Origin of the sequence: Streptomyces hokutonensis (genome assembly GCF_000376565.1) — a bacterium.
GTDB lineage: Bacteria > Actinomycetota > Actinomycetes > Streptomycetales > Streptomycetaceae > Streptomyces > Streptomyces hokutonensis.
In genome coordinates this window covers 281030-337483 of record NZ_BARG01000033.1, presented here as the reverse complement: position 1 = coordinate 337483, position 56454 = coordinate 281030, and the positions used below count along the sequence as shown (strand labels likewise).

The window sequence follows — 56454 nt, the reverse complement described above, 5'->3', positions numbered from 1 at the left end:
GAGCGAGGCGAGCAGCCGGGCCAGCACCATGGCGGGGCTGCCGGGGAATGCGACGGCGGTGGCGGTCAGCACGATCGGATTGATCGCGGGCGCCGAGAGCAGGAACGCGAAGGCGGCGGCCGGGGTGACGCCCCGGCGGATCAGGCTGTTGGCGACCGGCACGGACGCGCATTCGCAGCCCGGCAGGACGGCTCCGGCAAGGCCCGCCACGGGGACGGCGAGCACGGCGCGCTTGGGCAGCACCTTGGTGAACAGGTCGGCCGGCACGAAGGCGTTGATCGCGCCGGACAGGGCGGTGCCCAGGAGGAGGAAGGGCAGCGCCTGCACGGTGATGGCCAGGCAGACGGTGCGCCAGGCGGCCACGGCGGGGCCGTTCAGCCACGGTGTGCCCGACAGCAGAAAGGCGGCGATCGCCAGGCCGAGGGCGGTGACGACCGCCGTCGTGGGCGGGGGTCTGCGCGCGAGGCGGCGGCGCCGTCGCTCGGGTGGGTGGACGGTGGCCGGGGCCACCGCCTCCGTCACATCAAGCAGCTCATCCGTTTTTGGCATATTTGCTCCGAATGTCTGATGTTGCGACAGAACATAGTACGGTTCTCCCGTGATCAGCCGACTGTCCGTCACGATCGTCCGCGCGTGTCTGCGCGAGGGCACCGGCGGAAGCCCCACCGCGGTGCTGAACGAGGTCCCGTTGAGCGACGACGAGCGGCGTCGGGTGCCGGTCCTCGCGGGGACCTCGCACGCCGTCTTCATCTCGGTGCGCGGGTCCGGGGTGTCGCTCCGCTTCTTCACCGCCGAGGGCGAACTGCCCGCGTGCGGCCACGGTACGGTCGCCGCCCTGGCGTACCTCGCGGCGCGCGCCCGGGGCGCGGGGTACCGGGGCACCCTGCATGCGGCGGGGCGTTCGTTCGCCGGCCGGGCGGTACGGGAGGGGACACGGTTCCGTGCCGTCTTCGAGCCGGGTCCCGTCGAGTTGCGCGATCCGACCCCGGACGAGTGCGCGCACGTCCTGCCCCCGTTGGGCATCACTCCGGACAGGCTCGTTCAAGGCGCCCGCGTGGCCTCGGTCGGGCGGGCGCGTCTGCTCGTCCCGGTCGCCTCGCGTGCCGAACTCGCCGCGCTGGCACCGGACTTCGAGGGGCTCCGCGCGGCCTGCGACCGGTTCGGGCTCCTCGGCTGCTACGTCTACTCGGTGCCGGAGCGCTCCGGTCGGATCGCGGCCCGCATGTTCGCGCCGTCGATCGGCGTCCCGGAGGACATCGCGAACGCCAACAGCACCGCGTGCCTCGCCGCCGACCTGGCCGAACGGGGTATCACCGAGATCGCCGTCGACATGGGCGACTCCCTGGGCAGCCCGGCCACGATCACCGCGAGCGCGCGACCCGTGCTGCGGCTGGGCGGCGTCGCGGAAGTCGGCGGTGTCGTGCGGGAGTTGAGCGTCTAGGCCGTGTCCGCGAAGTCCCGTCGTCCGCCCGGAGGGCGGGCACTGCGGCGTCCGGTGCGTGCTCTGGGGGTCCCCCCGGCCGGAGGCTGGGGGGGTCCGGGTGGAAGCCCTCGTACTGGTTGTACGTGGGCTTTCGCCCGGTGCGGCGAGTGGGGGCACCTCCCACGCCCTTAGGGCAGTGGGGGAGCGTGCCGGGCGTCGTAGGGCTGGGGGTACCCCCTCTGGGGGGAGGGACTTCGCGGACACGGCCTAGCGGGCCCGGACCCGCTCCAGTACGTCACGGATCAGGTCGGCGCTGATGGTGAAGTGGCCGCGGGCGATCTCCTCGGCGCGTTCGGGCTCGCCCGCCGCGATGGCCTCGTACAGGGCCTTGTGGTCCTCGCCGCCCTGGTGGAAGTGGGTCTCCTCGCCCTTGCCCCAGGGCTCGACCGGGAAGCCGAGGCTGATGCGGGCCAGCAGGTCCTGGCTGAGCATGACGATCTGGGGGTTGCCCGTGGCGGCGCGGACGGCCTGGTGGAAGGCGCTGTCCGCGGTGTGCGCGTCGCGCGGGGTGCTCGCGGAGAGGTAGGCGGACAGGGCGTCCTTCATGGGGTCGAGGTCCTTGGAGCCCCGGCGCCGGGCGGCCGTCGCGGCCACCATGCCCTCGACCAGGCCGCGCAGGTCGAAGAGTTGCTCGAACTCCTCCCAGCGGGGCAGCAGCGTGTGCCGGACGGCCGCGGCCGTCGACTCGGTCCAGCTGTCGCGGACGTAGGTCCCGCCGTTGCGGCCGCGGCGGATCTCGACGACGCCGACGGCCTGGAGGCGGGCGACCGCCTCGCGCACGGTGGGGCGGCTGACCCGGAGCAGCCCGGTGAGTTCGCGCTCGGCGGGCAGGCGTTCGCCCGGTAGGAAGTCGCCGACGGCGATCGCGGTGAGCAGCCGGTCGGAGACCTCGTCGACCGCCGAGGCGACCCGGACCGGGCCCAGTGCCGAGGACGGCGAGCCGCCGAGGAGGACACGGTCGAGGACACGTGAGAACTCGTCCCCGGCCTCGGATGCCTCAGGTACGGATGTCAGTTGTCCTCCCCCTTCAATGCCGCCGCTGTAAACGCGGGCGGGCCACGTGAACTCGCCGTTACGTCTTGCCCAGCCCCCGCTAAAAGGTCTTGTGCGCTGACCTTTTACCCAATCACTATCGCAGCCATCCGTCACATCCTTTTCGTTTCAGCCAGAGGCCAGGCCCGCAAAACGGCCTGGCGGACGGCCCTCCTGGGAGGCCCTCGCGTGGCGATTCCCGAACCGAATCACACCGGCACCGTCGACTTCAACGGCCATTCGACCTGGTACCGGATCACCGGCACGCCCGGCAGGACACCCCTGGTCGTCCTGCATGGCGGACCCGGCGCCGGTCACAACTACACCCTCAGCATCGCGGGCATCGCCGAGCAGGGACGCCAAGTGGTGCACTACGACCAGCTCGGCACCGGGCTGTCCACGCATCTGCCCGACGAGGGCGCCGACTTCTGGACCGTCCCGCTCTTCCTCGACGAACTCGACAATCTGCTCAAGGAGTTGGGCATCGCCGATGCCTATCACCTCCTCGGGCAGTCCTGGGGCGGCATGCTCGCCGCCGAGCACGCCGTGCGCCGGCCGGCCGGGCTGCGCGGGCTGGTCATCGCCAACTCCCCCGCATCCATGGAGCTGTGGCTCGCGGCGGCGGCCGAACTGCGCGGCCAGCTGCCGCCCGAGGTCCAGCGCACCCTGCTCGCCCACGAGGCCGCCGGGACCACCGACCACCCCGACTACCTCGCCGCCGAGCAGGTCTTCAACGAACGCCATGTGTGCCGCCTGACCCCCAACCCGCCCGAGGTGCAGGCCACTTGGGAGAACATCGCGGCCGACCCGACCGTGTACCACACGATGAACGGGCCCAACGAGTTCCATGTCGTCGGCACGCTCAAGGACTGGTCCGTGATCGACCGGCTGCACCTGGTCGAGGCACCGACCCTGCTGGTGTCCGGACGGTACGACGAGGCGACCCCCGAGACGCTGCGTCCTTTCGCCGACCACATCCCCGACGTGCGCTGGCACATGTTCGAGCACTCCAGCCACATGCCGCACGTCGAGGAGGAAGAGCTCTACCTCCGGGTCGTGGGCACGTTCCTCGACTCCACCGACTGACCCCCCGGCCCAGTCCACGGCCCACCCCCTGGCCGATCCAACAGCCCTTCCTCCGACGGGAGTTCCCTGGATGTCCCGCACCACGAGACGGAGCGCGTTCGCCGCCGCCACCGTCGCCCTCGCCCTGACCACCGCCGCCTGTTCGTCCTCCGACGGCAGCTCCTCCGCCGACGCGACCACGTCCTCGTCGGCGTCCGGCTCTTCCGCCTTCCTGCCGCAGCACAAGGGCGGCACGCTGAAACTGGTCGCCCACGCGGCCGCCGGCAGCATCGATCCGCAGGTCAACTACACGCTCCAGTACTGGCAGTTGTACCAGTCGATGTACGACGGGCTGCTGTCGTTCAAGAAGGTCGGCGGACAGGCCTCGTTCACGGTCGTCCCGGACCTGGCCGCGGCGATGCCCAAGGTCAGCAACGGCGGGAAGACGTACACCTTCACACTCCGCAAGGGCATCACCTTCTCCAACGGCAAGGCGCTGACCACCGACGACGTGGTGGCGTCCTTCCAGCGGATCTTCAAGGTCTCCAGCCCCACCGCGGGCACCTTCTACAACGGCATCGTCGGCGCCACCGCCTGTCTGAAGACACCCGCGTCCTGCACGCTCAAGGGCGGCGTGACCGGTGACGCGACGGCGAACACGGTCACGATCAACCTCACCGCGCCGGACTCGGAGTTCCCGTACAAGCTCGCCGTCCCGCACGCCAGCATCGTGCCGAAGGACTCGCCGACGAAGGACGCGGGCACGAAGCCGCTGCCGACGACCGGCCCGTACATGGCGGCCTCCTACGACCCGAACCGCGCGCTGAAGCTGGTGCGCAACCCGCACTTCAAGGAGTGGTCGCGGGAGGCCGAGCCGCAGGGGTACCCGGACGAGATCGACTACACCTTCGGGCAGACCGTCGAGTCCGAGGTGACCGCCGTCGAGAACGGCCAGGCGGACTGGATGTACGACCCGCCGCCCGCCGACCGCCTCAACGAGATCGGCACCAAGTACACCGCCCAGGCGCATGTGAACCCGCTGACCGCGTTCTGGTACGCGACGCTGAACGTCAACATGGCTCCGTTCAACAACAAGTTGGCGCGTCAGGCCATCAACTGGGCCGTGGACCGGTCCGCCGTGGTGCGGCTCTACGGCGGCACCAACCTCGCCTCCCCCGCATGCACGATCCTGCCGCCGGGCTTCCCCGGGCACGTCGACTCCTGCGACTACACCAAGGGCGGCGGCAAGACCTGGACGGCCGCGGACCTCGCCACGGCCAAGGCGCTGGTGAAGCAGTCCGGTACGGCCGGGCAGGAGGTCGGCATCGTCGTGCAGGACGACGACGTCAACAAGTCGATCGGACAGTACCTGCAGAGCCTGCTCACCCAGCTCGGCTACAAGGCGACGCTCAAGCCGCTGTCGGGGAACATCCAGTTCACCTACATCCAGAACACCAAGAACAAGGTCCAACTCGCCCTGACCTCTTGGTACCAGGACTATCCGGCGGCCTCGGACTTCCTCAACGTGCTGTTCTCCTGCGCCGCGTTCCACCCGGGAAGCGACTCCAGCATCAACATCTCGGGCTTCTGCGACAAGGGCGTCGACGCGAAGATGCAGAGCGCGCTGAAGACCGCGCAGACCGACCCGACGGCCGCCAACACGCAGTGGGGCGCGATCGACCAGGCGATCATGCGGCAGTCCCCGGTCGTCCCGCTGATCAACCCGAAGATCATCGACTTCACGTCGAAGCGGCTGGGCAACTACCAGTTCAGCAAGCAGTTCTACATGCTCGTCGGCCAGACATGGGTCAAGTGAGCACCGCCGCACCCGAGTTGGCCACCGTGGAGGCCCGGCGCTCGCCGGGCCCCTGGCGGACGGCCGGCGCCGACCTGCTGCACAACAGGTCGGCGCTCGCCGCGGCCGTCGTCCTCTTCCTCGTCGTCCTGGCGACCCTGTGCGCGCCGCTGTACGCGCACCACATCGCCCACACCGATCCCTTCCAGTCCCATGTCTCCGGCACCACGGTCGTCGACGGGAAGACCGTGCCGGTGCTCACCCCGAGCAGCACCGGCCTCGGCCTCGGCGTCACCCCGATCGGCCCGACCTGGGACCCCGCCCACTACTTCCTCGGCGCCGACAACCAGGGCCGTGACGTGATGGCCCGGCTGCTCTACGGCGGCCGGACGAGCCTGTTCATCGGGTTCACGGCGGCGCTGCTCACCTGCGCCCTCGGTACGGTCGTCGGGGTCGTCGCCGGGTACGCGGGCGGTGTCGTCGACGCCGTCATCTCCCGTGTCCTGGACGTCATTTGGGCGTTCCCGGTGTACCTGCTGGCGATCTGCCTCTCGGTCGTCCTGCTCACCGACGGGCTGCATCTGGGCCCGCTCACCGTCGAGGCGGGGAGTCTCTGGCTGCCCGTCGCGATCATCGCGGCGATCTATGTCCCGTACATCGCACGCCCGTTGCGCGGTCAGGTGCTGGTGCTGCGCAACAAGGAGTACATCCAGGCGGCCGTCGGCTCCGGGGCGCCGACCGTGCGCATCCTGCGCCGCGAGGTGCTGCCGAACGTGCTGCCCACGGCCATCGTGTTCGTGCCGCTGATGACCGCACTGGCCATGCTGACCGAGTCGGCGCTGTCCTTCCTGTCGGTCGGTGTCCAGCCGCCGGACGCCAGTTGGGGCACGATCATCGAGGACGGACTCGGGCTCCTCTACACCCGTCCCGCCGTGACGATCGCGCCCGGCCTGCTGATCGCGCTCACCACGGCGGCCCTCAACGTCCTCGGCGACGGCGTGCGCGACGCGCTCGACCCGGGCGCCCGGCTGCGCGGAGGGGTGTGAGAGCCATGCTCCAGTTCATCGTCAAACGCTTCGCGTCCGCCCTGCTGGTGATGTTCGCGATCAGTGTGCTGGTCTTCCTGATCTTCTTCGCCACACCGGGAGTCGACCCCGCCGCGCGCATCGCGGGCCGCAACGCCGACCCGGCCACGCTCGCCCAGGTGCGGCACTCGTTCGGCCTCGACCGTCCGATGCCCATCCGCTATCTGCTGATGATGCGGCACCTGTTGATCGACCGCGACCTGGAGTCGTTCGTCAACCGCGGCTCCCGCGTGATCCCGCAGATCGTGCAGGCCACCCCGGTGACCCTCTCCCTCGTCATCGGCGCCGCGTTGATCTGGATGACGGCCGGCATCATCATGGGCACGGCAGCGGCAGCCCTGCGCGGCAGGGCGGCCGACCCGCTGATCATGCTCGTCGGCGTGGTCGGGGTCTCGCTGCCGGCCTACTGGCTCGGCGAGGTCGTCAACCTCATCACCCAGAAGCAGCTGCACAGTTCGGTGTTCTCCTGGGTGCCGCCGCCGGGTTACGTCGGCCTCGACCACCCCGGCCAGTGGGCCCTGCACCTCCTGTTCCCCTGGCTGACGCTCGCGCTGCTGTACGCCGGGATCTACGCCCGGCTGCTGCGCGGCGAGGTCGTCGGCGCGCTGAACGAGGACTACGTCCGCACCGCGCGTGCCAAGGGCCTCTCCGAGCGGCGCATCCTGATCCGGCACGCCCTGCGCTGCTCGCTGATCCCGATCGTGTCGCTGTTCGGCCTGGACTTCGGCGCGCTGGTGGGCGGCGCCGCGCTGCTCACCGAGGTGGTCTTCGGCCTCCCCGGCATCGGCAAGCTCACCTTCGACGCCCTCCAGAACCTGGACCTGCCCGTGATCATGGGCACGGTCCTGTACGCGGCGTTCTTCGTCGTCCTCGCCAACGCCCTGGTGGACATCCTGTACGCCCGACTCGACCCGAGGGCCCGCCATGCCTGACCAACCCCTGCTGGACGTACGCGACTTGAGGGTGTCCTTCCGCACCCGCCGAGGCTCCGTCACGGTCGTCGACGGCCTGTCCTTCTCGGTGGCGCCCGGTGAAATCCTGGGCGTGGTGGGCGAGTCGGGCTCGGGCAAGAGCGTCTCGATGCTGGCCGTGCTCCGCCTGCTGACCAGTCCGAACGTCACCGTCGAGGGCGAAGTCCGCTTCCGTGGGCGGGACTTGCTCGCCCTGCCCGACAAGGACATGCGGGCGGTACGAGGCCGGGAGATCGCCATGGTCTTCCAGGACCCGATGACCGCGCTCACGCCCGTGTACACCGTGGGCTGGCAGATCGCCGAGCAGATCCGGGCGCACGAGAAGGTCTCCCGCAAGGAGGCCCACGCGCGTGCCGTCGGTCTCCTCTCCGACGTCGGCATCCCCGACGCGGCCTCGCGCGCGAACGCCTACCCGCATGAGTTCTCCGGCGGCATGCGGCAGCGCGCGGTCATCGCGATGGCCCTCTCCTGCGGCCCCGCGCTGCTGATCGCCGACGAGCCGACCACGGCCCTCGACGTGACGGTCCAGGCCCAAATACTCGACCTGATGCGGGAGTTGAACACGGAGGGCTCGGCCGTCGTCCTCATCACGCACGACATGGGCGTCATCTCGCAGATCGCCGACCGGGTCCTGGTCATGTACGGCGGCCGGGCGGCCGAGGAGGGCCCGCGCCGGGCGGTGTTCCACGGACCGCGGCACCCGTACACCTGGGGACTGCTCGACTCGGTGCCCCGCGTGGGCGGGCCCCGGCTGCGGCGGCTGCCCACCATCGCGGGAATGCCGGTGGCGCCGGGGGACCTGCCGGAGGGGTGCGCGTTCGCGCCCCGGTGCCGGTTGCGGCACGAACAGTGCGCGGAGCGACCGCAGTTGAGGGACTTCGCCGGCAGCGCGCACCGCGATGCCTGCTGGCTGCCCGACGACGACCGCGCCGCGCTGCGCCTGACCGCACGGGCCGCGGCGACGGACGTACCGGACCTGGAACGAGAGGCGACACCGTGACCGCGCGAACGACACCGTCAGAGGTGCTGCTGCGCGCCTCCGACGTCACCAAGCACTATCCCCTGCGCGCCGACGGGTTCTCCCGGCACCGCAGGGTGCTGCGGGCCGTGGACGGGGTGTCGCTGGAGGTGCGCGGTGGGGAGACGCTAGGCATCGTCGGCGAGTCGGGCTGCGGCAAGTCGACGCTCGGCCGCTGTCTGGTCCGGCTCACCGAACTCACGGGCGGGCGGGTCGAGTTCGACGGCCAGGACATCAGCACCCTGTCCACGCGGCGGCTGCGCCCCGTACGTCCCGGGATGCAGCTGGTGTTCCAGGACCCGCAGGCCTCGCTGAACCCGCGCCGCCGCGCCGGGGACATCGTGGCGGAGCCGCTGCTCGTGCACCGGTACGGCGACGCCGCCGCCGTGCGCCGTCGGGTCGCCGAGCTCTTCGACGTCGTAGGGCTGGCGGCGGCCCATCTGGACCGCTATCCGCACGAGTTCTCCGGTGGGCAGCGGCAACGCATCGGTATCGCGCGGGCGTTGGCGACGAACCCGAAGCTGATCGTCGCCGACGAACCGGTGTCGGCGCTCGATGTGTCCATCCAGGCACAGGTGTTGAACCTGTTCGCGGATCTTCAGGAGGAGTTCGCGCTCACGTACGTCTTCATCGCGCACGACCTCGGGGTGGTCCGGCATGTGTCGGACCGGATCGCGGTCATGTATCTCGGGGAGATCGTCGAACTCGATGAGACGGAGGCCCTGTACAAGGAGCCGGCGCATCCGTACACGCAGGCGCTGTTGTCGGCGGTCCCGGACATCGACGACGGTGCGGACGCGCCGCGCCGCGAGCGGATCGTGCTGACCGGTGAGGTGCCCAACCCGGTGGACAAGCCGACGGGATGCCCGTTCCGCACCCGCTGTCCTTACGCGCGTGAGCTCTGCGCCACGGAACGGCCCCGGCTGACTCCGACGGCCTCCGGTCGTCACACCGCCTGCCACTTCCCCTTGATCGACTGAGGGTACGGAGGGCGGGCGCGGCATGATGGCCCGTATGCACCTCCGCATCGACGCCGTCGACCTGCCCGGCCGTACCTTCCCCGCCCCCGCCGGCAAGCCCGTCCCGACGTACGACGACGTCCACGTCGCCGTGCAGCGCCGGGACCGGCCTGCCGAGCTGCTCGATCCGCAGCCGGGGGACGCCGCGTCCGCGACCTGGACGCTGGAGTGCGCGGCGGAGGTCACGCCGGACGGCGTCGTGGTCACCGGCCCCTATGTGCAGCACCGGATGGGCCTGCGGTTCGTCTATCTGTCCTGGGGGACGGTCGACGGGGACGGTGTCTTCACGATGTTCCGGCGCGCCAAGCTCATGCTCGACTCCGTGCCCGCCGACGTGCTCGCCGCCGCCGCGCGCGACGGCCTGCTGGTGGGCCGTCTCGGCCTGACCGACGCGAACGGCGGCCCGCTGTGCGCGCGGGTGGATCCCCCGCGCATCACCTGGACCGCCGCCGCGCGTTAGCCGTGGGTCAGGACGCCGAGTCCTTCTTGTTCGTCGCCGCCCGGTACGCCTGGGTCGGGGTCATCGCGACGCCGTTGAGGCTGACGGTCTTGTAGGGGCTGACCTCGGCGCACTTGGACTGGTCGGCGGTCGCGGCCTTGGCGTTGCTGGTGGCCGCCTTGGTGTCGGCCGGGGCCGGGGACGAGGAGCCGCCGGGGAGCGTCGTACCGCTGGGCCAGTCCGTGCCGATGACCAGGGTCAGGCCGGTGCCGGTTCCCTGCTTGAGGTGCGAGGAGGAGAGGCCGATCGCCTTGGCCACGGTCTGGGCCTCGGCCTTCAGTCCGGTGCCGTAGGTGAGGGTGGTCGTGGTCGCGCTGACGGAGGCGTTGCCGGTGGTGGTGCCGGAGCTGAAGCCGCCGTCTATGAGGCCGGTGGCGACGGTGGAGGCCCGGCCGCTGATGCTGGTGCCGTTCTCCACCGTGACGGCGATCTTCGCGGCCGGTACGGCGACCGCCGTGGCGGTCGCGGTGGCCGCCGCCGACTTCTTGCCGGACGAGCTGGTCAGCGACTGGTCGTTGGCGATCGTCGCGAACAGGCTCTTCGCGGCGGCGGCGGGCACGACCCGGTTGGCGTTGGCCGGGTCGGCGCCGGTCTGCATGGTGGTGAAGGTCATGCGCTTCGTCGGCACCTTGTCCAGGTCCGCGGCGAGCCCGATGAGCTTCTTGACGGTGCCCAGGCCCGTGTCGACGGTGAGCGCCTTCGTGGCCGCGTCGGCCAGGTTGTAGACCGCCGAGGGGTTGGTGAGGGTGCCTGCGCTCTTGAACTTGCGGATCATGGCGCTGAGGAAGATGTGCTGGGAGACGGTACGGCCGAGGTCGCTGCCGTCGCCGAAGCCGTGCCGGGAGCGCACGAACTCCAGTGCCGCGGTGCCCTTGAGGGTGTGGGTGCCCTTGGCGAGCTTCAGGTGCGAGTAGGTGTCGTAGACGTCGGCGTCGACGCACACCGAGACACCGCCGACCGCGTCGGACATCTTCACCACACCGGAGAAGTCCATCTGCACGAAGTGGTCGATGGTGATGCCGGTGAGCGCGTGCACGGTCTTGACCTGGCATTCCTGCCCGTACTGGAGGGCGCTGTTGATCTGCCCGTAGTAGCCGGACGTCGACTGGCCGCTCTTGGGGTCCTTGCAGGCGGGGACCTGGGTCATGGTGTCGCGGGGGATGCTCATCACGGTGGCGTTGGAACGGTCCGCCGAGATGTGCACCACCATCTCCACGTCGGCGTTGCCGTTCCCGGACTGCACACCGGTCGTCGAGCAGCCGCCGCCGAGCTTGCAGTCGGTCGTACTGGACCGGGCGTCGCTGCCCATCACCAGGAGGTTGATCGGAGTGCGGCCGAAGGCGTCTGCCTTCTCCTTGCCGCCCGCGCCGTCGTCGATCGGGACGCTGTTGATGTTGCCGTTCAGGTGCTCGTAGAACCACCAGCCGGCGCCCGCGGTCACCATGATCACCACCGACAGGGATATCGCGCTGATCTTCAGCACCCGCCTGCCGCGCGGAGGCTGTTTGCGGCGCGAGGCGGCACGGCCGGCCGCGCGGGATCCGCCGCGCGGTGCCTGGCGGGCCGCGGCGCGGGAGGCGGCCCGGCCGCCGGTGGGCAGCGGCTCGTCGGCCTCACCCGCCCGCGGTCTGGGCACCCCTCGTGTGCGGCTGCGCGTGGCGTGGCCCACGGGGCCGTCCCCGAGGTCGGTCATCTGGCACTCCCACAAAACGGTCGGGCCGTTCAGGCCGTCGGTGCTGCGGCCAGGGGCGCGCGGCCATGTCAGGTCGGACGAGACGGGGTTCCCACCTCGCTTGCGTGGTTGCGCAATATAACAATCTCAGATGAGAACACCGCAGGGGCTTTCTCATTTACGGACTTTCATTTTGCGTCAAGGTCGGTCAACTGGTCGGAATGCGGGCGGTGGTGATGGTCATCGGGGTACCGGTGACGGCGATGAGATAGAAGCGGGGATGCGAGCCGCCCGGCACCCGCCTCAGGCCTCCGGGCGGCTTCACGACATACGTCGCCGAGGCGTGCGGGGCGAGGGACCGCGGGCCGCCGGAGGCGGTCCACCAGTCGGAGGCGCCCTGCCCGAGGCGGCTGGCGAAGTGGGGGGTGAGCCGGGTGCCGGTCGTGTTGACGACCCGGGCGACGAGCTGCGTGATGTCACGGTGCCCGGAGCGCTCCACGATGTCCGCCGTGACGTTCATGCGCAGCGGCGGCGGACTGGCCGCCGCGATCGTCACACACACGACGGCGGGCGCGAGCAGCCCCGCCGCGAGCACGGCCCGGGCCGGGCGTGCGGTCAGGCGCGGGATGCGGGGCTGCCAGGCCGAGGCCAGCGCGGAGGCGGGGACGGTGGCGGCCGCCGCGAGCCACAGCGGGGTCATCATCAGGAAGTAGCCGTCCTGGGACCGGGTGGCGAGGTAGAAGCTCAGCCAGGGCAGCACGGTGATCGCCGGGCCGAGCCGCCGCACGAACAGCAGGGTGGCGGCGAGCAGGCCGAACAGGAGCAGGAGACTGCCGTAGGAGTAGTAGTCGAGGTGCCTGCTGCCTGCGGTGAAGTAGTACGAGATCCCCATCAGGCCCTGGCCGTGCAGGATCGCCTTCTGGGTGATCGGGAGCAGCAGTCCGTGCAGCCAGCTGGAGAAGTCCTCGGCGGCGAAGTAGGCGTTGATCGCGGCCCAGGTCAGTGCGGCGGTGCCGGTGTAGCGGGCGATCACGCCGAGGGCGAGCCGGGGGCCGAGGTCGCCGCGGCGGACGGCGTAGAGGCCGACGAGGAGGAACGGTGTGAGGAACCAGGCGAGTTGCTGGGTGGCGCAGGCCGCGCCGAGGCAGAGGGCCTGGAGCACTCCGGGGAGTCCGAGCCGGCCGCCGGCTCCGGTGTCGGGCCACCTGACCACCACCGGGATGAGCAGGACCAGGGCGAGGACGGCCGGGTAGCCGGAGTAGGCGTAGCCGGGGAGGAAGCCGAAGCCGAGGCAGACGGCGGTGGCGGCGGACCGCCAGGGGGCCGGGAGCAGCAGCCACAGCAGGACGGCGCCCGCGAGGAGCGCGCCGGTGGTGACGAGGGTGGCGGCGGCCGTGGAGTGGATCACGGCGTGCACGGGGGCGGCGAGCAGCGCGGTCAGCGGCGGGTAGCCGTAGGTGTAGTCGGCGCTGCCCGACATGGTCTTGGTGATGCCGACGGACGAGGAGTCGAAGAGCCAGGGCCAGGGCTGGCCGTAGACGGGGTGGCCGTGCAGGATCTGGTTCGCGGCCTGCGCGGTGAGTACGCCCTCGTCGGTGCCGGCGTGGTTGAGCCAGTAGCCGCAGAGCACCAGGACGACGGCGAGCACCAGGACTCCGGCGTCGACCCTGGTCAGGGCGCGCCGGGTGCGGGTGGTGAGGGTCAGGACTCCGGCGACCAGGATCCCCGCGTAACAGACGGAGATGATCCCGGCGACGGGCGGACGGGAGGTCATCGCCCTGGTCCAGGCGTCGCGGGTGCCGATGAACAGGCTGATCGTGGCGATCAGTGTCATCCCCCGGTGCAGCTGCTGCGGCGCGGCGGACCCGGTGGTGAGCGGCCGGGTCAGCGGCGGCCCGGCGGTGGCGGGCGCGTCACGGCGCCGCAGTCGCAGACCACCGCCGGCGCGGGGACCGTCATCCATGGCGTCCTTCTCCTCCTCGTTCCGCCCTCGTCGGTCGGCGGTTCACGTCGGGGCAACCTCTACTACATGTCGTAGAGGTGAAAGGAGCCGTCGAGGTTCATCAAGGGAAGGGAAGAGCTGGGCAAGAACCGCGGATCACATCGGCAGTGACCGGCCCCTGTCAGTTGGTCGGCAGTTCCGCCGCGATGAAGCGCTCGAAGCCCGCGTGGAAGGCCGTGCCGCGCGGGTCGGTCGCGCTGTAGTGGAAGGCGGCCAGCCCGCAGCCCCGCGCGTCGAAGGCGACGCCGGTGTAGGAGGCGACCCGGGTGCCGTTGACGGCGAGTTCGACCTTGATCCGGCCCGCGCCGGCCGGGGAACAGGTCATCGACATGTCGACCTCCTTCCCGGTCTCCACTTCCAGGCCCAGGTCCGCGAGGTCGACCTCGACGACCCGGTCGTGCTGGAAGGCGCCCTTGTACCTGAACTCGCGCACGATCAGGGCTTCCTGATCCGTCGTCAGATAGGTGGCCCAGCGGGAGCCCTTGCGGTAGTCCCCCGAGCCGTCGCACCACAGCCCGACCCCGCCCTCACCGCCGTACCACTCCGTCTGGGTGCTCAGCCGTACCGCGAACGACGACGGTTCGAAGGGGGCCTGTGGCCACACCTCCAGTTCGGACTTGGGATCCACGAGCATGGTCCCGCCCTGGTGCGTGATCCTCGCCAGGGTCGGGTCCTTGTACGACCAGTCGCCCGAGTCGGTCAAGTCGTCGGTGTACGTGAGGGGTTGGGGGTTCGTGGAGCTCCCGGAGCTGTGGGTCTGCGGGGCCGATCCCCCCGAGGTGGTGCTGAGCACGATCGCGAGCAGTACGGCCACCGCGGCGCTGCCGGCCGCGAAGCCCCACAGGCGTAACTGTTTGGCGCTTCTGCCGGGGGAAGCGCCAGGGCCGGCCGCGGGAGCGGAGCCACTGCTTTCGCCGCCGTTTCCCGGTGGTGGCGTGCTCGTCTCCGTGCGCGCTTCGTCCGTCGCCTCCGCCGCTTCCGCGAGCCTGGTGATGAGTTGGGCGGCGGTGGGGCGTTCCGCCGGGTCCTTGCGGAGGCAGTCGGCGATGGCCGAGCGGACCGGTTCCGGTACCTCTGTGAGATCCGCGTCGCGGGTGGACACGGCGACCAGCACCTCGTAGTCGCTCTCCCCCTCGAAGGGATGTCTGCCCGTGGCGGCGAAGTAGAGCGTGCCGCCGAGGGAGAACACGTCGGTGGCGCTGGTGACGCGGAGCGACTTGACCTGCTCGGGTGACATGTAGGCGGGTGAGCCGAGCACGCTGCCCGGGGTGGTGAGCGCGGACTCCAGCAGGCGGTCGTCGCGGGCGATACCGAAGTCGATGATCCGCGGTCCGTCCGGGGAGAGCAGGATGTTGGACGGTTTGATGTCGCGGTGCACGACTCCCGCCCGGTGCACCTGTGCCAGCGCGTGTGCGACGGCCAGTGCCAGGGACTGAAGCCGGCCCGAGGACAGCGGGCCGCCCGCGGTCACATGCTGGTGGATCGTGGGGCCCGGGACGAACTCGCTGACGATGTACGGGTGTCGGCCGGTGAGGTCCGCGTCGAGGACCCGGGCCGTGGCCAGTTCACCGACCCGGCTCGCGGCGCCGAACTCCCGGCGCACCCGGGCGAGCGCGACCTCGTCGTACTCCTTGCCCGGCAGCAGGAACTTCACCACGACCTGCTGTCCCGCCCGGTCCCGCGCGAGCCACACCACGCCTTGTCCGCCGCGGCCCAACTCGCGCTCGCAGACGTATCCGCCCACCGACAACTGCATTCGCGGATCCATGTCCACGCCCCCAGCCCCGCCCCCGACATGGCTGTCGTTCAGCGTATCGGCTCGCCGGCCGCCGAACACCGGGGACGGGCGGACATGTGCACCGCGTCGTGGCAGCCGGTGCTTCAGCCGATGTCGATGCGTGCTCCCGCGCCGGCGACGCGGACACGCGGGTCGCCCGCGCGCAGCGTCACGGTGAGTTCGCCGGGGCGGCCCAGGTCCTCGCCCTGGTGCAGCGTGAGGACGGAGTCCTCGGGGACCAGGCCGAGTTCACGCGCGTACGCGCCGAACGCGGCGGCCGCCGCGCCCGTCGCCGGGTCCTCGACGACGCCGCCGACGGGGAAGGGGTCACGGACGTGGAAGACCGTGGCCGACTCCCGCCACACCAACTGGACCGTGGTCAGGTCCAGTTGGTGCATCAGGGCTTCGAGGCGCCCGAAGTCGTAGGCGAGATCCGTGAGTCGGGCGCGGGTCGCCGCCGCGAGCACGAGATGGCGGGCGCCGGCGAAGGCGATACGGGGCGGGAACGCGGGGTCGAGATCGGCTCGCGGCCAGTCGAGCGCGGCGAGCGCCTCGTCGAGATCGGCGTCGGTGATCTCCTCGGTGTGCGGTTCGACGCTGGTGAGTGTGGCCCGGAGCGTCCCGTTCTCCTCGGTCACCTCCACGGGTACGGTGCCCGCGCGCGTCGCGAACACCAGCTCGCCCGTGCCGATCCGTTCGGCCAGTGCGACGGCGGTCGCGACGGTGGCGTGCCCGCAGAACGGCACCTCGGCCTTGGGGCTGAAGTACCGGATGCGGTACGCCCGCCCGTCCGGACCGCCGAGGCCCTCCGGGGGCGCGGTCAGGAACGCGGACTCCGAGTATCCGAGCTCGGCGGCGATGGCCAGCATGTCGCTGTCGGCCAGGTCGGTGGCGTCCAGCACGACGCCGGCGGGGTTTCCGCCGGAAGGGTCGCTGGAGAAGGCGGTGTAGCGCAACACCTCGGGCCGGGGCTCGTTCGTCGTCATGGTCGTGGCAACGCGGGGCGGGTTCCCGACCATTCCCGGGCACCGCGCCGGTTCACCGTGCGCCCTTCTTCTCAGCCCAGTTGCTCGGCCAGTCCGACGATGATGCCCTCCGGGCCGCGGACGTAGCAGAGCAGGTAGATGTCCTCGAACCGGGCGATCTCGCCGAGGAGTTCGGCGCCGTGCGGGCGCAGACGGGCGACGGTGTCCTTGATGTCGTCGACGGCGAACATGACGCGGTGGGTGCCCAGGATGTTGTGCGGCCGGTCGCGCGGCCCGTCGCTGATCGCCTCGGGGCTGCGGTACTTCGCGAGTTCGAGCCGGCTGTGGCCGTCCGGGGTCCGGAGCATCGCGATGTCGCAGTGGACGCCGTCGAGTCCGGTGCACTGGTCGGCGAAGAGGCCCTGGACCTCTCCCCTGCCCTCCAGCTCCATTCCGAGTTCCACGAAGAACGCGACGGCGGCGTCCATGTCCTCGACGACGATGCCGACGTTGTCCATCCGCTGAATCGCCATGCCGGTTTCTCCCTCTTCCTTGTGCGGCCGGTGGTGACCGCTGCCGTCCCTGGGACGGAGTCGATGGCCCGTTCTCGACATACTCGGGCCACCGGACTCCGAAAGAGGGGTGCGACTTCTCGGGTCAGGCCCTGGCGTCGGCATCCTGCGTGGCGGCAGCGAACTCCTCGGGTCCCTGCTCGGCCGCCGCCGGGTCCATCCACATGACCTGCCAGCCGTGGCCGTCGAGGTCGTAGAAGCTGCGTGAGTACATGAAGCCGTAGTCCTCGGCGCCGTCCACCTCGGTGCCGCCCGCCGCGAGCGCTGCGGCGCTGACCGAGTCGACCTCCTCGCGGGAGGACACGCTGAAGCAGTAGAGCGCCAGCGTGTGCGTGGTGGGATCGGCCAGCGGCAGCTTCGCGAACTCCGCGAACTTCTCGCGGGTGAGCAGCATGACGAAGGCCTGCTCGCCGACCAGCATGCAGGTGGCGGTCTCGTCGGTGAACTTCGGGTTGAAGCTGAACCCGAGCTTGGCGAAGAACGCCTTGCTGCGCTCCAGGTCCAGCACGGGGATGTTCAGGAACAGCATGCGGCCGGGGTGTGCGGGAGTGGTCATGATGGGTCTCCGGTCAGTGGCTCGATGATGTACGTCCTGGTAGACCGGCCCGGTCGGCAAAACTCATCGGTGCTCATCGATGCCGCTGTCGGACGGCGACGGCCCGGAGCCGCGCGTTGCGCGCGTCGATCGCTTCCTGCGTGGAGGGCATGATGAGTTCGCCGCCGTCCCTGACACTGTTCTGGGCGAACTCGGCGTAGGGGCGCTGGCGTTGCTCGTAGCGCTCGAACGCGATCGTATGATCGCCGCCCGCGGCTTCGAGTTCCTCGGCCAGGAAGTGGGCGCCGCCGAGGGCCAGAGAGGTGCCGCGGCCGGAGAGCAGGGCCGCGCTGGAGTTGGAAGACACCGGGGATCTGCGCCACGACCTGGTCGACCACCTGGTGGCGTTGGCCGAGCTGCTGTCCACGACGACCGGCCGCGCCATGCAGCGCGTCATCCAGTCCGCACGGGAGAATCCCGAGGTCGCCCTGCCCGTCGACCGGATCTTCGAGCGGCGTCCGGCCCGGCTCCAGCAGGTCGTGGACACCGCCGCGGCACGGGGTGAACTGCCGCCGGTCGACGGCTACTTCCTCGCCGAGCTGCTGACCGGCCCGGTGCACCTGTACGTCAGCCGCGGTCTGCGCCCCTTCACCCGCGCCGGGGCGGAAAGGATCACGGACGTGGTCCTGGCCGGGCTGCGGCACGCGGCCGGCTGACATCCGCCGCCGACAACACGCAAGCGGGTGCCCGGCCGACGAGCGTCGGCCGGGCACCCGGTGTGTCAGAACCGCTCGTCACTTCTTGACCACGGACTCCACCCAGCTGATGAAGTTCGTCGTCGCGTCTCCGGTGCGCTCGGCCATGGTGTGCGCCTTGGCCCACACCGTGGCGAAGTCGACGTCGCGGATGCCGTAGTTCCGCAGCGCCAACCGGAGGTTGATCTCGGTCGTGTTGCCCGTGTCGCCCTGCATGATGCCGGTGCGGATGCGCCAGTGCCGCGCCACCTTCGACTGCCGGTAGCCGGCGAAGGCGGGCGAGAGGAAGTACAGCGGGTTGTAGGCGTCGCCCCGCCAGGCCATGTCCTTGCCGACGCTGTCCTTCTTCGCGAAGTCGGTGTCGTAGGCCGCGGCGCCGTAGGCGGAGTCCCAGTCGGAGTATGTGGCGTACGTCGTCTCGTTCGCCTTGACGACGTCACGGGTGAGCGGCGCGAAGTGGGACGGGACACCCAGCCCCATCGCGAAGACGCTGTTCTCGCCCTGCCCTCGGGAGACCCCGTCGAACGCGCCGACCGGCTTGTTCGCGTTCTTCTGGCTGCCCACGAAGCCTTCGAGGCCGGACACCGTCGCGGTGTTGGTCGTGGCGTCGTAAGTGACCCAGGTACTGCCGGTGTTGAGGTAGGCGATGTAGTCGTCGACCGTCTCGTACGTGGTCGAGGTCCCCGTCTGGCCCGATCCGGGCGGGCCGCCCTGGGTCGTGATGGTGTACGGGAAGGTGTTGTCCGACAGGAAGTTGTTCAGCGAGGTGGTGATCACCTCGATCAGGTGGTCGTAGTAGCTGCCGGCCAGGTACGTGCCGCTGCTGGACCCGGTCAGCTCCAGGCGCCTGCCGTGCTCGTCGCGCAGCCCGAGGCGGTTGAGGTACTTGGGCCAGGCCTTCGCGAGGTCGGCCGAGTAGGCGCTGGTCCAGGTGGTGGACGCGCGGGTGCCGGTCGAGGCGAACTGGCCCATGTTCCACTCGTAGGACAGATTGGCCTCCGCCAGGTTGGTGATCGGGCACCAGGCCATGACGCCGGCGACCGCGTCGCTGAGGGGGCGGCCCTGGGCGTCCTCCATCGCCGCGCCGATCGTGCGCAGGTACGGGTGGTACAAGGGGCTGTCACCGGACGTGCCCGCCACGGTGTCCTGGGCGCCGCCGCCGCTCATGCCGAACAGGACGATGTCGTCCGTGCTGCCGGGCAGGACGCTCTCGTTGTACCGGAGGAACCGGATCGCGGCCTTCAGGTCGGTCACGCCCCAGGGCGCCGCGTCGGAACGGGTGCTGGTCGAACTGTCCCGGCCGCGCAGACCCGGCCACACATAGACGAGCCCGGCCGCGAGGTACTGCGACACGCTGCTGTAGCTGTAGGACGTGGCCGGCGCCTGCTGGGCGTAGCCGGGGGTGTTGACCGGGATCACGATCGGCGCCGTGCCTCCCGAGTACTGGCCGACGGTGCCCTTCCGGTTGAGCTTCGCGGTGTACGTGGTGCCGTCGCTGTTCGCGGTGGCCGTCAGATAGGCGCCCGGCACATAGATCGACAGGTTCTCGTAGTCCGTCGCGGCCGGGTTGGCGACGTACACCTTGCCGAGCTGGTAGTACACGTCGTTGGTCGCGTCGTACGACCAGGCGGTGGGATCGAACTCCAGCGAGTACGCCGAGGACGTGGTCGACGAGCTCTTCGACGAACTGCCCGATGACGAAGTGGCGGCGAAGGCCGTGCCCGCCGCGCCCTCGGCGACTCCGAACGCGGTCATGGCCGCGACGCCCGTGGCGCTCCGGATCACAGTTCTACGGTTGACGTCCACCCGTGGACCTCCTTGTACAGCTGGTTGCGTGGTCACAGCCGTACGCACCCAGCGCCTCGGCGACATCGCGGGCAGGTTGGGCGGCGTGCGGCTCGGTCGCGTCCCAGACTGTCGGTTGGGCCCCAGGATTGTTAACAATTTCGATGATAATTCTGTTAGAAGTGTTACGGCAGTGATTCCTCCGCCTCCGCGACCAGTGCGGTGATCGCCGCGCGCAGGGCGGCCAGTTCGGCCGGGGTGGGGTCGGCCGGTTCGTGCGGTACCAGCGCGGCGGGGGTCACCACGGGCGTGGCGCCCTCGGGGCCGGGCGCGGCCGCCGCGCGGGCGAGGAGTGGGCCGTTGTCGGGTGGCGGGGTGCCGAGTCCGTCGCCGAGCCTGCGCAGTGCGGCGGCGAGCGGGGGCCGGGGGAAGGGGAAGTCCGCCTGGAGCAGCTCGGCCTGCAGTGTGTGGTCGTCGCCGCGGAAGTCCAGCGCCCAGTCCTCCCAGCCAGGCAACGGCCAGTCGTGAATCCCGGCCACGGTCTGCACCGCCCAGAGCGAGACGGTGCGGGTCCCCGGGTCGAAATGGACGCCCCCGTACGGCATGTCGGTGAGCCCGGGAGTGGCCGGCGACGCGGCGAGATGGTCCATCAGGCCTCGGCCGCCCGCGAGGTGTTCGACGGGCTCCCAGTCGCTGCCCCACCCGCGAACACTTCCGTCGGGCAGGCGCAGGGAGGCGACGGAGTGGGGCTCGCTGTACTCGGTGTGCGCGAACCCGACGGCCTCGAAGGTCTCGAACCAGCCCGGCGTGCGGGTCAACTCCCGCCCCAGGCCCAAGTGTTGGGTCAGATCGCCCATGCCGTCGTGCGCGAAGCGGACGTCCCAGCCGGGCCAGGTCCCGGCCAGTACGGCACGGGCGGCGAGGTGGTCGGCCCAGCCGTCCACGAAGGCGAACCAGAGCAGGATCCGGCGGTCGTGGTCGACGAGCACGGCGCCCTCGCACCACACGTCGTCGAGCCATTCGCCGGTCTCCCGGTGGGCGCGGAAGCTGCGTGTCGCCGCGGCCGGACCGGGCAGCAGATCGTCGACCACCCGGTTCGCGCCCCAGTGCGAGTAGTACCGCTGCCAGGCGCCGTTCTCGACCACCACGTACTGCGCTCGTGCTCCCATGACCGGCGAGGTTAGCGCCGCCGGGTGACAGTGGCGCGACCGGGAGGACCGGAGGTGGATCCGCCCGGAGCCTTGTCGCCGGTGCCTCGCGAATCTAGACTCACAGAAAATGAAGCTAGTTCAGTTCAGGTTGCGTGATGTGCGCTGGGAGCGGATTCATGACGGGTTCCTTGGACGGCAGGACCTGCCTCGTCACCGGGGCGGGCCAGGGCATCGGGCGGGCGATCGCGGTCCGCATGGCCCGGCAGGGCGCCTCGGCCGTGGCGGTCGCCGACCGGACCGGGGAGACCGCCGCCGAGACCGCGGAACTGGTGCGTGCCGCCGGCGCGCGGGCCGAGGTGATCGTCTGTGATCTGCGCGTCCGCGACAGCATCGCCGACATGGTGACGCGCACGGCGGAGCGCTTCGACGGTCTCGACGTCCTCGTCAACAACGCCGGGGTCGTCGAGACCGCGTTCACCGCCGAGCCGGACCGTGGCGTCGACACCCTGCCCGAGGCCGTCTGGGACGCGGTCTACGAGGTCAACCTCAAGGCGGTGTGGCTGACGACCAAGTTCGCCGCGCCGTATCTGCGCCGCTCACGGCGCGGGCCCGCCATCGTCAACACCGCCTCCGTGTCCGGCCTCACCGGCTTCCCCAACGCGCCGGCCTACGGCGTCACCAAGGCCGGTGTCGTCCATCTGACCAAGGTCACCGCGGTCGATCTCGCCCCGGTGCGCTGCAACTGTTTCTGCCCCGGCGTCATCGACACACCGCTCGCCCAGGCCTACTTCGCCGCCGCGGGGGGCCGTGACGCCATGGAACGCGAGCTGACCGCACCGCAGTTGGTGAAGCGGCTCGGCCGCCCGGAGGAGGTCGCGAAACTGGCCTGCTTCCTGGCCTCCGACGACGCCGCGTTCATCACGGGGTCGTCGTACGTCGTCGACGGCGGCGCGCTCGCCTGGCTCGGCGTCCGGAACTGAGCCTGCGCGCACTGCATGTGACACACCATCAGCAAGCGAGAGGGGTTCCGATGCAGTCGAGGCTGGCCGGGAGGGCGGCGCTGGTGACCGGTGCCACGGGTGGGATCGGCGACGCCGTCGTACGACGGCTCGCGGCCGAGGGCGCGGCGGTCGTGGTGACCGACCTCGATGCCGAGCGCTGCGAGAAGCTCGCCGCGGAGGTCGGGGGCGGCGCCCTCGGTATGGCCCTGGACGTCTCGGACGAGTCGGCGTGGCGTGATGTGGTCGCCGCGGCGACCGCCGCCCGGGGTGAGCTGTCCGTGCTGGTCAACAACGCCGGGATCGCCTCGATGAACACGGTCGAGACCGAGACGATGGAGTCCTGGGAGCGGGTTCTGGGCGTGACCCAGACCGGGGTGTGGCTCGGCATGAAGTACGGCGGCCCGTCCATCGAGCGGTCCGGCGGCGGCTCGATCGTCAACGTCGCGTCGATCTTCGGCACGGTCGGCGGCTTCGGCGCCCAGTTCTCGTACCACGCGGCCAAAGGCGCCGTACGGCTGATGACGAAGAACGCCGCGCTGCACTGGGCGAAGCGCGGTGTCAGGGTGAACTCGCTTCACCCCGGCTTCATCGAGACACCCCGGTCGCGCGAACTGTGGCGCGACACACCCCGGTTGACCGCGATGCTGGAGGGGACACCGCTCGGCCGGCTGGGCACGCCCGAGGAGGTGGCCGCCGCCGTTGCCTTCCTCGCCTCCGACGACGCGAGCTTCATGACCGGGTCCGAGCTGTACGTCGACGGGGGCTGGACCGCGCGGTGAGCCGCTCTAACCCGTGGTCGCCGTATACCTGTCGACCCCGTCGGACTCCGTGCGCCGGGCCCGGCCGCGGGCCACCAGCACGTCCAGGTGGGCCGCCGTCTCGTTGACGGCGAGCATCCGGTCGAAGACGCCGAGATCGGCGAAGGAGACCCTGCGACGGGTCCACCCCAGTTCCTGCGCCACCTCGTGCGCGGTGCGCGTGCGGTCGCCGAGGGCGGCCCGCGTCTCGGTGAGCCGGTCGTCGTGGTGGGCCAGCAGCTCTCCGACCCGGGCGTGCACGCTGTCGCCGACCGGGCCGTGCGCGGGCAGGAGTTGGGCGTCCGCGAGAGTGGTCATCAGGTGGAGCGAGTCGAGGTAGTCGCCCAACGGCAGTGCGGGACCGCCGAGTTCGAAGCCTATGGACGGGGTGATGTGCGGCAGGACGTGGTCCCCGGAGAACATCAGTCCCCGTTCCCGGTCGAGGTAGACGACATGGCCCTGGGTGTGGCCGGGCGTCGGAACGACCGTCAACCGGACGTCCCCGAAGCGGAGTTCCTCCGCCGTCAGCCAGCGGTCGGGGGCCTCCCAGACGGTGACGTCGAACTCACCGCGGTACGTGGCGAGGACGCGCTCGGCGAGGTCGTGGGCCCCGGCCCGGCGCAGCGTCTCCAGCGAGCCGACCGGCGCGTCCGTGCGCAACTCCCCCAGCAGCTCGAGTCCGCGCCGCTCCCCCGCGCCGAGGTGGACGCGGGAGCCGAGCAGCCTGCGCAGTTCGACGGCCTGGGTGTAGTGGTCGCGGTGGATGTGGGTGACCAGGATGTGGTCGATCTCGCCGAGATCGTGGCCGAGTCGGGCCAGGGCGTCCTCAAGTGCCTTGCGGGACTCGGGAATCGACCAGCCCCCGTCGATCAGGACCAACCCCTCCGTGAGCCCTTCCAGCGCGTAGACGTTGACGGCCCGCAGTCCGTCCTCCGGGAGCGGGAGGGGGATGCGGTGGACCCCGGGTCGTACGGTCTCGGGTCCCGACTGTGCCCAACTACCGCGGTCGAGGCGGGGAGTGGGGGTCGTGGGGAAGGTCATGCATCTCCTTGGCGGTGCTGCTCGGGGTGCACGGCGATTCCCGCGTGCAGTTCGTGGGCGAGCCTGCGGGCGCCCGAGCGGTCGAGCTTGCCCACAGTGGTCTGCGGCAACTCGCCCACGGTGAAAGCGAATTCGGGCCACTTGGCCTTGGACAGGCCGGTGCGGGCGAGGTGTGCCCTGATCTCGTCGAGGCCGAGTTCACCGCTGCCGTCCTCGACCACGACGAGCACGGCGGCCCGTTCGCCGAGGAGCGGGTCCGGTACGGGGGCCACACAGGCGCGCGCCACCGCCGGATGGGTGGCCACGGCGCGCTCGATCTCGGTGATGTCGAGGTTGCGTCCGCCTCGGATGATGACGTCCTTCTCCCTGCCCATGATGGTGACGGTGCCGTCCTCGCCGGTCACCAGCAGGTCGCCGGTGGGGAAGAAGCCGTCCGGGGTGAGGGCCGGCGGTTCGACCTTGCCGTCACGGGCGTAGCCGAGGAAGAGGGAGGGGCCGCGGACCTGGGCCCGGCCGGTCGCCCCGGGGCCGAGAGGGGTGCCGTCCGGGGCGACGGCCCTGAGGTCGGTGCCGGGGAAGGGCCGTCCGTCACGGCCGAGGCGGATCTCCTCGGGGTCGTCGGGCCGGGGCGAGGTGTGCCCGAGACACTCCGACATGCCGAAGACGCGCAGGATCCGTGTCCCCAGGGAGCGTTCGGCGCGGGCGAGGGCCCCGCGGTCCATGGGGCCGCCGCCCACGGTGATCGCGCGGACACCGTCCAGGACCTTGGAACCGGCCGCCGCCGAGCCCATCTGGAGGGCCATGGTGGGCACGCACATGGTCCACCGCACGTCGTGGACGGCCATCCGCGCGAGTGCCTCCTCGCGGTCCCAGCGGCCGGACAGGACGAGCGGGCCGCCCAGCATGAGCGCGAGGCAGACCCCGAAGCAGTAGGCGGCGGTCGAGGAGAGCGGGACGACCGCGGCCACCGCGTCCCCCTCGCGCAGTCCGTTGACGTCGACCGTGCGGGAGCACGCGTACCGCAGGGCGCTCTCGGACTGGACGACGCCCTTGGGCCGGCCGGTGGAGCCGGAGGTGAGGCCGATGAGACTGCCGCCGGACCAGCGGGAGACGTCGCGCGGGCCGAGTCCGGCGCGGACCGTCCAGCCGTCGAGCGCCTCGGCGGTCACCGCGTCCGGCAGGGCGGGGACGGCGTCCCACTCCTCGATCGCGGACGGTTCGGCGACCAGGACGTCTGGCCGGATGTCCGCCACCGCGGCGGTGAACTCGGCGCGGGTCGTGTGGCGGTTGAGGAGGGCGAGGACTCCACCGGTCATCCCGACGGCGAGGGTCGCCGCGACGGTGCGCCAGGAGTTGTCGGCCTGGAGGAGCACGGTGCCGCCGGACGTACCGTTCGGGGTCATCGCGTCGGCCAACTCATGTGCACGCAGCAGGAGTTCACGCGCGCCGTGCGGCCCCTGGTCGTCGACGACGGCTGTGAAGTCGGCCTGTTCGGATCGGTCCTGGAACTCCCGTACTGTCTGTCGCATCCGCTTCCTCGCCTCGTTGCGAAGGGGGCGCTCCGGGTCGGCCCCGGGTCATGCCCCGGTGTGCCCGGTCCGCTGCGCCGGGTCCGCGTACATCTCCGACTCGCCGCCCATGACGGCGATCCGGCGTCCGCGCATGTCGCCGACCTGGGCGACGGCGGCGGCCCACTCAGGACTGTCCAGTGCCTTGCGCAGGTCCTCGGCGGTGTCGAAGCCCAGGACGGAGAGACCGTCCCAGCCCTCCGAGCGCGGTTCGAGGGCCGCGTCGATATCGGTGTGCCGCCAGGACCTCAGTCCGGGCAACTGCCGGGTGAGTTCGGCGTGTTCGCCGCGCCACCAGCCGATGAACCGTTCGTGGGTCCACTCGGGCGGCCGGGCGGCCAGCAGAACGAGGTTGTACATCGTGTCTCCTCAGGTGAACAGGACCGCGGGCGAGCGCCCGATCAGCAGGTGCCGCACCCTGCCCGCGTCGTCCAGCCGGGCCGAGGCGACGAAGGTCGCCTCCGGTACGCCCGCCCTGCGCACCTCACCGAGGTACAGCTCGTCCCGGCCGACGACGGATCCGGTGAGCAGGTGGTGGGTGCGCGTGCCCACCTCACGCTGGGCGAGATAGCCCTCCATCTCGGCGCGGCCGCCGTGGAAGTCGGTGCCCGCGTCGCCGCCCGTGGAGAACAGGATGGAGAAGGAGAAGTCGTCGCTGATCAGGTCGAGGATGCGGTCGGCGTCGTCACTGTCCAGGATCCCGAACCACGTGGTCAGGAAGGGGGCGGCGGACGTGGCGGGCGCGCTCACGGCCGGTCCACGAGGTCGAAGTCGGGGGTGAAGAACGACTGGTAGCGCGCCATCAGCCCGCCCGGCGACACCCGCACGGCGGACAGAAAGGCCCCGCTGGTCACTCCGCCGTCGACGACGAAGCCGTACGCCGTCTCGACGTCGCCGTCGACCGAGTAGCGCACGATCTCATGCCTGCGGTCCACGGCGTTCCGCCCGGCGAGGTAGCCGGCGAAGTCCGCGCGGGACGTACCGGACCGCCCGCCGCCCGGGAGCGCGATCAGGAAGCGGAAGTCGGGTTCCAGGAGTTCGAGGGCCTTTTCCGGGTCCTGGCCGTCCATTCTGGCCATGTATTCGCGAAGCACCATTGCCGATCGCTCTCCCTCAGCGTCACTTTCCCAGCATCATCAAAAGAGCTTTCCCAGGATCATCAAACAACCTGAGTTCAGTTCAGTTTGACTGTAGGACGGCCGCCCCGCCGCCGACAAGGGGCGGGGCGGAGACTATTCGGCGACCATCCGCACCACGCATCCCTCGATCATCTCGCTGATCTCCGAGAGGGGGATCGCGCCGGTCGGCCGGTACCACCGCCAGACGCTGACGATCATGCCGAGGACGGAGAGGCCGAGGGTGTGCGCGTCGCGGAGCGGGAAGGCGCCCTTCGACATGCCGCGCATCAGCAGGCTCGTCCAGTCCCGCTCGACCATCTGCACCAGCTGGCGGGCCGCGACGCGCTCGGTCTCCTCGCGCTTGGACTTCCGCGGGGTGGCGAGCAGGGACATGTTGGCCTGGAGGATGCGCATCTGGCGGATCTCCTGCTCGGTGACGGCGAACGCGGACCGCACCGCCGCGCGCACCTCCTCCACCGGGTCCGTCTCGTCCTTCGTGGCCTCGACGAACTGGTCGTGGGAGCGCTGGAGTTCGAGCCGCATGATGGTGAGCAGGCAGTGGGCCTTGGACTCGAAGTAGTGGTAGAGGGCGGTCTGCCCGATGCCGACCCGGTCGGCCACCTCCGACCACTTGGTGTTCTCGTAGCCGTCCTCGCCGAACCGCTCCACGGCTGCCACGAGGATCGCGCCACGCTTCGACCGGGGCCCCTCCTCCGGATCCACGATCCGTGCCCTCGCCATCGTCTCTCCCTCTTCTCCACGGCCGGTACCCGTCGCCGTCCGGTCGTCCGAGAGTAGACCCAAGTTCAAGTCGGCTACGAATCGAAGATCGGCCGGGGATTCCGCGGACTCGGTTCGCGTAGGTCACCGGACCGCGCGACCCCGGGCTCCCGAACCACCCTCGCACCCCGCGAAATCGGCCGGGCGCCCCGCCAGGAATGCCGCCACGCCCTCGCGGCCCTCCCCGGACACCGCGGCGGCGGCCAGCCGGCGGGCCTCGTCGTCGAGGTGTTCGTCCAGATCCGTGGAGAGTGCCCGCCCGACCAGCCGCCGCGTCGCCCCGTACGCCGCCGTCGCCCCGCGCGCCAGCGTCCCCGCGGTCCGTACGGCTTCCTCGTACAGCCGCTCCGGTGCGACGACACGGCTGACCAGGCCCATCCGCAACGCCTCGGCGGCCGGTACGCGCCGGTTGGTCAGGAGCAGGTCCACCGCCTGCCGTGGACCGACGAGCCGGGGCAGCGACCAGCTGACTCCGGCGTCCGGCGTGTACCCGATCGCGGTGTACGCGGCGGTGAAGCCGGCGTCGCTCGCCGCGAGGCCGATGTCCGCCGCCCCCACGAGCCCGAGCCCGGCGCCCGCGACCGCCCCCTGCACGGCGACCACCAGCGGGGCGTCCAGCCCGGAGAGGATCCGCAGCGCCTCGTGGAGCGCGTCGGTCACGTCGGTGAGGTGCGCCGCGAGACGCTCCCCGGACAGCGCGGCGAACTCCTTCAGATCACCGCCCACACAGAAGGACCGCCCCCGCCCGGTGAGCAGCACCGCCCGGGCCTGCCTCCGCTCGCACTCCAGTGCGGCGTCCCGCAACTCCCGGGCCGTCGCCAGGTCGATCGCGTTGCCCGACCCGCGGCACAGCTCGACCCTGGCCAGACCGTCGCCGTCGACCTCGACCGTGACCCTCATCGCGCCGTCCACCCGCCGTCCACGGTGAGCACGTGCCCGGTGCAGTACGAGGACGCGCCGGACGCCAGATAGAGCAACGCCCCGTCCAGTTCGCCCTGTTCACCGCCCCGCCCCAGCATCGTGCCGCGCTCGACCCAGCGCCGGGCGCGCTCGTCGGAGAAGAGTTCGTCGGTCATCTCGGAACGGAACCAGCCGGGCGCGAGCGCGTTGACCCGTACCCCCGACGGCCCCCACTGCCCGGCCAGTTCACGGGTCAGTCCGACAAGTCCCGCCTTGGAGGCGGCGTAGGCCGCGCCCCCGAGCGGAGCGCCCGAGACCAGCCCCAGGACGGACGAGACGTTCACGATCGACCGCGTCGTACTACGGCAGTCGCGCCGCGGAGCCTCCGCCAGCAGCCGCGCGAGGTGGAAGGGTGCCACCAGATTCACGGCCAGTACGTCCGCGAAGTCGTCGGCGCTCTCGTCCTCGGCGCGCACGGCTCCGGACATGCCGGCGTTGTTCACCAGCACATCGACCCGTCCGGTCTCGTCGAGCGCCGTCTCCATCAGCCGTACGCGGTCCTCCTCCCGCGAGACGTCGCAGACGGCGGGATGGATCCGCGGATCCGTGTCGGCGAGGTTCTTGAGCCTCTCCAGCCGGCGGGCGGCCGCGAAGACGGTGGCGCCCGCCGACGCGAGCACCAGGGCGAACCGGGCCCCGAGCCCGGACGAGGCCCCGGTGACCACGGCGGTCCGGCCGTGCAGCGAGAACAGGTCGGCGATCGCGTGGCTCACCCCTCCACCCCGATCGGCAGCACGGTCGCCCCGCCGTCCAGCACCAGCGTCTGCCCCGTCATCCAGGACGAGGCCCCGGACGCCAGGAAGACGGCCGCGTGCGCCACGTCCTCCACCGTCCCGAGTCTGCGCAGTGGCAGCTTCGCGGTCAGGATCGGCTCCCGCGGCTCCCATACGGCCCGTGCCAGCTCGGTCTTGATCAGTCCGGGCGCGATGGCGTTCACGCGGGCCGTCGGGCCGAGTTCGTAGGCGAGTTGGCGGGTCAGGTGCAGCATGGCCGCCTTGGTGGCGTTGTACCAGCCGATGTGGGGGTCGACGACGAGTCCGCCGACGGAGGCGATGTTGACGACCGCTCCCCCGTGCTCCCGCATCCACGCCCGCCAGGCGCACCGGGTCCAGGCGATCATGCCGTACTGGTTGACGCGTACGGTCTTCTCCGCGCGCGGCAGGTCGAGGTCGAGGAGATCGCCCATGTAGGGGTTGGTGGCCGCGTTGTTGACCAGGACGTCGAGTCGGCCGAAACGGGACACGGTCTCCGCGACGCAGCGTTCGGCGTCCTCGGGCTCGCCCGCGTTGGCGACCACCTCGTGGACCTCGCCGTCCCCCTTGGTCCGCAGCAACTCCTCGCGCGCCGCGGCCAGTCCGTCGGCCTTCCGGGCGGCGATGACCACATGGGCGCCCGCCTCCCGGTACGCCTTGGCAATACCGAGGCCTATGCCTCTGGAACCGCCCGTGATGACGGCGACCCGGCCGTCCAAGACCTGTCCGTTCACGCCGACTCCTCCTGATACTTGGCCAGTTCACGCCGCGCGACCGTCCGCAGATGCACCTCGTCCGGCCCGTCCGCGATCCGCAGTGCCCGGGTGATGGCGTACAGCCGTGCCAGTACCGTGTCGTCGCTGACCCCCGCGGCTCCGTGTGCCTGGACGGCCCGGTCGACCACCCGGTGCGCCACCTCCAGCGCGGCCACCTTGATCGCGGCGACCTCGGTACGGGCCGCCGCGTTGCCCCGGGTGTCCATCAGCCAGGCCGACTTGAGGACCAGCAGCCGCAGCTGCTCGATCTCGATCCGGCTGCGGGCGATCCACTCGCGGACGACGCCCCGTTCGGCCAGCGGGCCTCCGAAGGCGGTGCGGGTCAGTGTCCGGCGGCACATCAACTCCAGTGCGCGTTCGGCGAATCCGACGGCCCGCATGGCGTAGTGCATCCGGCCGGGGCCCAACCTCCCCTGCGCCAGGGCGAATCCGTCGCCCTCGCCGCCGAGCATCGACGACACCGGGACCCGCACGTTCTCGAAGAGCACGTCGCCGTGGCCGCAGCGGTCGGTGTAGCCGAACATCGGCAGATCGCGCAGCACGGTGATCCCGGGGGTGTCGCGCGGAATCAGCAGCATGCTCTGCCGCCGGTACGCGGGCGCGTCGGCGTCGGTGACGCCCATCAGGACGATCAGCCGGCAGTCCGGGTCGAGGATGCCCGACGTGTACCACTTGTGGCCGTCGACCACGTACTCGTCGCCGTCGCGGGTGATGCGCGTACGGATGTTGCGGGCGTCCGAACTGGCGACCTCGGGCTCGGTCATGGCGAAGCAGGAGCGGATCTCGGCGGCCAGCAGCGGTCGCAGCCAGCGGTCCTGTTGCCCGGGTGTGCCGAAGAGGGCGAGGAGTTCCATGTTGCCGGTGTCGGGGGCGGAGCAGTTGAACACCTCGGGGCCGATGATCGAGCGTCCGGCCAGCTCGGCGAGCGGCGCGTACTCGAGGTTGGTGAGACCGGCGCCCCAGGTACCGTGCGCGAGGAACAGGTTCCACAGTCCCTCCGCGCGCGCCTTCTCCTTCAACTCACGCATGACGGACGGCAGTTCGTGCGGGTCGGCCGCCTCGGCGAGCTGGCGGTCGTAGACGTCCTCGGCGGGCAGTACGTACTCCGCCATGAACGCGGCCATGCGCGAGCGGAGTTCGTCGGCCTTCGGCGAGAGTCCGAAATCCATGGTGTCGCTCCTTCAGGACCGTCGGGCGAGCAGGTCGCGCGCGGTGCGGATCATCGCCGCGATCGTCGGCGGCAGTCGCTCCTGGTCGGGGTCGTGGTGCTTCCCCTCACGGTGCCGGCGCAGGTTGTGGCCCATGATCGCGGCCATCTTGGTGCGGGCCAGGGCGCGGAACCAGTCGAGGTCGGGGGGTTCGGGCCTGCCGTCGAGGTAGGCGGCGAGCAGTTCGTCCTCGCCGGGCAGACCGGGGACGGCGCGGCCGAGCAGCGGGAAGTTGCGGTGGTCGGCGAAGAGGAGGAACCACCCGAGGTCGATGCGCGGATCGCCGTACCCCCAGATCTCCCAGTCGACGACGGCGGTGGGCTGTTCGTCGACGCACAGGACGTTGCCGAGCCGGAAGTCGCCGTGGGTGAGGGTGGGTTCGATGCCGACGGGGATCGCGGTGGCGAGGGCGGCGAGCACGTCCTCGGCGCCTGGGCGGAGTTCCGCCGGTACGGCGCGCATGGTGCGGTTCCAGCGCTCCAACTCGCCTGTGGGGAGGAGAGGTTCAGCGCCCGCCACCTCGGCCCGATGCAGCTCGCTCAATACAGGGGCCAGGGCCAGCATCCGTTCGCGGCACAATCCAGGGTCGAGTCGGTGTTCGTCGAGGACGGGCTCGATGGCTTCGCCGTCTACGAACTCCATGGCGAACCAGGCCGGTTCGGCTTCGTCGACGGCGACGACGCCCGGCACGGGCACCGGCGATCCGGCGAGCGCGCGCAGCACGCGGGCCTGGCGGAGCACGTCGTTGCGGCCGACGGGCCGCTGTCCCGGCGGCACCGCCTTCACGACGTACGAGACCGGTCCCGCCGCGATGCGGTAGGTGAGCCCCGAATGGCCACCGGGCAGTGTGCGCAACTCCCCCACGGGCAGACCGGGGTGATGCTCCGCCAGTCGTTCGCGTACCCGGGCAGTGAGCGCGGTCGTCTCGGAAGTGGTGGTCAACGTCCCGCTCCCTTCGGTTCCTTGGGCAGTCCCAGTACGCGTTCGGCGAGGATGTTGCGCTGGATCTCGTCGCTGCCGCCGGCGATGCGGTAGCCGGGTGCGCCGAGCAGGTGCTCGGTCCAGGCGAAGGTGCCCCATTCCCCGGTGTCCGCGGCCAGGCTCGGGCCCAGGAGTTGCTGGACCAGGTCGGTGGTGGCGCGCATGGTCGCGGTGGCGTGGAGTTTGCCGACCGAGGCCTCGGCGCCGGGTTCGCGGCCGGCGGCCAGGGCCGCCGTGACACGGAGCGCGATGAGCCGCTGGACCAGGGCACGGGCGAACAGGTCGGCCGCCTGCTGCTGTTCGCCTCCGGTGAGCGGGCGGGGCAGGTGCCGGGCGAGGTCGAGGGCCCGGTCGGCGTTGTCCAGGCCGAGACCGCCGGAGTCGAGGCGCTCCGCGGCGAGCACGGTGAGGGTCACCCGCCAGCCCTCGCCGACGGGCCCGAGCCGGTCGCTGTCGGGCACGAACACGTCGTCCAGATAGACCTCGTTGAAGCTGGAGCCGCCGGTCATCTGCCGGATGGGCCGTACGGTCACGCCCGGTGCGTCCATGCGGACGAGGAGGACCGTGATGCCCGCGTGCCTGGGCGCCTCGGGGTCGGTGCGGCAGACGGCGACACCCCAGGTGGCGACGCGGGCACCGGAGGTCCAGATCTTGTGGCCGTTGACGATCCAGCCGTCGCCGTCCCGCACGGCCCGGGTGCGGACGGCGGCGAGGTCGGAGCCCGCCTCCGTCTCGGAGAACAGCTGGCAGGCGAGTTCGTCGGTGCGCAGCATGGGGCGCAGCCAGCGCCGTCTCTGTTCGTCGGTGCCCCAGATCCGGATCGCGGGTGCCACGAGTTGCCGGGTGACCGGGAAGATCTCGGTACGGCGCGGTACGTCGAAGGCGGCCTCCTCCGCGCGGTACAACTGCTCGTAGTACGCGGGCAGTTCGCGCCCTCCGTACTCCGGGGGCCAGCCGATCGCACCCCAGCCCTGGTCGTACCGGGTGCGTTCCCAGTCCCGTGTCCGGTCGGTGTGGGCGCGTTCCTCGGCCTCGGTCCAGTTCTCGAAGACGGCCACCGAGTCGTCGCCGCGGCCCCATTCCCGGTGCGCGGCACGCGCTGTCGCCGCGCCCTTCAGCCAGCTCCGGGCGTCGGCACGGAACTCGTCGGGGTCGGGTATGCCGTCCATGGCGGTCCTTCCTCCTTTCAGCGGGGCGGTACGGTTCAGCGGGTCAGCACGGTGCAGGCGCTGACGCCGGGTGCCCCGTAGACATGGGTGAAGCCGGTCGCGGGATCTCCCGGTACCTGCCGTTCGCCCGCCCGGCCCCTCAACTGCTGCACGATCTCGTGGACTTGGCGCAGTCCGGAGGCGCCGATGGGCTCGCCGTTGGCGATGCAGCCGCCGTCGGTGTTGACGGGGAGCGAGCCGCCGATGCCGGTCGCGCCGAACGGGATGAGCGACTCCTGGTCGCCGTGCGCGCAGAACCCGCACTCGGCCATGTGCATCACCTCGGCACCGCTCTCGGTGTCCTGCAACTGACACACGTCGATGTCACCGGGCCCCAACCCGGCCTCCTCGAAGGCGAGTTGCGCCGCATCCGCGGTCACGCTCGTCGGTGTCCCGGCCGGTGCCCAGGGGCTGAACACCTCGAAGGAGCCGAACCGCCGGGTCCGTACGACGGCCGCGCGCAACGCCACGGCCGTGCCGCCGAGTCGGCGGGCCACCGCACGGCTGCACAGCACGAGGGCGACCGCACCCTGTCCGGGCGAGCAGAACATGTACCGGGTGAGCGGGTCGTTGACCATGCCCGACGCGAGGATCTCGGTCGCGTCGAGCGGTTTGCGGCGCCAGGCACGAGGGTTCAACACCCCGTTCGCGTAAGCCTTCTCGGCGACGAGGGCGAGGGTGCGCGGGCTGATGCCGTGGTCGTGCATGTACCGCTGGATCTTCATGGCGAAGAACTGCGTGGTGACCATCAACCCGTCGCGCCCGTAGGCCTCCTCGAGCCCCCAGTCGGCGGGTCGCGGGTCGAAGGCGCCGCGCGGATGCTTGTCGAAACCGACGGCGAGGGCCACGTCCGCCGCCCCGGACCGGATCGCGTTGACGGCCGAGACGAGCGCGCTGCCGCCGGTGGCGCAGCCGTTGCGCACATTGGTGAACGGGACGCCGGTCAGGCCGAGTTCGGCGACCAGGGTGTCGGCGTTCCCGGCCGCGTCGCTGCCGCCGTAGGCCGCGCGCACCCGGGTCCACGGCAGTCCCGCATCGGCCAGGGCGTCCCGCACGGCCCGCACGGCGAGCTGCCGGCCGCTCTCCTCCGTACGGGCGAAGGAGGTGATCCCGGCCCCGCAGACGAGGACGTCCTCGGCGGTCATACGACGGCTCCCGTGGCCCTCGGCACCCCGTCCCCCGCGGCGATCGTCAGCGGCATGCCGATCTCCGCGTCCTCGGGCCGGATGTCGAGGACCGCCAACACCCGTACACCCTCCGCCAGTTCGACATAGCCGACGGTGAACGGCGCGAATCCGGCGGCGGGCGGGACGTACGGCGGCGACTTGGGCGCGTACCGCTGCACGGTCCAGGTCCACAGCGTGCCCGTACCGGAGAGCGCGACCGGCTCGGCCGGTCCGCCGCAGCGCGGGCACGCCGGGTCGGCCGGGTAGACGGCCACCGCACAGTCGGCACACCGGGAGCCGCGCAGCCGGCCCCCGGTCTCCGACGGCACGGCGCTCAGCGCCCCTTCCACTGCGGCTCCCGCTTCTCCAGGAAGGCGGCCACGCCCTCCGCCGCGTCCTCGGAGTTGAGCATCACCCCGACCGCGAGGTGCTCCATGACCATCAGCGACTGGATGTCGGCGTCGAGGCTCCGGTCGATGGTCATCTTGGTGATCCACATGGTGAACGGGCTCTTGTCGACGAGCTGGTCGGCGAACTCCTCGACCGTGGCGTCCAACTTGTCGGCGGGCGCCGAGGAGTTGATGAGACCGAACTCGGCGGCCTCGACCCCCGTGAGCAGCTTGCCGGTCAGCATCAGCTCCTTGGTCTTGCGGACGCCGATCATGCGCGGCACGCGGTAGATGGGGCCGGCGCCGCCGAACAGGGCGCGGCGGATGTGGAAGTCGCCGATGAGGGCGTCGTCCGCGGCGATCGCGAAGTCGCAGGAGATCATCAACTCGAAGCCGCCCGCGGTGACATGACCTTCGAGGACGGCGATGGACGGGGTCTTCATCGAGTAGAGCCGGTCGCAGACCTTCGCCGACAGTACGGCGACGTCGATCGCGTTGGACCTGCCCACGAAGTCGGCCTTGAGGCTGTCCAGGTCGAACCCGGAGCAGAACGTGTTCCCACGCCCGCGCAGCACCAGCACGCGCAGTTCGGGGTCCGCGTCGACCTCGGTGATGATCTCGTCCAGCCGGTCGAGGATCGGCACGGTCACACAGTTCTTCTTGTGCGGGCGGTTCAGCCAGACCCGCGCCACCTGCCCGTCCCGCTCGAACTGGATCTCGTCTTCGACTGCCATGAGCTCCTCCAAACTGAACTGAATTGAGTTCGATTCTGTGGGCGGACGGATGCCCCTGTCAATGGATCGGGAGGCGATCGCCCGGGAAGCGATCAGCGGGCGAGCCCGAGCAGTCCGGCCAGGCGCAGCCGGTGGTCGTCGCCCGTGCCGAACAGTGCCTCGTCGGCCCGCGCCCGGCGCAGATACAGATGGGCGGGGTGCTCCCAGGTGAAGCCGATCCCGCCGTGGAGCTGCACGTATTCGGTGGTGGCGAGCCGATGGGCGCCGGTGCACACGACCGCCGCGGCGCTCGCGGCGAGCGGCAGTTCCGACGCTCCCGCGGCAAGGCAGGCGCTCGCGTAGGCCGAGGCCGACCGCGCCCCCTCGATCTCGACGAGCAGATCGGCCAGCCGGTGCTTGACCGCCTGGAACGAGCCGATGGCCCGCCCGAACTGGGTCCGCCGCGAGACATGGGCGAGCACGGCGTCCAGGGCGTGCGCGCTGCCGCCTACATGCTCGGCCGCGAGGGCCACTCGGCCGGCGTCGAGCACGGCGTCGACGACCTCCGCCGCCCGCCCGGGTTCTCCGACCGGCTCGGCGCGCGCTCCGCGGAATCGCACGAGTGCCTGCCGCCGCGTGGGATCGAGGACCCGCCGAGCCGTACGGTCGCAGGTCGCCCCGTCCGGCTCGCAGGCGAACAGCCGCTCCCCGTCCGGCGCGCGGGCCTTGACCAGCAGCAGATCCGCGCCCTCTCCGCCGGGCACGAAGTCGGCGTCTCCACGCAACACCCAGCCGCCGGGGCCGCGTTCGGCGGTGACATCGGCGGGATACAGGAATCCGGCCACCGTGGCCGTGAGTTCGCCGGACGCGATACCCGGAAGCCAGCGCGCACAGGCCTGTTGATCGCCGCTCACCAACAGGGCATGCCCGGCGAGAACGACAGTGGCCAGCAGGGGCGCGGGACACAGCACGCGCCCCAACTCCTCCTGAGCAACGGCCAGTTCGGCGTACGTATACCCAGCACCCCCGTACTCCTCGGGCAACGCGAGCCCATGCACCCCGATCTCACGGGCGAGCCGGTTCCACAGCACCTGGTCGAATCCGCGGGGGCTGTCGACCTGTGCGCGAACACCCACGGGTCCGCAGTATTGGCCGAGCAAGTCCCGTAGAACTGAACGTAGTTGGCGCTGCCCATCGGTCTCCGACAGCGCTGCGGGATCAACATCGAGCCGAATCACCGAAACCTCCCTGGCTCGAACTCCTTGAGGGGCGCGAGGCTGTATCGATTCGCGGCTCCGCCGCGTGGGCGCGACCAGCCACAACCATCTCCTGAACTGACTTCATTTTTGTTACTGTCCCATGTATGTCAACAGGCGCAGCGAGAGCGGTCCGACTGACCCGCTGGGGCGGCCCACCGGTCCTCACCGAGGTGGCACACCCCACTCCCACGAACGAGGAGGTCCTGATCGAGGTGGAGGCGGCCGGCCTCTGCCGGTCGGACCTCCATGTCATCGACGCCCGGCCGGGAGCCCTCCCCTACCGGCTCCCGTTCACCCTCGGACACGAGGTCGCGGGCCGGGTGCTGCACCGCGGCCCGCTGGCGACCGGACCGGCGGTCGGCGAGCGCGTGATCGTCTACGGCCCCTGGGGCTGCGGGAGTTGTGCGCGCTGCGCGGCCGGGGCGGAGAACTACTGCGACCGGCGACCGGCGCTGGACACCGACCGTGTCGGCACGGGAGCGGGGCTCGGGCGCGACGGCGGAATGGCGGACCTGCTGCTCGTGCCGTCCGGGCGACTGCTGGTCCCGGTGGGCGACCTGGACCCCGTCCAGGCGGCGCCCCTGTCGGACGCCGGGCTGACCGCGCACCACGCCGTGACCATGGTCCGGCACGCCCTGAGCGAGGGCGCGACCGCCCATGTGGTGGTCCTCGGCATCGGCGGCCTGGGACATCTGGCCGTGCAGATCCTGCGTGCCACGACGGCCGCGCGGATCCTGGCCGTGGACGTGCGCGAGGAGGCGCTCGCCCTCGCGGAGGAGTGCGGCGCCCACTTCGGGACGCTGTCGCGGGCCGACACCGCGCGAGTCCTGCGGGACCGGACGGGCGGCGCCGGGGCGGTGGCGGTGCTCGACTTCGTCGGCAGCCGGTCCAGCCTGCAGCTCGCGGTGGCGGTGCTGCGGGCGGGCGGAGAGCTGGCCGTGGTGGGCAGCGGCGGCGGAGAGCTGGCCGTACGCAAACCCGGCGCGCTTCCGCCCGGGACCCGGATCTCGCTGCCGTTCTGGGGGACGCTGCCCGAGCTGGAGGCGGTCGCCGCCCTGGCACGGAAGGGCGCGCTGAAGGTCGGCGTCGAGCGGTTCGCGCTGTCGAACGCGGCGGAGGCGATCGAGAGGCTACGGTCCGGCGCCGTACGGGGGCGCGCGGTCCTCGTACCCGACTGACGCACCCGACTACGGCCCGCGCGGCCGAAACCCGCACCACCACATCCTCCGTCGTCCACCCTCTCGACTACAGAAGTGAGTTCAATTAGCGTCGCATTCCAGTCGGCGACACAGAGGCGGTGGGACCCGTGGCGGACGCGGAGACAGTGGATCTGCTGGTGATCGGCGGCGGCATGGCCGGGCTCTCGGCCGCCGCCCGAGTGGCCGCGGAGGGCGGCTCGGTGGTGCTGGTGGAGAAGGCGGAACGCACCGGCGGCTCGGCCCGGTTCGCCGGTTTCGTGTGGACGGCCCCGACCGTCGAGGAGATGCGCCGGGTCAACCCGGACGGCGACCCGGAACTGGCCGCCGCCCTGCTGGACGGGTTCGCCGACGGCGTCGCCTGGATCCGGTCGCTCGGCGTGGACTGCCGCCCGCCGGTGCCGGTGCTCGGCTTCGGCCGGGGGCATCAGCTCGACACGAACCACTACCTCGACACGTGCGAGCGACTGATCCGCGACCGGGGCCAGGAGGTGCTGACCGGCACCTGGACCAAGTCCCTCGTGACGGAGGGCGGGGCGGTCAAGGGTGCGGACGTCCTGCTCCCGGACGGAACTCCGCGCCGTATCGGGGCCACCTGGACACTGCTCGCGACCGGCGGCTTCCAGGGCGATCCGGACCTGCGCGCCGAGCACATCCACCCCCGGGCCGCCGACATCGGGCTGCGGGCCAACCCGCACAGCCGGGGCGACGGCCTGACGCTGGGCCGTGCCGCGGGCGCCGCGTTCGGCAAGAAGGACGCGGGGTTCTACGGCCATCTGATGCCGGCCGGTGTCTCGCCGGCGGACCCGGCGCGCTTCGTGGACCTGGCGCTCTACTACAGCGAGCACGCCCTGCTGTTCGACACGACGGGCGAGCGCTTCGTCGACGAGACGGCCGGGGACCACCTCACCACCATGGCGCTGCTCGAACGACCGGAAGCGCGCGGCCTGTTGGTGGCCGACGCGCGGGTGCACCGGGAGTGGATCAGCGCCTCGTACGTGGAGGGCATCCCCGGCGTCGACAAGTTCCAGCTGTGCCATCGGGCCGGTGCCCGGTGCGCGGTGGCGGACAGCCTGGAGGACTTCGCGTCGATGCCCGAGGAATGGGGTTACCCGGGTGCGACGATCCGTGACCGGATCGCGGAGTTCAACGGCACCGCGAGCGCGAGCGGCGGCCCGACGCCCGGCCGCTCCCTCGATCAACGCCCGTTGGACGAAGCGCCGTTCTACGTCGTCGAGGCGGCCCCGGCGATCACGTTCACCTTCGGCGGTCTGTTGATCGACGCCGGGGCGCACGCCCTGTCGACGGCCTCGGACGGTCGGGTGCCGGTCCCGGGCCTGCTGGCGGCCGGCGCCGACGCGGGCGGCCTGTACCGGCGTGCCTACGCGGGCGGTCTCGCCCCCGCGCTGGTCTTCGGCCTGGCGGCGGCACGCGCCGCGCTCACCGAGTCACCGTCGGCCACCGGGCACTGAGTCCGCTCGGGGTGCCCGGCACAAATCCGGTGCACGAGGCTTGCCCCTCCGGCGAGACCGCCCCTAGCTTACTGAAGTGAGTTCACTTTGACTCTCTTGTGAGGTGATCATGCTTCCCGCACATGTGGCGCGAACGCGCTCTTCCCCGAAGGAGGGACTGTGAGTCAGTTCCTGCTCGTCCTGGTGAGCGGTGTGGCCAGTGGAGCCGTCTACGGCCTCATGGGTCTCGGGCTGGTCATCATCTACCGGGCCACGGACGTCGTGAACTTCGCGATGGCGTCGCTCGCGACACTGGGCCTGTACGTGGCGCTCTCGCTGCACGACCGCGGTGTGGCCACGGTCCTCGGCGTCCTCGCCGCCGTCGTGATCACGGTGGCGGCGGGCCTGCTCGTCCGGGAGACGGTGATCCGGCCGCTGGGACAGGGCCAGTTGTTCTCCGCGCTCGTCGTGACGATGGGCGTCTCCCTGGTCGCGGAGAACGTCGCCGGATCCATCTGGGGCGACCAGCCCAAGGCCTTTCCCAGCCTGGTCGACGGGACCGTGCGCTGGTCGGGGGCGGCGGTGCCGGCCCAGAGCCTGCTGACGATCGCCGTCGCCGCCGTGGCGATGGCCCTGGTCGGCTACCTCTTCGCCCGCACCACGCTCGGCTCGGCGATGCGCGCCGCGGCCGAGTCCGCGGAGACCGCCCGCGTGGTCGGCCTGAGTTCGCAGCGGCTGGCCCGGATCTCCTGGGCGCTCGGCCTGGGCCTCGCCGCACTCGCCGCCTGCCTGTACGCACCGCGCTCCGGTCTGGTCCCCACCGCGCTGGTCGCGCCCCTCTTCCGCGCCTTCGCCGGAATCTTCCTGGGCGGCCTGACCAGCATGTACGGCGCCGTCCTCGGCGGGCTGACCATCGGCGTCCTGGACAACCTCGCGGCGAACTACGTCTCCGCCAGCTTCCGGGACACGTTCGTCTTCTCCTTCACCGTGCTGGTGCTGCTGATCCGCCCTCAGGGCATGTTCGGCACCCGCACCTTCCAACGGGTCTGAGGGGTCGCATCCATGGTCTTCAACCGTTCCCTCCTGGCGCGGGCCGCGCTCGGCCCGGCGGCCGGCGCGGTGCTCATCGCGTTCATGGCCTCCGGCGCGATCCCCGCGTACCAGATGTACTCGGTGGGGCTCGCGGCCGTGTACACGATCGTCGTCCTGTCGGTCGGCCTGCTCGCCGGCTGGTCCGGCATCTGGTCGGTGGGCCACCCCGCGTTCTTCGCCATCGGCGCCTACTTCGCCGCGTACGGCAGCGGCCACGGCTGGACGCTGGAGACGGTGGTCCTCGGCGCGGTCGCCGCCGGTGCCGCGCTGGGCGCCTTCCTCGGGTACGCGGGGGCCCGGTTCTCGGTGCTCTACATCGCGCTGCTGACCCTCGCGTTCACCACGGTGACCCTGGAGCTGATCAACCGCTGGAGCAGTGTGACCGGCGGCGACCAGGGAGTGCCGGTGGTCCGACTGCGCAGCGTCCTCGGCCTCGGCACCCTCGCGGGCGGCGGCACCGAGACCCAGTACCTCGCGGTCGGCGCCGCGGCCGTCGTCCTCGCGCTGGCCGTACCGGCCGCCTCCTCCGGGCTGCGGATGCGCCTGGTGGCCGCCAAGTCCCATCCCCTGGCGGCCCGTACGATCGGCATCGCGCCGGAGGCGCAGTCGGCGCTGTCGTTCGCGGTGAGCGGGGCGTGCACCTGCTTCGCGGGCGTGCTGCTCGGACTGCTCACCGGGTTCGTGAGCCCGGACCCCTTCTCGCTGACGTTCGGCATCTCGCTGATCGCCGCCTGTGTGCTCGGCGGGGTCGGCACGATCGTCGGCGCGGTGACCGGTGGCATCTACCTGACCTGGAACCCCTCGCTCTCCTCCGCCGTGGGACTGCCCCAGCCGGTCGTCCAGGGCCTCGTGCTGATCGCGGTGCTGCTCTTCCTGCCGGGCGGGGTCGTGCCGTTCCTCGGCGGGCTCGCGGACCGCGTCCGGCGCCGGTCGAGCGCTCAACGCATGTCACCGTCCGAGGAGTTGACGGATCCCATGCCTCCGCCGACCCCGTCCGAGACGGTCGGCGACGGACCCGAACTGCTGCGCCTGGAGCACGTGTCGGTCTCCTACGGCGGGCTGAAGGCCTTGGAGGACGCCTCTCTGACGCTCCGCCGGAACGAGATCCTGGCGCTCATCGGACCCAACGGGGCCGGAAAGACCACCCTGTTGAACGTCCTCTCCGGGCTCACCGGCAACGGCCGGGTGAGCGGGACCGCCGACTTCGCCGGGCAGCCGCTGCTGGGTGCGAGGGCGACCGCGCGGCGGCGGCTGGGCATCGGCCGTACGTTCCAGCACGCGGAGGTGTTCTCCGAACTCACCGTCGCGGAGAACGTGTTGTGCACCCGCCGGCGGATCACCGCCGGGCACCGGGCCGACGTCACGCGGCTGCTGCGCTCCGTCGGTCTCGCGGAGGTGGCCGAACGGCGTCCGAAAGAACTGCCGTTCGGCCTCCAGAAGCGCCTCGATCTGGCCCGTGCGATGGCCGAGCGACCCGAACTGCTCATCCTGGACGAGCCGTTCGGCGGCCTCGACGCGGGCGAACGCGCGCTGCTGGCGCGGCACATCAGACGGCTGCACGCGGACGGCACCGCCGTGGTGATCATCGACCACGTCCTCGACGACCTGTTCGCCGTCGCGCACCGTGTCCTCGCGTTCGACTTCGGCCGCACGATCGGCGAGGGCACCCCGGACACCGTACTGAAGGACCCGAAGGTGCGGTCGTCGTACCTGGGAACGGTCGGCACCAGGACCCGGCCGCCCGAGCACGTGGGCGGACGGAGCATGATCCGCCTGCGCGGGGTCGGCCACACCTACGGCGGGGTGGTCGCGCTGCGGGACGTCGACCTCGATGTCCGGCAGGGGGCGGTGCTGGGCATCGCCGGAGCCAACGGAGCGGGCAAGAGCACGCTGGCCGGGATCCTGCACGGCTCGCTCGAACCGGCGCGCGGGGAGCGGGAGTCGGGCGGAGTCGTCCGGACCGGTCTGGCGCCGGAAGGGCGGGCATTGTTCAGGACGCTCTCCCTGCGCGAGAACCTCGAGGTCGCGGCATACGCGGCGGGCATCACCGGCGGCGCGCTGCGGGAACGGCTGGAGGAGACCGTCGAGTGGCTGCCGGCCCGGCTGCGCGACCGGATGTCGGCCTCGGCCGGCGGGCTGTCCGGCGGGGAGCAGCAGATGCTCGCCGTCGCCCGGGCCCTCATCGGCGCGCCGGACGTCCTGATCGTCGACGAACCGGCACTCGGACTGGCCCCCGCCCTGGTCGACGAGGTGTACGACCGGCTGACCAAGCTGGCCCACGAGGGGCTGACCGTCGTCCTCCTCGAACAGCTCCTGAGCCGTGCCCTGTCCGTGTGCCACGAGGTGGTCGTCCTGCACGAGGGCGTCGTCGCGGCGCAGGGGCGGCCCGGCGACCCGGAGTTCGCGGCCCTGGCGGAAGCGGCCTACTTCGGCGGCGGCCTCGGAGCCGCACCCACCGCGGCGGGCAACGCCCGGACCCCATCAGTGAATTGAACAATCCGTTGCGAACGAGGTGGACCGTGTTCCCGACCAAGAGAAATTCCCGCCGCGCCCTGGGCGCGATGGCCGTCCTGGCCGCGGTGGCGCTCACCGCCAGTGCCTGCGCGGGCCAGGACTCGGCCGCTGCCGGAGGCAGTTCCTCCGAGATCCACATCGGCGCGTGGCTCCCCCTCACCGGCGCCACCGCGACGTACGGAGTGGGCGAAAAGGCGGGCGCCGACGCGTACTTCAAGATGGTCAACGCCCAAGGGGGCGTCAACGGCCGCAAGATCACCTGGACCGTCAAGGACAACGCGGCCGATCCGCAGCAGACCGTGCAGATCGCGCGCGAACTGGTCGGACAGGACAAGGTCGTCGCCATCGTCAACGCGAACGGCACCTCGCAGGCCGAGGCGGCCTTCCCGTTCGTCCTCAACCAGTCCAAGGTGCCCGTCGTGAACGAGGTGGGCGGCACCGAGTCCTGGTACAAGCCGCCGCGCGCCGGTCTGTTCGGCACGCAGACCCTCTACGAGGACCAGGCGGCGGCGATCGCCGCGTGGGCGGTGCAGGACGGCGCGAAGAAGATCCTCGTGGTGCACAGTGACCCGGCCGCGTTCGTGAACGTGGCCAAACAGGTGGAGCCCGTCGCGAAGAAGCTCGACCCCTCGGTCGAGGTCGACCGGCTGCCGGTCAAGTACCAGACCACCGACTACACCCCCGTGATCAGCAAGGTGAAGGCCGCGAAGACCCAGGCCGTGGTCCTGATCCTCACCTCCCCGGAGGCCGCCGCCTTCCTCAAGGAGGCCAAGCTCCAGGGTCTGTCCCTGCCCACCTACGCCTACGCGCCGGTGGCCGCCGAGTCGACGGTCGCGCTGGCCAAGGACGCCGCCGAGGATCTGAAGGCCGTACAGCTGGTGAAGGCGCCGTCCGACGACGACCCCGCGGTGAAGGAGTTCCGGACCGCGATGGCCACGTACGAGCCCGGTCAGGACGCCGGGTTCCTCGCGCTGTGGGGCTGGAGCAACGCGAAGGTGTTCGCCGAGATCGCGAAGACCATCAAGGGGCCCGTGACGTCCAAGGCGATCACCGAGGCGTACGGGAAGGCGTCCTCGGTGGACCCGGGGGTGTCACCGGTGATGAGGTTCAGCGCGAGCGATCACCTCGGGACGCGCAGTGTGCAGCGCGTGGTCGTGAAGAACGGCGTCTGGACGTCCGTCGGCGACTTCTACACTCCGCCGCCCCGCGACTGACCGCCTCCGGAGGCCTGGGGCCGTCGGCTGCACAGCGGCACGCCGAACGGCCCACTGGGGGAACGGAAGTGCGGGAAACCCAGAACGTACGCCACCGCTCGGCTAGCCTCGTGACTCCTTGGGGCCGAACTGACGTACGGCGCACTTCACTTCGGGGGTTCCTTGTCAGAACAGCGGCCGATGCCACCGGACTTGGCAACGAACGAGGCCGCCGCGGTGCGGCAGACCGGTGCCTCACCCCTACGCCTCGGCGACCCGGACCGCATCGGCCCCTATGTGCCGCTGGCGCTGCTCGGCAGCGGCGGTATGGGACGGGTCTATCTCGCACGTCCGGCGGACGGCGGTCCCGGTCTGGCCGCGGTGAAGGTCATCAGGCCGGAGTACGCGGACGATCCGGGCTTCCGGCGCCGGTTCGAGCGGGAAGCGTCGGTGCACGAACGGGTCAGCACCTCGCACACCCCGAGACTGTGCGGTACGGGCTTCCAGGACGAGTTGCTGTGGATGGCCACCGAGTACCTCCCGGGGCTCGATCTCGCGCATGCCGTACGTGAGCACGGCGCCCTGGAGACGGCCGCGGTCTGGCGCCTGGTGGCCGAGTTGGGGCAGGCGCTGGCCGACCTCGCGGCCACGGGGATCGTGCACCGGGATCTGAAGCCGTCCAACGTGCTGTTGTCCGTCGGGGGCGCGCACGTGATCGACTTCGGTATCTCGAAGGCCGTGGACGCCAGCACGATCACCGGCACGGGTGTCCGGGTGGGAACTCCGGCCTACATGTCGCCGGAACACTTGCGGACCGGCAGATCCGGCCCGGCGTCGGACGTGTTCTCACTCGCCGGGACCGTGGTGTACGCGGCGGCGGGGCGTGCCCCGTTCGGCGACGGTACGGGAGTCGACGTGATGCACCGGGTCGCGTTCGAAGAGCCGGATCCCGAGCTGATCGCCGAGATCTCGGCCGCGGACGCGGCACTCGGCTCGCTGCTGACCGCCTGCCTGGCCAAGGAGCCCGAACGGCGGCCCACCGGGCAGGACTTGACCGATGCCGCCGGGGAACGCACCGAGACGACCGTGTGGCCGGAGCCGCTCGCCGGCCAACTGCTGGCCCGGCAGCGGGCGTACGAGGTGCTGTACCGCGTCCCCGTCGCGCCCCAGGCCCGATTACGGTCTCCGGACGAACGCCCGATGGCGATGCCGTCGGCACCGGCCGGGCCGGGCGGCCGGCCTGGTCCGCCCGTTCCCGAACCACCGGTAGTGGCCGCCGACGCCGCCTCCGGGACACCAGCGGCACGCCCCCAGGAGAGCTGGGTCCGCACCTGGGCACGGAGGAGGTCGGTGCGGACCGTCGTCGTGGGCATCGCCGTCTGCGCGGTGGCCGCGGGGGTCTTCGCGCTCAGTCGCCAGGACGCTCCGCCCGCCGCTTCCGCCCCGGGGTCCGCCACGACGACCGTCCGCACCGTGCCCGGCGGCACCGCCTTGTCACCGATACCCGGGGCCTCGGACGCGAGAGCCGCGTCCGGCAAGAGCGTCGACGGCGCCGCGAACCCGAACGGCGCGGCCGCGGATCCCGGGGATTCCGGCTCCGCCGCACCGACGGTGCACGGCACTCCCTCCGCTCCCGATGCCGATCCCGGCGCCTCGGCCGGCGCGACTCCCTCGTCGTCTCCGAGCAGTCCGCCCACCACCGGGCCCGCGACCCCGGCCTGGATCTCGGACTGCACGTACTACAACGGCAACGGACGCACGCGCCTGGGAGACAGCGGCAAGCGGGTGCTCCAGGTGCAGTGCGTGCTGACGAAGCGCGGATACGACGTCGGGAGCACGGGCGTGGACGGCGACTTCGGTGCCGGAACCGAGTCCGCGGTGCGGAGCTTCCAGAGCGACAAGCAGCTGGACGCCGACGGCATCGTGGGCCGCGAGACCTGGCTCGCCCTGCGCAGCACGGAGTGACGCCCCTGCCGTGGGACGGTTCAGCGGGGTGTCTTGACGTAGGTGTACGGGGCGGAGACGTACGCGCTGTGATGATCCGCGGCACGCAGGGCGGCGGTCAGGCGCTCGCGCGGTAGGAGGCCGAGCTCGGCGGTGGCGTGAAGACCTTCGGGGCGCGGCGGATCGTGAGCTGCGATCCGCCGCTGCCTGCCGGGTCTCCGCCCGGGCGGAGCCACCACTTCCGCGAGGAGAGCCGAGGGAGCGTTGACGAGAGTGCGATCTTCACCCAGCGGTCGCCGCGCACAACGCCACCACCTGCCGGGCCGATCCCCCAACGCGCCCCGGCTCCCTTGCCCCAGCCACCGCACCCACCTAACCTGAATTTGTGCCGCAAATAAACAAACCCCGGACGCACAACGCCGTGCCAGGCACCCCCACCGACCTCACCCGGCTCCGCGCCGTCCTCACCGCGTTCTTCGCCCTCGACGGCTTCATCTTCGCCGGGTGGGTCGTCCGCATCCCCGCCATCAAGGAGCAGACCGGCGCCTCCGCCGGCACCCTCGGCCTCGCGCTCCTCGGTGTCTCCGCCGGCGCGGTCGTCACCATGATGCTCACCGGCCGCCTCTGCCACCGCTACGGCAACCACCAAGTCACCGTCGTCTGCGCCGTGTTGCTGTCCCTCAGCGTCTCCCTCCCGCCGCTCACCCACTCCGCGCTCACCCTCGGCCTCGTCCTGCTGGTCTTCGGCGCCGCCTACGGAGGGATCAACGTCGCGTTCAACAGCGCGGCGGTCGAACTGGTCCGGGCCATGCGGCGGCCGATCATGCCCAGCTTCCACGCGGCGTTCAGCCTCGGCGGCATGGTCGGCGCCGGCCTCGGCGGGCTGGTCGCCGGAAGCCTGACCCCCACGCAGCACCTGTTCGGCCTCACGGTGCTCGGCCTCGTCGTCACCGTCCTCATCGGCCGCCCCCTGCTCCGCCTCCGGCCCCCGGCACCGCACGAGGACTCGCCGAAGGAGGAGGCCGCGCCCCGCCGCCTGAACACCCGCACCCGCGGCCTCGTCGTCACCTTCGGCCTGATCGCCCTCTGCACGGCCTTCGGCGAAGGCGCCCTCGCCGACTGGAGCGCCCTGCATCTGCAGCAGGACCTCGACGCCACCGCGGGCGCCGCCGCCATCGGCTACTCCTGCTTCGCGCTGGCCATGACCGCCGGCCGGCTCAGCGGCACCCGGCTGCTCGAACGGCTCGGCCGGACCCGCACCCTCGTGGCCGGCGGCACGACCGCCGCCGCAGGCATGCTGCTCGGCGCGCTCGCGCCCACCCTGTGGGCGGCCGTCCTCGGCTTCGTGATCACCGGGCTCGGCCTCGCCAACCTCTTCCCGGTCGCCGTCGAACGCGCCGGCACCCTCGCCGGTCCCGACGGAGTCGCCATCGCCTCCACCCTCGGCTACGGCGGCATGCTGCTGGGGCCGCCCGCGATCGGCTTCATGGCGGACTGGTACTCGCTGCCCGCCGCCCTCACCAGCGTGGCGGTGCTGGCCGCCACGGCCGCGCTGATCGGATTCCTCACACGGCACGCGGCAGAACGTTGACTCCCGTTCACCCAAGGTGGCAAACAAGCCAACGGGCGGCCGAACAACGGCGGTTGGGACCGGCGGGGCGCATGTGTCGAGGCGTGGGGGAATAACGTGGGCCTCCACGACCGGTGTTCGACGGTTTCGTGGCTCTCACCACGGTGGCTGTGACCACGGTGGTTCTCACCACGTACACACAGGAGTGACCATGACGGACGAGGCAGCCGGCTCCGAGCAGGAAGCGCTCTCCAAGTTCGATACGACGGTGCCGCAGTCGGCCCGGATCTGGAACTACTGGTTAGGGGGCAAGGACAACTACGAAGTGGACCGCGTCGCCGGAGACGCCTTCCGCGAGATCTTCCCCGGCATCGAGACCGGGGCCCGCGCCGCCCGCTACTTCCTCGCCCGCGCCGTGCGTCATCTGGCCGCCGAGGAGGGCATCCGGCAGTTCCTGGACGTCGGCACCGGGCTGCCCAACGTGGACAACACCCATGAGATCGCCCAGCGGGTGGCCCCCGAGAGCCGCATCGTCTACGTCGACAACGACCCACTGGTGCTGGCACACGCCCGCGCCCTGCTCACCAGCACCCCGGAAGGCGTCACCAACTACGTCGACGCCGACCTCCGCGACCCGGAGACCATCGTGCGGGAGGCGTCCAAGACACTGGACTTCGACCAGCCCGTCGCGCTCATGCTGATGGGCATCCTGGGCCACATCGAGGACTACGACGAGGCCCGCTCGATCGTGCGGCGACTGGTGGCGGCGCTCCCCGCCGGCAGCTACTTCGTGCAGTACGACAGCACCAGCACGAGCGAGGCGTACGTCGACGCCATCCGGCAGTACAACGAGGGCGGTTCGATCCCGTACATCCTCCGCAGCCCCGAGCAGATCGCGGGCTTCTTCGAGGGCCTGGAACTGCTCGAACCGGGCGTGGCCTCGTGCTCCCGCTGGCGTCCCGACGACAGCGCCTGGGGCCTGCCCGCGGAGGTGCACCAGTACGGCGGCGTCGCCCTCAAACGCTGACCCCCTCCCAGCGGGCCCGGCTCCCGGCTCAGGTCTCCTGAAGGATGCGATGCAGGATCGTCGGAGTCTCCTCCGGCGATTCCGCCTCGACCACCAGGCGGTTCATGACGTCCCAGTAGCACTCGATCTCGCCGGGCCGGTCGGGATAGAGGGCGGTGACGCGCTGTTCGAGGTAGACCATGTCGGGCAGCCGGCCGCCGGGCAGCCGAAGGATCGTCACCGGGCCGGCTTCCCCGGCGTGGCCGCCGGCGACGAACGGCATGATCTGGACGGTGACTTGGGGCAACCGGCAGATCTCGATGAGGTGCCTCAGCTGGGCGCGCATCGTACGGATGCCACCCACCGGGCGGCGCAGCGCCGCCTCGTCGATCACGGCCCAGAGCTGCGCCGCGGGCCGTCGGCGCAGGATCCGCTGGCGGGTCATCCGCAGCATGACCCGCCGGTCGAGCTCCTCCCCGCGGGCGTCCGAGTGCGCGAGCCGCAGGGAGGCGCGCGCGTACTCGGGGGTCTGGAGCAACTGGGGCACGCGCTGGACTTCGAAGCAGCGGATGAGGCTCGCCGCCTGTTCGGCCCCGAGGTAGGCCTGCGTCCAGGTGGGCACCACATCGTTGAAGTACTGCCACCAGGCAGGGGCGTTGGCCTCTTCCGCCAGGGTCAGCAGGGTGGCGCGCTCGCCCTCGTCGCGGACGCCGTAGAGCGTGAGCAGGTCGGTCACGTCACGCAGCTTGAATCCGTGCCGGCCGGCCTCGAGTCGGCTGATCTTGGACCTTGACGCGCGGATGACCTCGCCCGCCGCCGTACGGGAGATCTGCCGCGCTTCCCGCAACTCGCGCAGCCGCGCGCCCAGGACCAGACGCGGCACCGTGGGGCCGGCCGAACGGCCGTCCAGGAGCGTGCTGTCGGGCGGTGTGGTTAAGACCTCGTCGGAACCCATGGTCGATCTCCCTGCGGTGCACGCGACGTTGTGTGGGGACGAACGCTACGGCCAGTCATCCTAGGCGCTCTTGGCTGTCAACTCGCCGTGCTCAAGAGTTTGCTTTCCTATACGATTTTTTAGGTCACCAGGCGTTTCGAAGATCAGGAATGCTTCCATTCCCGCCTGCCGTTGCCGCAAGCCTTGACGCACAAGGGTTCCTGCCCCACGATCGCCGCATCCATTTCCTATTTGATTTGGCGAGGGCCGGGCATGCGCTTCCCCACCAGATCCGTCCTGCCCGCAGTTGTCGCCGTCGTGCTGCTCAGCGCCGGGACGACGGCCTGCACCTACCGCAACTCGGGTTCCCAGTCGGCCGGTTCGGCCTCTTCTGCCGCGCGGACGGGCGGCGGCGCCGACCTCGTGGACGGCTCCGGGACCAAGGTCGCCCTGGTGCCGGGCGGCGCCCACCCCTACTTCCAGCCCTGGAAGACCGCGGGCGCCACCGCGAAGAAGACCTACGACCTCGGCGCCGTAGCCTTCGACGAGACGGCCGAGTGGGACCAGCAGAAGCAGAACAACCTGCTGTCCACACTGGCGGCGCGCGGCTACAACGCGTTCGGGGTGTTCGGCGTCTCCCCCACCGACATCAACTCGACCTTCGCGGACCTCAGGTCCCAGGGTTTCCCGGTGGCTTCGCTCGGTTCCTGCCCCGCCGGTGACAAGGACGAGGCCGACTTCTGTCTTTCGACGGACGTCCGACTGGCCGCCTACAAAGCCGCGAAGGCGGCGATCGCGGCCATGGGCGGCCACGGCGTGCTGGTCCATCTGACCGGCAACAACGTGGACGCCAATACCCAGTTGAGGATCAAGGGCGTCGGCCGGGCCGTGCGGGAGACGGGCGGCAAGGTGAAGCTCCTGCAGACCATCACCGACATCGACACCGACCTGCAGACCGCGCAGAAGGCGGTGTCCGACCTGATGGCGGCCAAGGGCGAGCAGATCACGGGCATCGTCGCCACCGCCTACAACCCCGCCGTCGCCGCGGCGGATGTCGTCAAGTCGTCCGGTTCGAAGGCGAAGGTCGTCGCCATCGACGACGACGCCAAGATCCTGAGCGGCATCAGGCAGAGCACGGTCACGGCGACCGTCGTGCAGAACCCGGTCGGCCAGGCCGAGATCGGCACCTGGGCCCTGGCGCTCCTGCAGACGAAACAGTGCTCCGTGCGCGATCCCGGCGTACGGGTGGACTCCGGTTCGTTCGTCGTCGACATGGCGAACGTCTCGGCCTACGACACCGCGCGGCAGGCGAAGACGGCCCAGCTGAAGCAGCAGTTCGCCGACGAGATCCTCAACTGCGGCTGACCTCCACCAATCCCCACGACAGAAATCGGAACCGCCGGATGAGCATCATCACGACCGCGACCGCCAGGCTGGTCGACATCGCCGTCGAGCAGGACCGCACCGACGCCGTGCAGTCGTTCGTCAAGCAGGAGACGATCCTGGTCGACGTGGAGACCTGGGACGGCGCCAAGGGAACCGGCTACTCCTACACCATCGGCACCGGCGGCACCTCCGTACTGGCGCTCCTGCGCGACCACTTGCTGCCCGCCCTCGTCGGACAGGACGCCCGCAACATCGAGGCGCTGTGGCAGCGGCTGTTCGCGCTGACCCGGGCGACCACCACCGGAGCCATCACCTCGCTCGCCCTCGCCGCCGTGGACACCGCCCTGTGGGACCTGCGCTCCAGGCGGACCGCCGAGCCCCTGTGGCGACTGGCCGGCGGCCACCGCCAGGAGGTGCCGGTCTACGACACCGAGGGCGGCTGGCTCCATCTGAGCACCGAGGAACTGGTCAAAGGCGCCCTGCGCGCCCAGGAGTCGGGCTGGGCGGGCGTGAAGATCAAGGTCGGCAAGCCGCATCCCGACGAGGACGCGGAACGGCTGCGTGCCGTACGCGAGGCGGTCGGCCCTTCGCTGCACATCATGACCGACGCCAACCAGTCGCAGACGGGCTCCTCGGTGCTGCGGCTCGCGGCGGCGCTGGAGCCGTACGACCCGTACTGGCTGGAGGAGCCGCTGCCCGCGGACGACATCAGCGGGCACGCCCGGCTCGCGGCGGCGACCCGCATCCCGGTCGCCGTGGGCGAGTCCATGTACTCGCTCATGCAGTTCCGCTCCTATCTCGAGTCCGGCGCCGCCTCCGTCGTACAGGTCGACGCCGCCCGGATCGGTGGCATCACACCCTGGCTGAAGGTCGCGCACCTGGCGGAGAGCCACAACGTCATGGTCTGCCCGCACTTCCTCATGGAGCTGCACGTCAGCCTCGCCGCGGCGGTGCCCAACGGCCAATACGTCGAGTACATACCGCAGTTGAGGGCGGTGACCCGCACCGAGCTGACCATCCGGGACGGCATGGCGGTGGCCCCGGACGTACCGGGCATCGGCATCGACTGGGACCCGGACGCGCTGGACGACCGGAGGGTGGCGTGACGACCGCCGTCGGCCCGCCGGACACCGTCACGGAGGAGCGAACGGCACCACGACGCCTCCCCTTCTGGGTCAATCAACGCCTCGGCCTGCTGCTCCTGGTCGTCGCGCTCAGCGTCCTGTTCGGGGTACTGCGCCCGGCGTTCCTGGACCAACGGCTGGTGCTCTTCCCGCTGTTGCGGGACATCTCCACCCTGACCGTGGTCGCGCTCGCCCAGATGGTCGCCCTGTCCGTGGGCCACATGAACCTCGCGGTCGGCCGCATGGCGGCCTTCGGCGCGCTCTTCGCGGGCCTCGGCTACGACCGTCTCGGCGTCCCCATGCAGGTGGGCCTGCTCGTGTGCCTGGCCGCCGGTGCGGCCGTCGGCGCGCTCACCGGCTGGCTCATCGCCCGCACCGGAGTCAGCTCCTTCGTCGTCACCCTGGCCATGGACTTCGCCCTGCTGGGCCTGGTCTCCCTGCTCTACTCGGCCCTCACCGACGACGCCGCGTTCACCACCCACCCCTCCGGCATCGACGCCCTGCGCTCCTACTCCCTCGCCGACATCTGCGCGGGCCCGATCTGCGGCTCCCCCGCCGTCCCGCAGATCGCCCAGTTCACCGTCCTCGCCATGCTCGGCCTCGGCTTCCTCTACGGCAGTACGCGCATCGGCCGTGAACTGCTGCTCACCGGCGCGAACCCGGCCGCCGCCGAACTGTCCGGCATCCCCACCGGGCGTCGGGTCGTGCTCGCGCACACGCTGTCCGGGCTGCTCGCCGCGCTGGCAGGGTTCATGGCGGCGGCCGGCACAGGTACGTTCCGCGCCTCGATCGGCGACGACTTCATGCTGCCGTCCTTCCTCGGCGCGGTGCTCGGCGGAACCCTGCTCACCGGCGGGGTGGTGTCGGTGCTCGGCACGCTGCTGGGCACCGCGCTGGTCGGGGTGATCCGCAAGGGGCTCGATCTGCTCGGCGTCGGCCTGGAGAGCCTGAACATCTACCTCGGCTGTGTCCTGCTGCTGGCCCTGTCGGCCGACCGGATCCGCGCCGTGGTGTCCTATCGGAAGGTGGTGCGCTCCACATGAACACACCGGCTGATCAAGGGAGTTGGGCCGCCGGGGCGCTGCGCCGGTTCTCACGTTCCACCGCGGCGATGCTGCTCGCCGTGGTCGTGGCCGGCTATGCGGCACTGGGCATCGCCTCGTCGGGGGCCTTCTTCGAGGGCCCCTCGGTGCGGGTGTTCCTCCAGTACCTGGCCACGCCCATCCTCATCGGTCTGGCCCAGATGGTGGCGCTGTGCGTGGGCCAACTCAACCTCGCCGTCGGCGCGTTGGGCGGTTTCACCGCCTGCCTCATGGGTGTCCTGATGGCCGACCACGATGTTCCCGCCGAAGTCGCCGTGCTCGTGGGCCTGTTGACCGCGACGGCCGTCGGCCTGGCGACCGGAGTCGTCATCGTCGCCACGCGGATCAACGGCTTCATCGTCACCCTCGCCACGATGACGATCCTGCTCGGAGCGCAGTACCGGCTCACCGGCACCCGTACCGTCGACGGCTACTCGCGCACCCTGCGCGACCTGGGCACGTCGGCGCCGCTGAACATCCCGCTCGTCTTCGTCACCGCGCTCGTCGCGGCGGCGGCGCTGGCCGCCTTCATGTACCGCACGGTCGCGGGCCGACGGCTCCTCGCCGCGGGCGGCAACCCCCTCGCCGCCCGGCTGTCCGGGATCTCCACCGACCGGCAGATCGTCGTCGCGCACACGCTGTCCGGGCTGCTGGTCGGTGTGGCCGCGGTGACGGCCACGGCCTCGCTGCCGGGCGTCAACCGCAGCGTCGCCGGCGACTGGCTGCTGCCGAGCTTCGCCGCGCCGATCATCGGAGGCGTGGCGCTCACCGGCGGTTCGGTCGCGGTGCTCGGGACCGTGCTGGCGGCCTTCGTGACCCGGCTCATCGACGCGGCGCGGGCGCAGTTCTCGCTGGATCCGAGCTGGGTGAACCTCCTCATCGGCCTGGTGGTCCTGGGGACGGTCGCCGGTGGCCGGCTGCACCAGACCCGCCTGGAGAAGAGCCCGCAGTCACCAACTGCCCTGCCACAGACGGGAGGTGCCCAGTGACCGGGACAGTTCTGCTCGAATGCGACGACCTGGTCAAGGTGTTCCCCGGCGTACGGGCGCTGGACGGCGTGGGCCTTCGGCTGACCGCCGGCACCGTCCACGCTCTCCTCGGCGAGAACGGCGCCGGCAAGTCCACCCTCATCAAGGTCCTGACCGGAGTCCACTCCCCCGACGGCGGCACACTCACCTGGTGCGGCCAACAGGTCCAGCTCCGCTCGCCGTTGGAGGCGACCCGCACCGGTATCGGTGTCGTCCACCAGGAACGCAATCTGATCCCGGGCTTCTCTGTGGCGGAGAACATCACCCTGCAACACCCGCCCTCCCACTACGGCCTGATCGACCGTCAGGCCATGACCGCACCCGCCCTGGCATGCCTCGCGGAGCTGGGAGTCGACCTCGATCCGCACCAACCGGTACGTGAACTGTCCGTGGCCCAGCAGCAGTTGGTGGAGATCGCCAAGGCCCTCCACACCGAGAGCCGGGTGCTGCTGCTGGACGAACCCACCGCCTCCCTCTCCCCGCAGGAGGCGGAGCACCTCTTCGAGGTCGTCAGGCGACTGGCCGGGCAGGGTGCCTGTGTGGTCTTCGTCAGCCACAAGCTGGAGGAGGTCTTCGCGGTCTGCGACACGGTCACCGTGCTGCGCGACGGGAGGTCGGTCCTGGAGTCCGCACCGCTGGCCGAGCACACCCACGACGACATCGTCGGCCTCATGGTGGGCCGCGCCCATACGGCAACGGAGCTGCGCCCACGCACGGTTGACCGCTCCGCCACTCCAACTCTCGTCCTGGACGCGGTGTCCACGGCCGGCGGACACCGCGACATCAGCCTGGAGGTCCGCCCCGGGGAGATCGTCGGCCTCTACGGCCTGGTCGGCGCCGGGCGCAGCGAGTTGGTGAAGGCGGTGCTCGGCCTGGACCGCATCACCGGCGGCGAGGTCCGCGTGCACGGCACACCCGCCCGCATCACCTCACCGCGTCAGGCCCTGCACGAGTTCGGCATCGGATACGTCACCGAGAACCGCAAGGAGGAGGGCGTCTTCCTGGAGCAGCCCGTCGTCCGCAACATCACGGTGACGGTGTGGCAGCGGCTCGCCAAGGCCTTCGGGTTCGTGTCGGCGCGCGAGGAGCGCGACACCGCGCAGGATCTCGTCGACCGGCTCGGCATCCGGGTCTCGGGGCTCCAGCAGAACGCCGGTGAACTCTCGGGCGGGAACCAGCAGAAGGTCAGCCTCGCCAAGTGGCTTGCCGCGGATACCAAGTTGCTCGTCATCGACGAACCGACGGTGGGCGTGGACGTCCGTACCAAGCGGGCCTTCCACGAACTGATCTGGGACCTGGCCGCCGACGGCCTGCCCATCCTCCTCATCAGCAGCGACCTCGCGGAGATGGTCACTCTCGCCGACCGCATCGTCGTCATGACGGACCACCGCGTGCGTGGCGAGGTCGACAACGACCACGACTACGACCGGGTGAGCGGCCGGGTCATCCGCCTGATCCACGACCGCGACGCGGTGCGCTCATGAGGCGGGTGGCCCAGGTGATCGCCGTACGCCCGGAACTGCTGGACGAATACCGGGAGTTGCACCGGGCCGTGCCCGAGCCGGTGCTCGACCGGATCCGGCGCAGCCACATCTCCAACTACTCGATCCATCTGCTGGGCGACCGCCTGTTCAGCTACTTCGAGTACGACGGCGACGATCTCGCGGCGGACCTGGCAGCGATGGCCGAGGACGAGGCCACCCGGCAGTGGTGGCAGCTCACCGCGCCCTGCCAGGTGCCCGTGCCGGAAGCGGCGCCCGGTGAATGGTGGGCCACGGCGGAGCAGGTGTTCCTCATGGAGTAGCCGACCCGTCGTCGAGCTGCCGCTCCAGGCTCCGGGTGAGGTGCTCCGTCATCGCCTCGGCCGCCCGCTCGGGGTTGCGGCGCAGGATCGCGCGGACGATCCGTTCGTGCTCCGCGACGGTCGGGCCCTCGGCGCCGACCACCTTGCTGAGCCGGAAGATGTGCAGATGGGCGTGGAGCCGTTCCACCGCGTCCGCGAGCAGCGGCCGGTGGGTGGCCTGTCCGATCGCCTC

54 protein-coding genes (2 of these 54 only partly in view) are annotated in these 56454 nt (G+C 71.0%); 25 read left to right on the top strand and 29 right to left on the bottom strand.

Features of this window, described 5'->3' with window-relative positions:
- Nucleotides 1-549: the 5' portion of a permease gene (locus tag SSP08S_RS20835; RefSeq protein ID WP_245607922.1), read on the bottom strand. The gene continues 498 nt to the left of window position 1, outside the view; 549 of the gene's 1047 nt are visible here — the first part of the coding sequence; it begins with the start codon at nucleotides 547-549; its stop codon lies off the left edge, out of view.
- 49 nt (nucleotides 550-598) lie between these two features.
- Between SSP08S_RS20835 and SSP08S_RS20830 the strand changes: the two genes are divergently transcribed.
- On the top strand, nucleotides 599-1441 hold the full coding sequence (locus tag SSP08S_RS20830) for a PhzF family phenazine biosynthesis protein (RefSeq protein ID WP_019069563.1): 843 nt from the start codon (nucleotides 599-601) through the stop codon (nucleotides 1439-1441).
- A gap of 249 nt (nucleotides 1442-1690) precedes the next feature.
- Here SSP08S_RS20830 and SSP08S_RS20825 read toward each other — a convergent pair whose 3' ends face one another.
- Nucleotides 1691-2632 carry a FadR/GntR family transcriptional regulator gene (locus SSP08S_RS20825; protein ID WP_019069562.1) on the bottom strand — a complete coding sequence of 314 codons (942 nt, stop codon included), beginning with the start codon at nucleotides 2630-2632 and terminating at the stop codon, nucleotides 1691-1693.
- Between the two features lie 72 nt (nucleotides 2633-2704).
- On the opposite strand from SSP08S_RS20825, the gene SSP08S_RS20820 reads away from it, so the two are divergent.
- From SSP08S_RS20820 to SSP08S_RS20790, 7 genes are all read left to right on the top strand, one after another.
- Complete coding sequence (locus SSP08S_RS20820) at nucleotides 2705-3601, top strand: proline iminopeptidase-family hydrolase (protein WP_019069561.1); 897 nt, start codon at nucleotides 2705-2707, stop codon at nucleotides 3599-3601.
- Between the two features lie 70 nt (nucleotides 3602-3671).
- A complete protein-coding gene (locus tag SSP08S_RS20815) occupies nucleotides 3672-5396 on the top strand; it encodes an ABC transporter substrate-binding protein (protein ID WP_019069560.1) in 1725 nt (574 codons plus the stop codon).
- Nucleotides 5393-6421: an ABC transporter permease gene (locus tag SSP08S_RS20810; protein ID WP_019069559.1), complete on the top strand. Its 1029-nt coding sequence runs from the start codon at nucleotides 5393-5395 to the stop codon at nucleotides 6419-6421. The genes SSP08S_RS20815 and SSP08S_RS20810 overlap by 4 nt, the downstream gene beginning before the upstream one ends.
- Nucleotides 6422-6426: 5 nt before the next feature.
- Nucleotides 6427-7392, top strand: coding sequence for an ABC transporter permease (locus SSP08S_RS20805; RefSeq protein WP_019069558.1), 966 nt, complete (start codon nucleotides 6427-6429; stop codon nucleotides 7390-7392).
- Nucleotides 7385-8431 (top strand): ABC transporter ATP-binding protein, encoded by a 1047-nt coding sequence (locus SSP08S_RS20800; RefSeq protein WP_019069557.1) that lies wholly within the window; start codon nucleotides 7385-7387, stop codon nucleotides 8429-8431. Before SSP08S_RS20805 ends, SSP08S_RS20800 begins: the two co-directional genes overlap by 8 nt.
- 23 nt (nucleotides 8432-8454) lie before the next feature.
- Nucleotides 8455-9429 (top strand): ABC transporter ATP-binding protein, encoded by a 975-nt coding sequence (locus SSP08S_RS20795; protein ID WP_019069556.1) that lies wholly within the window; start codon nucleotides 8455-8457, stop codon nucleotides 9427-9429.
- Between the two features lie 34 nt (nucleotides 9430-9463).
- Nucleotides 9464-9928, top strand: coding sequence for a DUF5990 family protein (locus tag SSP08S_RS20790; RefSeq protein WP_102133383.1), 465 nt, complete (start codon nucleotides 9464-9466; stop codon nucleotides 9926-9928).
- Between the two features lie 7 nt (nucleotides 9929-9935).
- On the opposite strand, the gene SSP08S_RS20785 is transcribed toward SSP08S_RS20790, so the two are convergent.
- From SSP08S_RS20785 to SSP08S_RS20755, 7 genes are all read right to left on the bottom strand, one after another.
- A complete protein-coding gene (locus tag SSP08S_RS20785) occupies nucleotides 9936-11660 on the bottom strand; it encodes an LCP family protein (RefSeq protein ID WP_019069554.1) in 1725 nt (574 codons plus the stop codon).
- A gap of 187 nt (nucleotides 11661-11847) precedes the next feature.
- Nucleotides 11848-13602, bottom strand: coding sequence for a hypothetical protein (locus SSP08S_RS20780; RefSeq protein WP_019069553.1), 1755 nt, complete (start codon nucleotides 13600-13602; stop codon nucleotides 11848-11850).
- A gap of 160 nt (nucleotides 13603-13762) precedes the next feature.
- Nucleotides 13763-15409, bottom strand: a complete 1647-nt coding sequence (locus tag SSP08S_RS58210; protein WP_158697185.1) for a serine/threonine-protein kinase — start codon at nucleotides 15407-15409, stop codon at nucleotides 13763-13765.
- Between the two features lie 113 nt (nucleotides 15410-15522).
- A complete protein-coding gene (locus tag SSP08S_RS20770; protein ID WP_019069552.1) occupies nucleotides 15523-16404 on the bottom strand; it encodes a PhzF family phenazine biosynthesis protein in 882 nt (293 codons plus the stop codon).
- A 71-nt stretch (nucleotides 16405-16475) separates the two neighbouring features.
- Nucleotides 16476-16916: a VOC family protein gene (locus tag SSP08S_RS20765; protein WP_026178685.1), complete on the bottom strand. Its 441-nt coding sequence runs from the start codon at nucleotides 16914-16916 to the stop codon at nucleotides 16476-16478.
- A 124-nt stretch (nucleotides 16917-17040) separates the two neighbouring features.
- On the bottom strand, nucleotides 17041-17511 hold the full coding sequence (locus SSP08S_RS20760) for a VOC family protein (RefSeq protein ID WP_026178684.1): 471 nt from the start codon (nucleotides 17509-17511) through the stop codon (nucleotides 17041-17043).
- 73 nt (nucleotides 17512-17584) lie between these two features.
- Complete coding sequence (locus SSP08S_RS20755) at nucleotides 17585-17857, bottom strand: hypothetical protein (protein WP_019069549.1); 273 nt, start codon at nucleotides 17855-17857, stop codon at nucleotides 17585-17587.
- Here SSP08S_RS20755 and SSP08S_RS55600 point away from each other — a divergent pair.
- Nucleotides 17847-18206, top strand: coding sequence for a TetR-like C-terminal domain-containing protein (locus SSP08S_RS55600; RefSeq protein ID WP_019069548.1), 360 nt, complete (start codon nucleotides 17847-17849; stop codon nucleotides 18204-18206). The two genes, SSP08S_RS20755 and SSP08S_RS55600, sit on opposite strands and share 11 nt — an antisense overlap.
- Nucleotides 18207-18284: 78 nt before the next feature.
- On the opposite strand, the gene SSP08S_RS20745 is transcribed toward SSP08S_RS55600, so the two are convergent.
- Nucleotides 18285-20030 (bottom strand): hypothetical protein, encoded by a 1746-nt coding sequence (locus tag SSP08S_RS20745; protein WP_019069547.1) that lies wholly within the window; start codon nucleotides 20028-20030, stop codon nucleotides 18285-18287.
- Between the two features lie 185 nt (nucleotides 20031-20215).
- Complete coding sequence (locus SSP08S_RS20740; RefSeq protein WP_158697184.1) at nucleotides 20216-21199, bottom strand: hypothetical protein; 984 nt, start codon at nucleotides 21197-21199, stop codon at nucleotides 20216-20218.
- 158 nt (nucleotides 21200-21357) lie between these two features.
- Here SSP08S_RS20740 and SSP08S_RS20735 point away from each other — a divergent pair, with 158 nt between their 5' ends.
- Together SSP08S_RS20735 and SSP08S_RS20730 are read left to right on the top strand one after the other, a co-directional pair.
- A complete protein-coding gene (locus tag SSP08S_RS20735) occupies nucleotides 21358-22161 on the top strand; it encodes an SDR family NAD(P)-dependent oxidoreductase (RefSeq protein WP_019069545.1) in 804 nt (267 codons plus the stop codon).
- A gap of 50 nt (nucleotides 22162-22211) precedes the next feature.
- Nucleotides 22212-22961, top strand: coding sequence for an SDR family NAD(P)-dependent oxidoreductase (locus SSP08S_RS20730; RefSeq protein ID WP_019069544.1), 750 nt, complete (start codon nucleotides 22212-22214; stop codon nucleotides 22959-22961).
- 6 nt (nucleotides 22962-22967) lie between these two features.
- Here SSP08S_RS20730 and SSP08S_RS20725 read toward each other — a convergent pair whose 3' ends face one another.
- From SSP08S_RS20725 to SSP08S_RS20650, 16 genes are all read right to left on the bottom strand, one after another.
- Complete coding sequence (locus SSP08S_RS20725; RefSeq protein ID WP_019069543.1) at nucleotides 22968-24020, bottom strand: MBL fold metallo-hydrolase; 1053 nt, start codon at nucleotides 24018-24020, stop codon at nucleotides 22968-22970.
- A complete protein-coding gene (locus SSP08S_RS20720; RefSeq protein WP_019069542.1) occupies nucleotides 24017-25549 on the bottom strand; it encodes a class I adenylate-forming enzyme family protein in 1533 nt (510 codons plus the stop codon). The genes SSP08S_RS20725 and SSP08S_RS20720 overlap by 4 nt, the downstream gene beginning before the upstream one ends.
- A 48-nt stretch (nucleotides 25550-25597) precedes the next feature.
- Entirely contained in the window at nucleotides 25598-25948 is a 351-nt protein-coding gene (locus tag SSP08S_RS20715; protein WP_019069541.1) for an EthD family reductase, read from the bottom strand.
- A 9-nt stretch (nucleotides 25949-25957) separates the two neighbouring features.
- Complete coding sequence (locus tag SSP08S_RS20710; RefSeq protein WP_019069540.1) at nucleotides 25958-26338, bottom strand: nuclear transport factor 2 family protein; 381 nt, start codon at nucleotides 26336-26338, stop codon at nucleotides 25958-25960.
- A complete protein-coding gene (locus SSP08S_RS20705) occupies nucleotides 26335-26685 on the bottom strand; it encodes a nuclear transport factor 2 family protein (protein WP_019069539.1) in 351 nt (116 codons plus the stop codon). The genes SSP08S_RS20710 and SSP08S_RS20705 overlap by 4 nt, the downstream gene beginning before the upstream one ends.
- Nucleotides 26686-26820: 135 nt before the next feature.
- Nucleotides 26821-27447 carry a TetR/AcrR family transcriptional regulator gene (locus SSP08S_RS20700; RefSeq protein WP_019069538.1) on the bottom strand — a complete coding sequence of 209 codons (627 nt, stop codon included), beginning with the start codon at nucleotides 27445-27447 and terminating at the stop codon, nucleotides 26821-26823.
- Between the two features lie 123 nt (nucleotides 27448-27570).
- Nucleotides 27571-28386 carry an enoyl-CoA hydratase/isomerase family protein gene (locus SSP08S_RS20695; RefSeq protein ID WP_051105948.1) on the bottom strand — a complete coding sequence of 272 codons (816 nt, stop codon included), beginning with the start codon at nucleotides 28384-28386 and terminating at the stop codon, nucleotides 27571-27573.
- Complete coding sequence (locus SSP08S_RS20690; RefSeq protein ID WP_019069536.1) at nucleotides 28383-29159, bottom strand: SDR family NAD(P)-dependent oxidoreductase; 777 nt, start codon at nucleotides 29157-29159, stop codon at nucleotides 28383-28385. Before SSP08S_RS20690 ends, SSP08S_RS20695 begins: the two co-directional genes overlap by 4 nt.
- Nucleotides 29156-29932, bottom strand: coding sequence for an SDR family oxidoreductase (locus SSP08S_RS20685; RefSeq protein WP_019069535.1), 777 nt, complete (start codon nucleotides 29930-29932; stop codon nucleotides 29156-29158). Before SSP08S_RS20685 ends, SSP08S_RS20690 begins: the two co-directional genes overlap by 4 nt.
- Nucleotides 29929-31143 carry an acyl-CoA dehydrogenase family protein gene (locus SSP08S_RS20680; RefSeq protein WP_019069534.1) on the bottom strand — a complete coding sequence of 405 codons (1215 nt, stop codon included), beginning with the start codon at nucleotides 31141-31143 and terminating at the stop codon, nucleotides 29929-29931. The genes SSP08S_RS20685 and SSP08S_RS20680 overlap by 4 nt, the downstream gene beginning before the upstream one ends.
- A 12-nt stretch (nucleotides 31144-31155) precedes the next feature.
- Nucleotides 31156-32124: a phosphotransferase family protein gene (locus tag SSP08S_RS20675; RefSeq protein WP_019069533.1), complete on the bottom strand. Its 969-nt coding sequence runs from the start codon at nucleotides 32122-32124 to the stop codon at nucleotides 31156-31158.
- Nucleotides 32121-33332 (bottom strand): acyl-CoA dehydrogenase family protein, encoded by a 1212-nt coding sequence (locus SSP08S_RS20670; RefSeq protein WP_019069532.1) that lies wholly within the window; start codon nucleotides 33330-33332, stop codon nucleotides 32121-32123. Before SSP08S_RS20670 ends, SSP08S_RS20675 begins: the two co-directional genes overlap by 4 nt.
- A gap of 35 nt (nucleotides 33333-33367) precedes the next feature.
- Nucleotides 33368-34516 carry a thiolase family protein gene (locus SSP08S_RS20665; protein ID WP_019069531.1) on the bottom strand — a complete coding sequence of 383 codons (1149 nt, stop codon included), beginning with the start codon at nucleotides 34514-34516 and terminating at the stop codon, nucleotides 33368-33370.
- The gene (locus SSP08S_RS20660; RefSeq protein WP_019069530.1) at nucleotides 34513-34887 is read right to left on the bottom strand and encodes a Zn-ribbon domain-containing OB-fold protein; all 375 of its coding nucleotides are present in this window, start codon (nucleotides 34885-34887) and stop codon (nucleotides 34513-34515) included. The genes SSP08S_RS20665 and SSP08S_RS20660 overlap by 4 nt, the downstream gene beginning before the upstream one ends.
- A complete protein-coding gene (locus SSP08S_RS20655) occupies nucleotides 34872-35660 on the bottom strand; it encodes an enoyl-CoA hydratase/isomerase family protein (protein ID WP_019069529.1) in 789 nt (262 codons plus the stop codon). Before SSP08S_RS20655 ends, SSP08S_RS20660 begins: the two co-directional genes overlap by 16 nt.
- Nucleotides 35661-35752: 92 nt before the next feature.
- Entirely contained in the window at nucleotides 35753-36877 is a 1125-nt protein-coding gene (locus SSP08S_RS20650; protein ID WP_026178680.1) for an acyl-CoA dehydrogenase family protein, read from the bottom strand.
- A gap of 125 nt (nucleotides 36878-37002) precedes the next feature.
- Between SSP08S_RS20650 and SSP08S_RS20645 the strand changes: the two genes are divergently transcribed.
- The 8 genes from SSP08S_RS20645 (at nucleotide 37003) to SSP08S_RS20610 (ending at nucleotide 48885) form a co-directional block, all read left to right on the top strand.
- Nucleotides 37003-38076, top strand: a complete 1074-nt coding sequence (locus SSP08S_RS20645; RefSeq protein WP_026178679.1) for an NAD(P)-dependent alcohol dehydrogenase — start codon at nucleotides 37003-37005, stop codon at nucleotides 38074-38076.
- Nucleotides 38077-38195: 119 nt separating this feature from the next.
- Nucleotides 38196-39566: an FAD-dependent oxidoreductase gene (locus SSP08S_RS20640; protein ID WP_245607921.1), complete on the top strand. Its 1371-nt coding sequence runs from the start codon at nucleotides 38196-38198 to the stop codon at nucleotides 39564-39566.
- Nucleotides 39567-39725: 159 nt separating this feature from the next.
- On the top strand, nucleotides 39726-40595 hold the full coding sequence (locus SSP08S_RS20635) for a branched-chain amino acid ABC transporter permease (RefSeq protein ID WP_019069525.1): 870 nt from the start codon (nucleotides 39726-39728) through the stop codon (nucleotides 40593-40595).
- A 12-nt stretch (nucleotides 40596-40607) separates the two neighbouring features.
- Entirely contained in the window at nucleotides 40608-43130 is a 2523-nt protein-coding gene (locus SSP08S_RS20630; protein ID WP_019069524.1) for an ATP-binding cassette domain-containing protein, read from the top strand.
- 26 nt (nucleotides 43131-43156) lie between these two features.
- Nucleotides 43157-44365: an ABC transporter substrate-binding protein gene (locus SSP08S_RS20625; protein WP_019069523.1), complete on the top strand. Its 1209-nt coding sequence runs from the start codon at nucleotides 43157-43159 to the stop codon at nucleotides 44363-44365.
- 180 nt (nucleotides 44366-44545) lie between these two features.
- Complete coding sequence (locus SSP08S_RS20620) at nucleotides 44546-46309, top strand: serine/threonine-protein kinase (protein WP_051105938.1); 1764 nt, start codon at nucleotides 44546-44548, stop codon at nucleotides 46307-46309.
- Between the two features lie 400 nt (nucleotides 46310-46709).
- Complete coding sequence (locus SSP08S_RS20615) at nucleotides 46710-47879, top strand: MFS transporter (protein ID WP_019069521.1); 1170 nt, start codon at nucleotides 46710-46712, stop codon at nucleotides 47877-47879.
- Nucleotides 47880-48069: 190 nt separating this feature from the next.
- Nucleotides 48070-48885, top strand: a complete 816-nt coding sequence (locus SSP08S_RS20610; RefSeq protein WP_019069520.1) for an SAM-dependent methyltransferase — start codon at nucleotides 48070-48072, stop codon at nucleotides 48883-48885.
- Nucleotides 48886-48913: 28 nt separating this feature from the next.
- On the opposite strand, the gene SSP08S_RS20605 is transcribed toward SSP08S_RS20610, so the two are convergent.
- Nucleotides 48914-49819: a Sco1979 family transcriptional regulator gene (locus SSP08S_RS20605; RefSeq protein WP_019069519.1), complete on the bottom strand. Its 906-nt coding sequence runs from the start codon at nucleotides 49817-49819 to the stop codon at nucleotides 48914-48916.
- 252 nt (nucleotides 49820-50071) lie between these two features.
- Between SSP08S_RS20605 and SSP08S_RS20600 the strand changes: the two genes are divergently transcribed.
- The 6 genes from SSP08S_RS20600 to SSP08S_RS20575 are packed head-to-tail and all read left to right on the top strand — an operon-like array spanning nucleotide 50072 to nucleotide 56222.
- Complete coding sequence (locus tag SSP08S_RS20600) at nucleotides 50072-51163, top strand: sugar ABC transporter substrate-binding protein (protein WP_019069518.1); 1092 nt, start codon at nucleotides 50072-50074, stop codon at nucleotides 51161-51163.
- A 38-nt stretch (nucleotides 51164-51201) separates the two neighbouring features.
- A complete protein-coding gene (locus SSP08S_RS20595; RefSeq protein WP_019069517.1) occupies nucleotides 51202-52290 on the top strand; it encodes a mandelate racemase/muconate lactonizing enzyme family protein in 1089 nt (362 codons plus the stop codon).
- Nucleotides 52287-53351 (top strand): ABC transporter permease, encoded by a 1065-nt coding sequence (locus SSP08S_RS20590; RefSeq protein ID WP_019069516.1) that lies wholly within the window; start codon nucleotides 52287-52289, stop codon nucleotides 53349-53351. The genes SSP08S_RS20595 and SSP08S_RS20590 overlap by 4 nt, the downstream gene beginning before the upstream one ends.
- Nucleotides 53348-54379 carry an ABC transporter permease gene (locus SSP08S_RS20585; RefSeq protein WP_019069515.1) on the top strand — a complete coding sequence of 344 codons (1032 nt, stop codon included), beginning with the start codon at nucleotides 53348-53350 and terminating at the stop codon, nucleotides 54377-54379. The genes SSP08S_RS20590 and SSP08S_RS20585 overlap by 4 nt, the downstream gene beginning before the upstream one ends.
- Nucleotides 54376-55902: a sugar ABC transporter ATP-binding protein gene (locus SSP08S_RS20580; protein ID WP_019069514.1), complete on the top strand. Its 1527-nt coding sequence runs from the start codon at nucleotides 54376-54378 to the stop codon at nucleotides 55900-55902. Before SSP08S_RS20585 ends, SSP08S_RS20580 begins: the two co-directional genes overlap by 4 nt.
- Nucleotides 55899-56222 (top strand): L-rhamnose mutarotase, encoded by a 324-nt coding sequence (locus SSP08S_RS20575; protein WP_026178675.1) that lies wholly within the window; start codon nucleotides 55899-55901, stop codon nucleotides 56220-56222. Before SSP08S_RS20580 ends, SSP08S_RS20575 begins: the two co-directional genes overlap by 4 nt.
- On the opposite strand, the gene SSP08S_RS20570 is transcribed toward SSP08S_RS20575, so the two are convergent.
- On the bottom strand, nucleotides 56212-56454 hold the 3' portion of the coding sequence (locus SSP08S_RS20570) for a GntR family transcriptional regulator (RefSeq protein ID WP_019069512.1). 477 nt of this gene lie beyond the right edge of the window; only the last 243 of its 720 coding nucleotides appear in the window; its start codon lies off the right edge, out of view; its stop codon occupies nucleotides 56212-56214. The genes SSP08S_RS20575 and SSP08S_RS20570 overlap by 11 nt on opposite strands.

What these genes read in the sequence shown, in the direction of transcription:
- SSP08S_RS20815 (WP_019069560.1), top strand. Translation starts at nt 3,672, where the DNA reads ATGTCCCGCACCACGAGACGGAGCGCGTTCGCCGCCGCCACCGTCGCC.
- SSP08S_RS20805 (WP_019069558.1), top strand. Translation starts at nt 6,427, where the DNA reads ATGCTCCAGTTCATCGTCAAACGCTTCGCGTCCGCCCTGCTGGTGATG.
- SSP08S_RS20800 (WP_019069557.1), top strand. Translation starts at nt 7,385, where the DNA reads ATGCCTGACCAACCCCTGCTGGACGTACGCGACTTGAGGGTGTCCTTC.
- SSP08S_RS20790 (WP_102133383.1), top strand. Translation starts at nt 9,464, where the DNA reads ATGCACCTCCGCATCGACGCCGTCGACCTGCCCGGCCGTACCTTCCCC.
- SSP08S_RS20785 (WP_019069554.1), bottom strand. Translation starts at nt 11,660, where the DNA reads ATGACCGACCTCGGGGACGGCCCCGTGGGCCACGCCACGCGCAGCCGC.
- SSP08S_RS20780 (WP_019069553.1), bottom strand. Translation starts at nt 13,602, where the DNA reads ATGGATGACGGTCCCCGCGCCGGCGGTGGTCTGCGACTGCGGCGCCGT.
- SSP08S_RS58210 (WP_158697185.1), bottom strand. Translation starts at nt 15,409, where the DNA reads ATGGATCCGCGAATGCAGTTGTCGGTGGGCGGATACGTCTGCGAGCGC.
- SSP08S_RS20770 (WP_019069552.1), bottom strand. Translation starts at nt 16,404, where the DNA reads ATGACGACGAACGAGCCCCGGCCCGAGGTGTTGCGCTACACCGCCTTC.
- SSP08S_RS20765 (WP_026178685.1), bottom strand. Translation starts at nt 16,916, where the DNA reads ATGGCGATTCAGCGGATGGACAACGTCGGCATCGTCGTCGAGGACATG.
- SSP08S_RS20760 (WP_026178684.1), bottom strand. Translation starts at nt 17,511, where the DNA reads ATGACCACTCCCGCACACCCCGGCCGCATGCTGTTCCTGAACATCCCC.
- SSP08S_RS20740 (WP_158697184.1), bottom strand. Translation starts at nt 21,199, where the DNA reads ATGGGAGCACGAGCGCAGTACGTGGTGGTCGAGAACGGCGCCTGGCAG.
- SSP08S_RS20735 (WP_019069545.1), top strand. Translation starts at nt 21,358, where the DNA reads ATGACGGGTTCCTTGGACGGCAGGACCTGCCTCGTCACCGGGGCGGGC.
- SSP08S_RS20730 (WP_019069544.1), top strand. Translation starts at nt 22,212, where the DNA reads ATGCAGTCGAGGCTGGCCGGGAGGGCGGCGCTGGTGACCGGTGCCACG.
- SSP08S_RS20725 (WP_019069543.1), bottom strand. Translation starts at nt 24,020, where the DNA reads ATGACCTTCCCCACGACCCCCACTCCCCGCCTCGACCGCGGTAGTTGG.
- SSP08S_RS20720 (WP_019069542.1), bottom strand. Translation starts at nt 25,549, where the DNA reads ATGCGACAGACAGTACGGGAGTTCCAGGACCGATCCGAACAGGCCGAC.
- SSP08S_RS20715 (WP_019069541.1), bottom strand. Translation starts at nt 25,948, where the DNA reads ATGTACAACCTCGTTCTGCTGGCCGCCCGGCCGCCCGAGTGGACCCAC.
- SSP08S_RS20705 (WP_019069539.1), bottom strand. Translation starts at nt 26,685, where the DNA reads ATGGTGCTTCGCGAATACATGGCCAGAATGGACGGCCAGGACCCGGAA.
- SSP08S_RS20700 (WP_019069538.1), bottom strand. Translation starts at nt 27,447, where the DNA reads ATGGCGAGGGCACGGATCGTGGATCCGGAGGAGGGGCCCCGGTCGAAG.
- SSP08S_RS20695 (WP_051105948.1), bottom strand. Translation starts at nt 28,386, where the DNA reads ATGAGGGTCACGGTCGAGGTCGACGGCGACGGTCTGGCCAGGGTCGAG.
- SSP08S_RS20680 (WP_019069534.1), bottom strand. Translation starts at nt 31,143, where the DNA reads ATGGATTTCGGACTCTCGCCGAAGGCCGACGAACTCCGCTCGCGCATG.
- SSP08S_RS20670 (WP_019069532.1), bottom strand. Translation starts at nt 33,332, where the DNA reads ATGGACGGCATACCCGACCCCGACGAGTTCCGTGCCGACGCCCGGAGC.
- SSP08S_RS20665 (WP_019069531.1), bottom strand. Translation starts at nt 34,516, where the DNA reads ATGACCGCCGAGGACGTCCTCGTCTGCGGGGCCGGGATCACCTCCTTC.
- SSP08S_RS20655 (WP_019069529.1), bottom strand. Translation starts at nt 35,660, where the DNA reads ATGGCAGTCGAAGACGAGATCCAGTTCGAGCGGGACGGGCAGGTGGCG.
- SSP08S_RS20645 (WP_026178679.1), top strand. Translation starts at nt 37,003, where the DNA reads ATGTCAACAGGCGCAGCGAGAGCGGTCCGACTGACCCGCTGGGGCGGC.
- SSP08S_RS20630 (WP_019069524.1), top strand. Translation starts at nt 40,608, where the DNA reads ATGGTCTTCAACCGTTCCCTCCTGGCGCGGGCCGCGCTCGGCCCGGCG.
- SSP08S_RS20620 (WP_051105938.1), top strand. Translation starts at nt 44,546, where the DNA reads ATGCCACCGGACTTGGCAACGAACGAGGCCGCCGCGGTGCGGCAGACC.
- SSP08S_RS20610 (WP_019069520.1), top strand. Translation starts at nt 48,070, where the DNA reads ATGACGGACGAGGCAGCCGGCTCCGAGCAGGAAGCGCTCTCCAAGTTC.
- SSP08S_RS20605 (WP_019069519.1), bottom strand. Translation starts at nt 49,819, where the DNA reads ATGGGTTCCGACGAGGTCTTAACCACACCGCCCGACAGCACGCTCCTG.
- SSP08S_RS20600 (WP_019069518.1), top strand. Translation starts at nt 50,072, where the DNA reads ATGCGCTTCCCCACCAGATCCGTCCTGCCCGCAGTTGTCGCCGTCGTG.
- SSP08S_RS20595 (WP_019069517.1), top strand. Translation starts at nt 51,202, where the DNA reads ATGAGCATCATCACGACCGCGACCGCCAGGCTGGTCGACATCGCCGTC.
- SSP08S_RS20585 (WP_019069515.1), top strand. Translation starts at nt 53,348, where the DNA reads ATGAACACACCGGCTGATCAAGGGAGTTGGGCCGCCGGGGCGCTGCGC.
- SSP08S_RS20575 (WP_026178675.1), top strand. Translation starts at nt 55,899, where the DNA reads ATGAGGCGGGTGGCCCAGGTGATCGCCGTACGCCCGGAACTGCTGGAC.